Origin of the sequence: Pseudochrobactrum albidum, assembly GCF_051851455.1 — a bacterium.
GTDB lineage: Bacteria > Pseudomonadota > Alphaproteobacteria > Rhizobiales > Rhizobiaceae > Pseudochrobactrum.
Genome location: NZ_JBPVTR010000021.1, coordinates 1 through 57,671, shown reverse-complemented (window position 1 = coordinate 57,671; position 57,671 = coordinate 1). Strand labels below are relative to the sequence as shown.

General features: G+C 48.2%; 46 protein-coding genes, 3 tRNA genes and 1 pseudogene (1 of these 50 running past the window's edge). 34 read left to right on the top strand and 16 right to left on the bottom strand.

Annotated elements, in window-relative coordinates:
• Window positions 1–52: the final stretch of a MerR family transcriptional regulator gene (locus ACSTTO_RS06070; protein WP_439272247.1), read on the top strand. 335 nt of this gene lie to the left of the window's left edge; 52 of the gene's 387 nt are visible here — the last part of the coding sequence; the start codon falls outside the window, past its left edge; its stop codon occupies window positions 50–52.
• 70 nt (window positions 53–122) lie between these two features.
• Here the strand turns inward: ACSTTO_RS06070 and ACSTTO_RS06065 are convergent, their stop codons facing one another.
• Complete coding sequence (locus ACSTTO_RS06065; RefSeq protein WP_439272246.1) at window positions 123–1,124, bottom strand: acetyltransferase domain-containing protein; 1,002 nt, start codon at window positions 1,122–1,124, stop codon at window positions 123–125.
• Between the two features lie 950 nt (window positions 1,125–2,074).
• Here ACSTTO_RS06065 and ACSTTO_RS06060 point away from each other — a divergent pair.
• On the top strand, window positions 2,075–3,478 hold the full coding sequence (locus ACSTTO_RS06060; RefSeq protein WP_439272245.1) for an L-serine ammonia-lyase: 1,404 nt from the start codon (window positions 2,075–2,077) through the stop codon (window positions 3,476–3,478).
• Window positions 3,479–3,571: 93 nt separating this feature from the next.
• Here ACSTTO_RS06060 and ACSTTO_RS06055 read toward each other — a convergent pair whose 3' ends face one another.
• Window positions 3,572–4,450 carry a glucosamine kinase nucleotide-binding domain-containing protein gene (locus ACSTTO_RS06055; protein WP_439272244.1) on the bottom strand — a complete coding sequence of 293 codons (879 nt, stop codon included), beginning with the start codon at window positions 4,448–4,450 and terminating at the stop codon, window positions 3,572–3,574.
• 698 nt (window positions 4,451–5,148) lie between these two features.
• Between ACSTTO_RS06055 and ACSTTO_RS06050 the strand changes: the two genes are divergently transcribed.
• From ACSTTO_RS06050 to alaS, 8 genes are all read left to right on the top strand, one after another.
• Window positions 5,149–6,423, top strand: a complete 1,275-nt coding sequence (locus ACSTTO_RS06050; protein WP_439272243.1) for an ABC transporter substrate-binding protein — start codon at window positions 5,149–5,151, stop codon at window positions 6,421–6,423.
• 131 nt (window positions 6,424–6,554) lie between these two features.
• The gene (locus tag ACSTTO_RS06045) at window positions 6,555–7,472 is read left to right on the top strand and encodes a carbohydrate ABC transporter permease (RefSeq protein ID WP_439272242.1); all 918 of its coding nucleotides are present in this window, start codon (window positions 6,555–6,557) and stop codon (window positions 7,470–7,472) included.
• Window positions 7,473–7,482: 10 nt separating this feature from the next.
• Window positions 7,483–8,322, top strand: a complete 840-nt coding sequence (locus ACSTTO_RS06040) for a carbohydrate ABC transporter permease (protein ID WP_439272241.1) — start codon at window positions 7,483–7,485, stop codon at window positions 8,320–8,322.
• The gene (locus ACSTTO_RS06035; RefSeq protein ID WP_439272240.1) at window positions 8,319–9,386 is read left to right on the top strand and encodes a Gfo/Idh/MocA family protein; all 1,068 of its coding nucleotides are present in this window, start codon (window positions 8,319–8,321) and stop codon (window positions 9,384–9,386) included. The genes ACSTTO_RS06040 and ACSTTO_RS06035 overlap by 4 nt, the downstream gene beginning before the upstream one ends.
• A 50-nt stretch (window positions 9,387–9,436) precedes the next feature.
• Complete coding sequence (locus ACSTTO_RS06030) at window positions 9,437–10,438, top strand: ABC transporter ATP-binding protein (RefSeq protein WP_439272239.1); 1,002 nt, start codon at window positions 9,437–9,439, stop codon at window positions 10,436–10,438.
• A gap of 200 nt (window positions 10,439–10,638) precedes the next feature.
• Window positions 10,639–11,304 carry a YiaD family glycine zipper/OmpA-like lipoprotein gene (locus tag ACSTTO_RS06025; RefSeq protein WP_439272238.1) on the top strand — a complete coding sequence of 222 codons (666 nt, stop codon included), beginning with the start codon at window positions 10,639–10,641 and terminating at the stop codon, window positions 11,302–11,304.
• A gap of 403 nt (window positions 11,305–11,707) precedes the next feature.
• Window positions 11,708–12,793 carry a recombinase RecA gene (gene recA, locus ACSTTO_RS06020; protein WP_439272237.1) on the top strand — a complete coding sequence of 362 codons (1,086 nt, stop codon included), beginning with the start codon at window positions 11,708–11,710 and terminating at the stop codon, window positions 12,791–12,793.
• Window positions 12,794–13,244: 451 nt separating this feature from the next.
• Entirely contained in the window at window positions 13,245–15,905 is a 2,661-nt protein-coding gene (gene alaS, locus ACSTTO_RS06015) for an alanine--tRNA ligase (RefSeq protein WP_439272236.1), read from the top strand.
• A gap of 865 nt (window positions 15,906–16,770) precedes the next feature.
• On the opposite strand, the gene ACSTTO_RS06010 is transcribed toward alaS, so the two are convergent.
• The 4 genes from ACSTTO_RS06010 to ACSTTO_RS05995 form a co-directional block, all read right to left on the bottom strand.
• Window positions 16,771–17,250 (bottom strand): NUDIX hydrolase, encoded by a 480-nt coding sequence (locus ACSTTO_RS06010; RefSeq protein WP_439272235.1) that lies wholly within the window; start codon window positions 17,248–17,250, stop codon window positions 16,771–16,773.
• 220 nt (window positions 17,251–17,470) lie between these two features.
• Window positions 17,471–17,968, bottom strand: a complete 498-nt coding sequence (gene gpt / locus ACSTTO_RS06005) for a xanthine phosphoribosyltransferase (RefSeq protein ID WP_439272234.1) — start codon at window positions 17,966–17,968, stop codon at window positions 17,471–17,473.
• 467 nt (window positions 17,969–18,435) lie between these two features.
• Window positions 18,436–19,332, bottom strand: a complete 897-nt coding sequence (locus tag ACSTTO_RS06000; protein ID WP_439272233.1) for a universal stress protein — start codon at window positions 19,330–19,332, stop codon at window positions 18,436–18,438.
• A 293-nt stretch (window positions 19,333–19,625) separates the two neighbouring features.
• A complete protein-coding gene (locus ACSTTO_RS05995; protein ID WP_439272232.1) occupies window positions 19,626–20,411 on the bottom strand; it encodes a competence/damage-inducible protein A in 786 nt (261 codons plus the stop codon).
• 323 nt (window positions 20,412–20,734) lie between these two features.
• Here ACSTTO_RS05995 and wrbA point away from each other — a divergent pair, with 323 nt between their 5' ends.
• Together wrbA and ACSTTO_RS05985 are read left to right on the top strand one after the other, a co-directional pair.
• On the top strand, window positions 20,735–21,334 hold the full coding sequence (wrbA, locus tag ACSTTO_RS05990) for an NAD(P)H:quinone oxidoreductase type IV (protein WP_439272231.1): 600 nt from the start codon (window positions 20,735–20,737) through the stop codon (window positions 21,332–21,334).
• Between the two features lie 368 nt (window positions 21,335–21,702).
• Window positions 21,703–21,978, top strand: coding sequence for an HU family DNA-binding protein (locus tag ACSTTO_RS05985; RefSeq protein WP_439272230.1), 276 nt, complete (start codon window positions 21,703–21,705; stop codon window positions 21,976–21,978).
• Between the two features lie 192 nt (window positions 21,979–22,170).
• On the opposite strand, the gene ACSTTO_RS05980 is transcribed toward ACSTTO_RS05985, so the two are convergent.
• Complete coding sequence (locus tag ACSTTO_RS05980) at window positions 22,171–22,494, bottom strand: hypothetical protein (RefSeq protein ID WP_439272229.1); 324 nt, start codon at window positions 22,492–22,494, stop codon at window positions 22,171–22,173.
• 577 nt (window positions 22,495–23,071) lie between these two features.
• On the opposite strand from ACSTTO_RS05980, the gene ACSTTO_RS05975 reads away from it, so the two are divergent.
• From ACSTTO_RS05975 to ACSTTO_RS05960, 4 genes are all read left to right on the top strand, one after another.
• Window positions 23,072–24,262, top strand: a complete 1,191-nt coding sequence (locus ACSTTO_RS05975; RefSeq protein ID WP_439272228.1) for an efflux RND transporter periplasmic adaptor subunit — start codon at window positions 23,072–23,074, stop codon at window positions 24,260–24,262.
• A gap of 8 nt (window positions 24,263–24,270) precedes the next feature.
• Window positions 24,271–27,363 (top strand): efflux RND transporter permease subunit, encoded by a 3,093-nt coding sequence (locus ACSTTO_RS05970; protein ID WP_439272227.1) that lies wholly within the window; start codon window positions 24,271–24,273, stop codon window positions 27,361–27,363.
• 194 nt (window positions 27,364–27,557) lie between these two features.
• Complete coding sequence (locus tag ACSTTO_RS05965) at window positions 27,558–28,553, top strand: LLM class flavin-dependent oxidoreductase (protein ID WP_439272226.1); 996 nt, start codon at window positions 27,558–27,560, stop codon at window positions 28,551–28,553.
• Window positions 28,554–28,555: 2 nt separating this feature from the next.
• The gene (locus ACSTTO_RS05960; protein WP_439272225.1) at window positions 28,556–28,984 is read left to right on the top strand and encodes an OsmC family protein; all 429 of its coding nucleotides are present in this window, start codon (window positions 28,556–28,558) and stop codon (window positions 28,982–28,984) included.
• Window positions 28,985–28,997: 13 nt separating this feature from the next.
• Here the strand turns inward: ACSTTO_RS05960 and ACSTTO_RS05955 are convergent, their stop codons facing one another.
• The 3 genes from ACSTTO_RS05955 to ACSTTO_RS05945 form a co-directional block, all read right to left on the bottom strand.
• Entirely contained in the window at window positions 28,998–30,035 is a 1,038-nt protein-coding gene (locus ACSTTO_RS05955; RefSeq protein WP_439272224.1) for a DmpA family aminopeptidase, read from the bottom strand.
• Window positions 30,036–30,411: 376 nt separating this feature from the next.
• Complete coding sequence (locus tag ACSTTO_RS05950) at window positions 30,412–31,263, bottom strand: D-amino-acid transaminase (protein WP_439272223.1); 852 nt, start codon at window positions 31,261–31,263, stop codon at window positions 30,412–30,414.
• A gap of 211 nt (window positions 31,264–31,474) precedes the next feature.
• Complete coding sequence (locus ACSTTO_RS05945) at window positions 31,475–31,702, bottom strand: hypothetical protein (protein WP_439272222.1); 228 nt, start codon at window positions 31,700–31,702, stop codon at window positions 31,475–31,477.
• Window positions 31,703–31,704: 2 nt separating this feature from the next.
• Between ACSTTO_RS05945 and ACSTTO_RS05940 the strand changes: the two genes are divergently transcribed.
• From ACSTTO_RS05940 to ACSTTO_RS05905, 8 genes are all read left to right on the top strand, one after another.
• Complete coding sequence (locus ACSTTO_RS05940) at window positions 31,705–31,848, top strand: hypothetical protein (protein WP_439272221.1); 144 nt, start codon at window positions 31,705–31,707, stop codon at window positions 31,846–31,848.
• 9 nt (window positions 31,849–31,857) lie between these two features.
• A complete protein-coding gene (kdpF, locus tag ACSTTO_RS05935; protein ID WP_439272220.1) occupies window positions 31,858–31,947 on the top strand; it encodes a K(+)-transporting ATPase subunit F in 90 nt (29 codons plus the stop codon).
• A gap of 32 nt (window positions 31,948–31,979) precedes the next feature.
• Entirely contained in the window at window positions 31,980–33,677 is a 1,698-nt protein-coding gene (kdpA, locus tag ACSTTO_RS05930; RefSeq protein ID WP_439272219.1) for a potassium-transporting ATPase subunit KdpA, read from the top strand.
• Window positions 33,678–33,686: 9 nt separating this feature from the next.
• Window positions 33,687–33,854: a hypothetical protein gene (locus ACSTTO_RS05925; RefSeq protein WP_439272218.1), complete on the top strand. Its 168-nt coding sequence runs from the start codon at window positions 33,687–33,689 to the stop codon at window positions 33,852–33,854.
• Window positions 33,855–33,942: 88 nt separating this feature from the next.
• On the top strand, window positions 33,943–36,003 hold the full coding sequence (kdpB, locus tag ACSTTO_RS05920; RefSeq protein WP_439272217.1) for a potassium-transporting ATPase subunit KdpB: 2,061 nt from the start codon (window positions 33,943–33,945) through the stop codon (window positions 36,001–36,003).
• An 11-nt stretch (window positions 36,004–36,014) separates the two neighbouring features.
• Window positions 36,015–36,578 (top strand): potassium-transporting ATPase subunit KdpC, encoded by a 564-nt coding sequence (gene kdpC, locus ACSTTO_RS05915; RefSeq protein WP_439272216.1) that lies wholly within the window; start codon window positions 36,015–36,017, stop codon window positions 36,576–36,578.
• Window positions 36,579–36,604: 26 nt separating this feature from the next.
• Window positions 36,605–39,388, top strand: coding sequence for a DUF4118 domain-containing protein (locus tag ACSTTO_RS05910; protein ID WP_439272215.1), 2,784 nt, complete (start codon window positions 36,605–36,607; stop codon window positions 39,386–39,388).
• Window positions 39,385–40,080, top strand: coding sequence for a response regulator transcription factor (locus ACSTTO_RS05905; RefSeq protein ID WP_439272214.1), 696 nt, complete (start codon window positions 39,385–39,387; stop codon window positions 40,078–40,080). Before ACSTTO_RS05910 ends, ACSTTO_RS05905 begins: the two co-directional genes overlap by 4 nt.
• A 148-nt stretch (window positions 40,081–40,228) precedes the next feature.
• Here the strand turns inward: ACSTTO_RS05905 and ACSTTO_RS05900 are convergent.
• Both ACSTTO_RS05900 and ACSTTO_RS05895 read right to left on the bottom strand, forming a co-directional pair.
• Window positions 40,229–40,303, bottom strand: a tRNA-Asn gene (locus tag ACSTTO_RS05900).
• 285 nt (window positions 40,304–40,588) lie between these two features.
• Window positions 40,589–40,663 (bottom strand) — tRNA-Asn (locus ACSTTO_RS05895).
• 189 nt (window positions 40,664–40,852) lie between these two features.
• On the opposite strand from ACSTTO_RS05895, the gene ACSTTO_RS05890 reads away from it, so the two are divergent.
• The gene (locus ACSTTO_RS05890) at window positions 40,853–41,242 is read left to right on the top strand and encodes a hypothetical protein (protein WP_439272213.1); all 390 of its coding nucleotides are present in this window, start codon (window positions 40,853–40,855) and stop codon (window positions 41,240–41,242) included.
• Window positions 41,243–41,269: 27 nt separating this feature from the next.
• Window positions 41,270–41,343, top strand: a tRNA-Cys gene (locus ACSTTO_RS05885).
• 453 nt (window positions 41,344–41,796) lie between these two features.
• Here ACSTTO_RS05885 and ACSTTO_RS05880 read toward each other — a convergent pair.
• From ACSTTO_RS05880 to ACSTTO_RS05870, 3 genes and pseudogenes are all read right to left on the bottom strand, one after another.
• The gene (locus ACSTTO_RS05880; protein WP_439272212.1) at window positions 41,797–42,480 is read right to left on the bottom strand and encodes a MarC family NAAT transporter; all 684 of its coding nucleotides are present in this window, start codon (window positions 42,478–42,480) and stop codon (window positions 41,797–41,799) included.
• A gap of 118 nt (window positions 42,481–42,598) precedes the next feature.
• Window positions 42,599–42,943 (bottom strand): annotated as a pseudogene (locus tag ACSTTO_RS05875) (DMT family protein).
• A 233-nt stretch (window positions 42,944–43,176) separates the two neighbouring features.
• The gene (locus tag ACSTTO_RS05870) at window positions 43,177–44,055 is read right to left on the bottom strand and encodes an NAD(P)-dependent oxidoreductase (protein ID WP_439272486.1); all 879 of its coding nucleotides are present in this window, start codon (window positions 44,053–44,055) and stop codon (window positions 43,177–43,179) included.
• Window positions 44,056–44,538: 483 nt separating this feature from the next.
• Between ACSTTO_RS05870 and ACSTTO_RS05865 the strand changes: the two genes are divergently transcribed.
• The 3 genes from ACSTTO_RS05865 to ACSTTO_RS05855 all read left to right on the top strand — a co-directional run bounded on the left by ACSTTO_RS05865 (window position 44,539) and on the right by ACSTTO_RS05855 (window position 50,233).
• A complete protein-coding gene (locus tag ACSTTO_RS05865) occupies window positions 44,539–45,351 on the top strand; it encodes a PopZ family protein (protein ID WP_439272211.1) in 813 nt (270 codons plus the stop codon).
• A gap of 357 nt (window positions 45,352–45,708) precedes the next feature.
• Window positions 45,709–48,441, top strand: a complete 2,733-nt coding sequence (locus ACSTTO_RS05860; protein WP_439272210.1) for a valine--tRNA ligase — start codon at window positions 45,709–45,711, stop codon at window positions 48,439–48,441.
• 514 nt (window positions 48,442–48,955) lie between these two features.
• Window positions 48,956–50,233 carry an OmpP1/FadL family transporter gene (locus ACSTTO_RS05855; protein WP_439272209.1) on the top strand — a complete coding sequence of 426 codons (1,278 nt, stop codon included), beginning with the start codon at window positions 48,956–48,958 and terminating at the stop codon, window positions 50,231–50,233.
• Between the two features lie 239 nt (window positions 50,234–50,472).
• Here the strand turns inward: ACSTTO_RS05855 and ACSTTO_RS05850 are convergent, their stop codons facing one another.
• Window positions 50,473–51,222 carry a class I SAM-dependent methyltransferase gene (locus ACSTTO_RS05850; protein WP_439272208.1) on the bottom strand — a complete coding sequence of 250 codons (750 nt, stop codon included), beginning with the start codon at window positions 51,220–51,222 and terminating at the stop codon, window positions 50,473–50,475.
• A 281-nt stretch (window positions 51,223–51,503) separates the two neighbouring features.
• On the opposite strand from ACSTTO_RS05850, the gene glf reads away from it, so the two are divergent.
• Genes glf through ACSTTO_RS05825 form a run of 5 tightly spaced genes read left to right on the top strand, consistent with a single transcriptional unit; the run spans window position 51,504 to window position 57,499 of the window.
• Window positions 51,504–52,649 (top strand): UDP-galactopyranose mutase, encoded by a 1,146-nt coding sequence (gene glf / locus ACSTTO_RS05845; protein WP_439272207.1) that lies wholly within the window; start codon window positions 51,504–51,506, stop codon window positions 52,647–52,649.
• 45 nt (window positions 52,650–52,694) lie between these two features.
• A complete protein-coding gene (locus ACSTTO_RS05840) occupies window positions 52,695–54,476 on the top strand; it encodes a glycosyltransferase family 2 protein (protein ID WP_439272206.1) in 1,782 nt (593 codons plus the stop codon).
• On the top strand, window positions 54,473–55,615 hold the full coding sequence (locus ACSTTO_RS05835) for a hypothetical protein (protein WP_439272205.1): 1,143 nt from the start codon (window positions 54,473–54,475) through the stop codon (window positions 55,613–55,615). Before ACSTTO_RS05840 ends, ACSTTO_RS05835 begins: the two co-directional genes overlap by 4 nt.
• 14 nt (window positions 55,616–55,629) lie before the next feature.
• Window positions 55,630–56,574: a glycosyltransferase gene (locus ACSTTO_RS05830; protein WP_439272204.1), complete on the top strand. Its 945-nt coding sequence runs from the start codon at window positions 55,630–55,632 to the stop codon at window positions 56,572–56,574.
• Window positions 56,561–57,499 (top strand): glycosyltransferase, encoded by a 939-nt coding sequence (locus ACSTTO_RS05825; RefSeq protein ID WP_439272203.1) that lies wholly within the window; start codon window positions 56,561–56,563, stop codon window positions 57,497–57,499. Before ACSTTO_RS05830 ends, ACSTTO_RS05825 begins: the two co-directional genes overlap by 14 nt.
• Window positions 57,500–57,671 lie beyond the last annotated feature (172 nt).

Genomic DNA, 57,671 nt, shown 5'->3' with positions numbered 1-57,671 from the left:
GGTGGAGGAAGCCTGCATCGGCCGTATGGCTGAGCTTGGTGTGCGCAGTTGATTGTGCATTGCCGCACCATTTAAAAAAATAAAGCAGAATTGCAAAGGGCAGTACGGGGAACAGGACAATATCAGGGAACCGGCTGCCCTTTATATATTTCGTCAACACATTGTGCTGAAAAGCCGCCTAGTTTTTCCCGCTCCTGATTGGTGGCACTCTTGCTGCTGAAAAGATGTGTAAGGCGGGCATCTTCAATATTTTTTATGACGCAGCCACAATAGGCCTGGCAAAATTGTGCTTCATTATCAAGGCTGCATTGTGCAACACATTGGGCATTAAAATTCGCCGCCAGCATTGCCGGTGACGGGGGAAAGGCCTGGGAAAATACAAAAAGCAGCCCCATCAATACAGGCTGATGGATGAGATAAAAAACCAGGCTGTGCCTGCCGATAAAGGTGAGGGCGCGTTGTAGCCAAAGCGGTCTGATGCCGCCTTGTAAAAGCGTGATCAGGCCGGTTTTTTGCAGGATCTGCGCTGCGGCAATGCCGGTTAAAACAGCGCCAAACCACGGGAACAGCGGCACATAATCATTGGAAACGGGGGTGATGCTGGAAAGACCTACCCACCAAAAGGCCGGATGATTGAAAAAATCTGCGGTGAAAAAATGCGGTGCCGTGATAATCAGGGCTGCAAGCGGCAGAAGGATCCAGAAAGGCAGATGCAGAAATAACAGGCCGAGCAGGCTTGCCAGAGCAATCTGATGTAAAATGCCAAAAAAGATGAAGCCTTGCGGCACAAAAAACCAGGTGAGCAGGCTGATGGTCGCGGCGGCCGCAATTATTTGTGCCAGTCTTTTGAAAAATGCATGCCAGCGAATGGCGCGGCCATGGGCAAGCACAAGGCTGAAACCAACCAGAAATAAAAAGCTTGAGGCAATGCAGCGGGCAAATATGCGCCACCAGCCTTGGCTGGCACTGCCTTGCTGCAAATAACCAAAAAATTCCAGATCCCAGCCAAAGTGATAAATTGCCATGGCAATCAATGCCATACCGCGGGCAATATCCAGCCTGCCAAGGCGTGATGCCGGCCTGAAAAAATGATTGCTATCTGCTTTGGTTTCAGTCTGGCTCATTGCGGACTTTCTGCGGTTTTGAAATATCCGGATATTTTAGCTTCAAGCCGGATCAATATGGCATTTATAACAAGTGAAGAAAACGGAAGCGCACAATTATGCAATTGCGATATTAACTGCTTCGGCAAGCGCAGGCTATAATCAGTTTATGGAGGCTGACAAGGCGATAAAATTTATTCTGCAAAAATTAAGACCCATATTTCACGTAACATAACGGACGGAAAAAGACCGTTATAAAGAGCTGGTAATGCTGCAATTTTGCCGGAATTGTAAATCTTGGCTTGTAAAGTTTTCTTTTTAATATATTGAAATTATTGAATATAACTAAGTATGGTGAATTTGCATAGCTGCTATGCCATGGTTTTGACGCAATTGTTGATTGCTTCTGCCGGCGGTTTGGATTATAAATTCCGGACAGGCATAGCAATCAATGCAGTGCATGTTCAGTTGAACAAAAAGACCGGAACCGAGAAAATTTCATGGATGAAACAGTTCAAAAGTCCTGCTGGGGAATTACCCTTTGGGCAGTTATTGCTTTAGCCGCTGTTATTTTGCTGACCTATCTGTTTTCCGTTTAAATGCGGATTTATAAATTTCAGAATTTGTAAAATCACCGGTACGGTTTCGTCCGGTGATTTTTTTATGTGCTGATCCTGTCGTTTTCCTGCAGGTTTTTGGTGTATTTTGTATAATCCTTTCCCATATAACATGAGAGACTGCCTTATTATTGCATGGTGAATTGCAATTCATGCTAATCAACTTGCGCAATGGTTTTGATTAAAATGGCGGACGGAGATTGTTTTTAAACACGCCGGATTGATCATAAAATGCGCATTATCCCGTTTTACAGAAAGCAGAACGGGATATATAGATGGGGTGGTAGGAAATGCGGGAGGTGATTTGTCAGATAATTTCCGCATATTCCGGTAATGAAAGAGCGGTAATTTTCTATGTTCCTGTCGGTTTTTGACCTTTTTAAAATTGGTATCGGCCCGTCCAGTTCGCACACAATGGGGCCGATGACGGCAGGGCACCGCTTTTTGCAGGAGCTGAAAGACGGCCAGTGGCCGCGCCCGCATAATGCGAGGGTCAGCCGTATCAAGGCTTATTTGCACGGATCGCTGGCTTTTACCGGTATCGGTCATGCTACGGATCGTGCGGTTATTCTTGGCCTTTGCGGCTATTTGCCTGCCAATATTGATCCGGATAAAATGGATGAATTGCTTGCGCGGGTGAATGCGGACCATAAAATTTGTCCGCATGGCCATCCGGCCTATGATTTTAATCCCAAAACCGATTTGATTATGGATCGTAAAGTGGCGCTGCCCGGCCATGCCAATGGTTTGGCCTTTGAGGCACTGGATAGAGATGAACGTGTGCTGCTGCGCCGTGTTTATTATTCAATCGGCGGCGGTTTTATCGTAACCGAAGAAGAGCTGAATGCCACGCGCGTTAATGGCGGCAAGCAGCAACAGGCCGATAATGTGCCTTATCCTTTCTCCACCGCAAAAGAGATGCTGGAAATGTCGGCCAAAAGCGGGCTTTCCATTGCCGAGATGAAGCGCGCCAATGAGGAAACCCGCATGAGTCGTGAGGAGCTGAATGCGGGCCTTGATAAAATATGGGATGCCATGCGCAGCTGCATTGAGCGCGGGTTGACGCAGGAGGGAATTATGCCGGGCGGGCTGAATGTGCGCCGCCGCGCCAAACAGCTGCATGACCGGCTGAATGAGGAGTGGCAGCAAAACCGCCATAATCCTCTGCTCGCCAATGACTGGCTCTCGGTTTATGCCATGGCGGTGAATGAGGAGAATGCGGCTGGCGGGCGGGTTGTAACCGCGCCAACCAACGGTGCTGCCGGTGTTGTGCCGGCGGTGATGCGCTATTATCTGCATTTTCATGAGGATGCGGATCAGAAAGGTATCCGTGATTTCCTGTTAACTGCATCGGCTGTTGGCGGTATTATCAAGCATAATGCTTCAATTTCCGGCGCGGAGGTGGGCTGTCAGGGGGAGGTTGGCTCAGCCTCGGCAATGGCTGCTGCCGGCCTTGCGGCAGTGCTGGGCGGCACGCCGGAACAAATTGAAAATGCCGCAGAAATTGCACTGGAACATCATTTGGGCATGACCTGTGATCCGGTGGCGGGATTGGTGCAGGTGCCTTGTATTGAGCGCAATGCGCTTGGCGCGGTGAAGGCTGTGACCGGCGCTTCACTTGCCGTGAAGGGCGATGGCAAACATTTTGTGCCGCTTGATGCCTGTATTGAAACCATGCGCCAGACGGGGGTGGATATGAATGAGCGTTATAAGGAAACCAGCCTTGGCGGCCTTGCTGTCAATGTGGTTGAATGCTGATTATTTGCTTGCTGACTTTGTTGTTTGAGAAGATAAAAACTCCGCATTGATGATGCGGAGTTTTTAATTAATTCAATATGATAATGAATAAAGTTAATTTTTTGAATTAATTTTATTCAGTTTGGCAGCCAAAGCTACAGCCCCGGCAAGGGCATCGGCCTGCGGCATGCGCAGGCGCGGTTGATATTTTTGCGACAGGCGCGGGCCATAAAGGGCGCCGAGGCCACCGATCAGAGATAAAACCGGCTGATCATCGCTCATCATTGCATCAAGTGCTGCCTCAATGGTCCCGACCGATTGCCTGAGGATTTTTTCAGCCAGCGGGTCATTCTGCTTTGCATAGTCAAAAACCATGGGCGCAAAACAGCCGAAATCATTAGGGCGGGCATCATGGGCAAAGCGCACAATAGCGTGGGGTTCATTGCCAAAATGCGCCAGCAAAGCATTGCTGAGCGGTGTGCGCGGATGAATATCATCATAAGCCAGCAGGGATTCTTCAATCAGTTTCTGGCCAAGGCGCGCGCCGCCGCCAAGATCGCTCACCTTGAAACCCCAGCCGCCCTTCATGGTGATAATGTTATTTTTGCGCGAAATATAGACCGAGCCGGTGCCCAGAATGACCACCACGCCATCCTGATCGCCAATAGCGCCTTGCAGCGCAATTATGCCATCAGATACCACATTGCTTTGCATAAAGGGCAGGGCTTTTTGCAGTTCTTCCGCAACACCTGAAACATTGGCGCCTGCGAGCCCAAGGCAGGCGGTGAGGCGATTATAGGATTTTTCCGGCAGGCGGGCGGCTTGCAATGCGGCATCGGTGGCGGCAAGAATATTGACAATAGCCGTGTTCATATCGGTCATAATATTGGCAGGGCCGCTGGTGCCGGTTCCGAGAATTTGGCCGCTGCAATCCGCAATGGCCGCACGGCAACCGGTGCCGCCGCCATCTATGCCAATAATATAATCCGCCACAGATCTACTCCCGAATTATTAAAGCGCATGCACTATGATAAATATGATATGGTTGCCGGCGTGCTTCAGGTGATTGAGCCGCAAGCTTTGCGGATGATTCAGCTTAAACCGCAAATCTCTGTTGGTATGTATACAGATATTGCGCAACTGCAAGGCAGATTGCATTATCGGATCAAATAAACATTAAATCGTTTTAAATTTTTTAGCTGTGCGCTGCAATATATGTGAGTCGTTTTGCGTTATTTCAGGCTGGCTGTATTAATTGGTATTCAGCTATGGTCTTTGATAATAAGCCATATGGTCGATAAAAATAGTACCAATATTATCTTTTGAATAAGACGTCCTGTTGCCTTTGCAACTATTGGTGTGAAAATCTTCGCTTTTGCTGGACAGAAAAAGATATTTGCGCCTTACTCTGGCTGAGGAAGAAAATGAGGAGCGGGGAAGAGGTCTCAGAGCATTTCATATTCAGCTTCAGACATGTTCAGCATGCCGGTAATTATGATGACAGGGAAGAGCCTTGTCATTTATATATACCGGCAGAAACCGGCCTGTTACTCATTATTTTCCGGTTTGATAACCGGTTAATGATGCTGATCAGCGCCAGGCATAATGCCACAAGATCAGCGCTGGTGGCGCAGTGCCGCAAGATGCGATGCCAAAGGGCGTGATATTAAGTAAATACGGGGAGAAGATTGATGAAACTCAGAAATTTCAGTTCTGCTTTGCTGGCATCGAGCATTCTCGGTGCGGCAGTTCTGGGCGGCATTCCGGCAGCTTCGGCGGAAGATGTGACGCTGACAATCGAGAGCTGGCGTAATGATGACCTGCCGATCTGGCAAGAGAAGCTCATTCCGGCTTTTGAGGCGGCCAATCCGGGCATCAAGGTTGTTTTCAACCCTTCAACGCCAACAGAATATGATGCGGCACTTGGTGCCAAGCTTGATGCAGGTACAGCCGGAGATATCATCACCTGCCGCCCGTTTGATAAATCTCTGGCACTTTTTGAAAAAGGCCAGCTCGCATCATTGAATGATCTGGAAGGGATGAAGAATTTCAGTGATGTGGCTAAATCCGCATGGCAGACAGATGATGGTAAAACAGCATTCTGCGTGCCGGTCGCTTCGGTTATTCATGGCTTTATCTATAATAAAGATGCCTTTGAAAAACTGGGCGTGAGCGTGCCAAAAACCGAAGATGAGTTTTTTGCTCTTCTTGATAAGATCAAGGAGGACGGCAATTATATTCCTATGGCCATGGGCACCAAAGACCTTTGGGAAGCGGCAACCATGGGCTATCAGAATATCGGTCCTACCTACTGGAAGGGTGAAGAAGGCCGCAAGGCTCTGATTGCCGGCACTCAAAAATTGACGGATGCTGATTGGGTTGAACCGTTTAAAACACTAGCGCGCTGGAAAGATTATCTGGGAGATGGCTTTGAAGCCCAGACTTATCCTGACAGCCAGAACCTGTTCACCCTTGGCCGCGCGGCAATTTATCCTGCCGGTTCATGGGAAATCAGCGTGTTCAATCCGCAGGTTGATTTCAAAATGGGTGCATTTCCGCCACCGGTTCGTAAAAGCGGCGATACCTGCTATATTTCCGATCATAATGATCTGGGCATCGGTATGAATGCCAAGACCAAAAATCCGGAAGCTGCAGCCAAGTTCCTGAACTGGGTGGCATCGGATGAATTTGCAACTATTTATGCCAATGCCTTGCCGGGCTTCTTCAGCCTCTCTTCCAATGAGATCAAGCTGGAAGATCCGCTGGCTGCGGAAATGGTCGGCTGGCGCAAGGATTGCAAATCGACCATTCGTTCAACCTATCAGATCCTTTCACGCGGTACGCCAAATCTGGAAAATGAAACCTGGATTGAATCTGCTAATGTGATCAACGGTACGGTGACACCTGAACAGGCTGGCGAAAAGCTGCAAAAAGGCCTCGACAGCTGGTACAAGCCTGCAAAATAAGCCGGCATTATTTCCGGTCAGGCTGCATCAGGGATGCGGCCTGACCGAAAAATCCGATGTGTATGAGAAATCTCAAAATTTTTTAAACTGAAAGTCCCGACGGAAGACGAAGTGCAGATATGGCGCGAAATTTGACAAGAAAACCGCCGTTCCGCTGGCATATTGCGGTATTTCTGGCACCGGCAGTGCTGGTATATACGGCAATTATGATTTTGCCGCTTTTCGGAACCATGCAATTGTCGCTGTTCCGGGTTGAAAATCAGCAGAGTATTTTTGTCGGGCTTGATAATTTTCGCACATTGCTTGGTGATGATCGCTGGGCGGCCAGTTTCTGGAATGCGCTGGGCAATAATACCTGGTTTTTTATCATTCATATGCTGGTACAAAACCCGGTTGGTATATTACTGGCGGCTATTCTCAGCCATCCGCGTTTGCGCTTTGCGGCCTTGTATCGTTCAGCAATCTTTATCCCGACAATTCTGTCCTTTGTGATTGTGGGCTTTGTCTGGAAGTTGATTCTCTCGCCTTTATGGGGCGTTGCACCCAATTTGCTTGATCTGGTGGGGTTAAAAAGCCTGTTTTCTCCGTGGCTGGGGCAAAAGGAATATGCCCTGACAACGCTGGGGCTGATTTCAGTGTGGCAGTTTATCGGTATTCCGATGATGCTGATTTATGCTGCTTTGTTGTCTATTCCGGATGAGATTATTGAAGCTGCCGAATGTGACGGCATTACCGGCGCATCACAATTCTGGAGGATCAAACTGCCGCTGATCCTGCCTTCAATCGGCATTATTTCCATACTCACCTTTGTCGGCAATTTTAATGCGTTTGATCTGATTTATTCAGCACAGGGTGCACTGGCGGGGCCAAATTATTCCACCGACATTCTCGGCACCTTCATGTTCCGCACTTTCTTTGGCTTCCAGTTGCAGGTTGGCGATAAGAATATGGGCGCGGCCATTGCCTCCCTGATGTTCTTCATCATCCTGATCGGCGTTTGTGTCTATTTATTCGGTATTCAGCGGCGTTTGCGCCGTTACCAGTTCTGAGAGTGATGCCATGAGCCGTGCAACTTATTCACCGTTTCGCAGTATTGCCGTCCATGCGATTCTTATTCTCTACACACTGATTGCGCTGTTTCCGGTGGTGATCATCATCATCAATTCCTTTAAAACCAAGGCGGCGATTTTCCGTTCGCCTTTGGCGCTGCCCAATGCTGAAACCTTCAGCCTTATCGGCTATAAGACAGTGATGACGCAGGGGAATTTCTTTCTCTATTTTCAGAACAGCCTGATTGTAACAGTGGTTGCCATTGCGCTTGTGCTGATCTTCGGAGCCATGGCCGCCTTTGCCTTGTCGGAATATCGCTTTCGCGGCAATACATTGATGGGGCTTTATCTGGCATTGGGGATCATGATCCCGATCCGGCTTGGCACTGTTTCCATTCTGGAGCTGATGGTGGCGAGCGGGCTGGTTAATACGCTGACCTCGCTGATCCTCGTTTATACGGCACAGGGGCTGCCGCTGGCGATTTTTATCTTGTCAGAATTTATGGGGCAGGTTTCCAAAGATCTTAAAGATGCCGGCCGTATGGATGGCCTGAGCGAATATCGTATTTTTTTCCGCCTTGTTTTGCCGCTGGTGCGTCCGGCTATGGCAACGGTTGCGGTTTTCACCATGATACCGATCTGGAATGATTTGTGGTTTCCGCTGATCCTTGCGCCGTCTGAAGAAACCAAAACCGTCACATTGGGCGCACAAATGTTTATCGGGCAATATGTAACCAACTGGAATGCGGTTCTGGCGGCATTGTCGCTGGCAATTCTGCCGGTTCTGGTTCTCTACTTCATATTTTCCCGTCAGTTAATTCGCGGCATTACCGCAGGAGCAGTCAAATGAGTGAGAATGGGGTAAAAAAACTGCGCGTGATGGTAGCAGGGCTTGGCAATATGGGGCTTAGCCATGCGCTGGCCTATCATAAAAATCCGGGCTTTGAGATTGTCGGTCTTGTCAATCGTTCGCCGGTGGATTTGCCAGAGGAATTGCGCTCCTATCCGCTGATGCCATCTTATGAAGAGGCGCTTTTACAGCTTAAGCCTGATCTGGTCTGCGTGGCAACCTATTCAGACAGCCATGCTGATTATGCCATTATGGCGATGGAAACAGGCGCTGATGTCTTTGTTGAAAAGCCATTGGCCACAACCGTGGCGGATGCGGAACGCGTGGTGGCCAAAGCCAGAGAATTGGGGCGTCAGCTGGTTGTCGGTTATATTTTGCGCCATCACCCGTCCTGGCAAAGGCTGATTGAGGAAGCGCGCAATCTTGGCGGGCCTTATGTTTTTCGTATGAATTTGAACCAGCAATCCAGTGGCAATCACTGGCAAACCCATAAACAACTGATGAAAACCACAGCGCCGATAGTCGATTGCGGTGTGCATTATCTGGATGTGATGTGCCAGATTACCGATGCAAAGGCAGTTGAGGTGCGCGGTATGGGCGCGCGCCTTTCCGATGAAATTGCGGAAGATATGTATAATTACGGCCATTTGCAGGTGTTGTTTGATGACGGGTCTGTTGGCTGGTATGAGGCAGGCTGGGGGCCGATGATGTCGGAAACAGCCTTTTTTGTTAAAGATGTAATCTCACCAAAGGGTTGCGTTTCTATTGTTATGGAAGAGGGCGCAAGCTCTGCAGATATTAATACGCATACCAAAACATCAGTTATCCGGGTGCATCAGGCCGAGACTGATGCTGAAGGTAAATTTAAAAAACAGGATGAATTGCTCTCCATGCAGGGCGAGCCAGATCATCAGCAATTATGCGACCGTGAACAGGCCTTTATGCTGAAGGCGATTACAGAAAAGACGGATCTCACCCGCCATATGAATGATGCCGTTCAGTCTCTGCGTATTTGCCTTGCCGCAGATGAAAGCGTGCGCAGTGGTATGGCTGTGAAATTGTAATATTGCCTTTATGCGTGCATCTGAAAAATTATACTGACGGGAAAACGGCTTTGGGAACTCTGAAACTCAATAATATCCGTAAATCTTACGGGCAGGTTGATATTATCAAGGGTATTGATCTGGATGTGCGGGATGGTGAGCTTGTTGTTTTCGTCGGGCCGTCCGGATGCGGCAAATCCACATTGTTGCGCATTATTGCCGGGCTGGAAGATGCCAATTCCGGCGAGGTGCGAATTGATGATAAAATAGTCAATCAAACGCCGCCTGCCAAACGCGGCATTGCCATGGTGTTTCAGAGCTATGCGCTTTATCCTCATCTGACTGTGGAAGCCAATATGGGGCTGGGGCTTAAACAGGCCGGTAAGCCGGCGGCAGAAATTGCCGCACGGGTAAAACAGGCTTCAAATATGTTGTCACTAGAAAATTATCTGCAACGCCGTCCGGCAGAGCTTTCCGGCGGGCAGCGGCAGCGTGTGGCTATCGGACGGGCGCTGGTGCGCGAGCCGAAACTGTTTCTGTTTGATGAGCCGCTCTCCAATCTTGATGCTGCCTTGCGTGTGAATACACGGCTGGAAATTGCCAGACTGCATCGTCAGCTTGCCGCTACCATGATTTATGTGACCCATGATCAGGTGGAGGCGATGACATTGGCAGACCGGATTGTTGTGCTCAATGGCGGGCGCATAGAGCAGGTTGGTGCGCCGATGGATCTCTATAATGCGCCGGATAATGAATTTGTCGCCGGTTTTATCGGCTCGCCGAAAATGAATTTTATTGATGCATCTGCCTTGGGTGACGAACAGGCAAGGCGCATTGGTATCCGGCCGGAGCATATAATGCTGGATAGCAATTCAGGGCAATGGAAGGGTTCTGTTGTCCATGTGGAGCAATTGGGGGCTGATACCAATATCTATCTGGATACGGAGGCGGCGGGATTGCTGACAGTGCGCAGTTTTGGCCAGTATCATATTGCGCCGGGCAGCGAGATTTACGCCTCACCGGACAGCGCTAAAATTCACCGCTTTGATGGGGAAGGGCGGGCAATCCGTTAAATCAGATACGGGGTATTGCGCTCAGATAACGGGCAAAAAAATATTCGGAACGGTTCCGGTGCTGCTGTTTTAACCGGAACCATTTCACGTAAAAATGCTATTGATTGATATCAATTTGACCTTCGGCTTAAAATTTATCACCATGATGCCGCATTTGCCGTTATCCTGCGGCACATCTTGAGAATCAGGAAGCTTGAATTATGTTGAAAAAGATTGCTATTGCCGCAACGGCAGCTTCATTTCTGGCCGGTTGTACGACAACAGACCCTTATACCGGTGAGCAGAAAATCTCTAATACTGCCAGCGGCGCCGGTATCGGTGCGGCCGTGGGGGCACTTGGTGGCCTGATGGTTGGCGGTTCAAGCACTGCGCAGCGCAATGCTGTGCTGATTGGCGCCGGCCTTGGCGCGCTTGGCGGCGGTGCAATCGGCAATTATATGGATCGTCAGGAAAGTGAGCTGCGTGCACAATTGCAGGGCACCGGCGTTTCCGTTACCCGTCAGGGCGATCGTATTATCCTGAATATGCCTTCCAGCATCACTTTCAACACCGATCAGGATACGGTGATGCCGCAATTCTATCCAACGCTTAACTCTGTGGCGGTTGTGCTGCGTAAATTTGATAAAACACTGGTTGATATTAAAGGCCATACGGATTCCACCGGTTCGGCTTCTTATAACCAGCAGCTTTCGCAGCGCCGCGCATTGTCTGTTGGTAATTATCTGAGCGGGCAGGGGATTGATGGCCGCCGCTTTGCAATTATGGGCTTTGGTTCAAGCCAGCCGGTTGCCTCCAATGCCACACCGGCAGGCCGTGCGCAAAACCGCCGCGTGGAAATCGAAATTTCTCCGCTTAAAGGCGTATAATCTGCTGTTTCATAATATAACGAAAACCGCTCTGCCTGCCGGAGCGGTTTTTTATTGTCCGGAGAGTACTGGTAAGCGAAAAGCGTGAAATGGTTTTATATATTTGTGATGTGTAAGAACCAAACAGGCAGTTCATTACTTTTGTGAAAATGAAATTGCCTGACTGTTATGACTGATATGCTATCGAATCATTTTTTGCCAAAATTCGTTCCCGACATGTTTCATATAGTGATTTGTTTTTTAGGTTTTAGTTTTTTATAAATTAGAACAACGGAAGAACAAACTTTGAAAATCATTTTAAAACAAATAGTTATCCCTCTTGCGGATTGAGAACAAATAGGATACATATTTATGAGAAAGTTTCATTCTGCGGACTTCAAGTGACACAAAGGGATGGTGTAAAATGTCTCAGAATTCATTGCGGCTTGTTGAGGATAAATCAGTGGACAAAACAAAAGCTCTGGACGCAGCACTGTCTCAGATTGAGCGTTCATTCGGTAAGGGCTCGATCATGCGCCTTGGCCAGAATGACAAGGTGGTGGAAATTGAAACAGTTCCGACCGGTTCACTGTCTCTGGATATTGCGCTTGGCGTTGGCGGCCTGCCCAAAGGGCGCATTGTTGAGATTTACGGCCCTGAAAGCTCGGGTAAAACAACCATGGCGCTGCACACAATTGCAGAGGCACAGAAAAAGGGCGGTATTTGCGCTTTTGTGGATGCGGAACATGCGTTGGATCCGGTCTATGCCCGCAAACTGGGCGTTGATCTGGAAAATCTGCTGATTTCACAGCCTGATACCGGTGAGCAGGCGCTTGAAATTACCGATACTCTGGTGCGCTCCGGCGCGATTGATGTGCTGGTTGTTGACTCGGTTGCAGCTCTCACACCGCGCGCAGAAATTGAAGGTGAGATGGGCGATTCCCTGCCGGGGCTGCAGGCGCGCCTGATGAGCCAGGCACTGCGCAAACTGACCGCGTCAATTTCCCGCTCCAATTGTATGGTTATTTTCATTAATCAGATCCGCATGAAAATCGGCGTTATGTTTGGTTCACCTGAAACAACAACCGGTGGTAATGCGCTTAAATTTTATGCATCCGTGCGTCTGGATATTCGCCGTACAGGCGCCATCAAGGAGCGTGACGAGGTGGTTGGCAACCAGACCCGTGTCAAGGTTGTCAAGAACAAGCTGGCTCCGCCATTCAAGCAGGTTGAATTCGATATTATGTATGGCGCGGGTGTTTCCAAAACCGGGGAATTGATCGATCTTGGCGTTAAAGCCGGTATTGTGGAAAAATCAGGCTCATGGTTCTCGTATAATTCGCAGCGCCTCGGGCAGGGGCGTGATAATGCCAAAAATTTCCTGAAGGAAAATCCTGAAATAGCCAATGAAATTGAGCTGACCTTGCGTCAGAATGCCGGCCTTATTGCAGAGCAGTTGCTGGATGATGGCGGCCGCGATGATGATTTGCCGGATGCGGCAGAGGCATAGGCACAGGCTTTGAATATTTGAATTGGTACGCCATATGAGCGGGCTGATATTGCGCGGAAACCGAACGGGATGATGGCAAATTGAAAGCCCGCCTCATGTGGTGAGGCCACTGTGTGATAGCTTCAGGCAGATTGAGTTTAGATATTTGTGCCTGTTTATAGCATGAGCTTTTTTAGTAAGCTTTCTGGCGCCTGCATACCAGCTATTACAATCTGTATCATAACAGGCTTTATAACAAATGCCTGTCCATTGCTTGCGGATATCTGGACAGCGCCGGTTCATCTGTTTAAAAGCGAGGCAATTATAAAAACGAATGTCGCTTCATATTTTCCGGTTCTGTCCTTGCAGATATGAACGCAGTTATATGCGGCATGTTTTTGTAGTTTCGTCTTGAATAATATGACAGCTGCCTTTACGGCAGGGCTAATCGGGCAAACCCCAAAGGTGAACAATGAGCGGCGTTAACGAGATCAGGTCAACATTCCTCGATTATTTTCGGAAACATGGCCATGAGGCGGTGGCATCGAGCCCCCTTGTACCGCGCAATGACCCGACTTTGATGTTCACCAATGCCGGTATGGTGCAATTTAAAAACGTATTTACCGGCCTTGAAACCCGCCCTTATACCCGCGCTGCCACGGCGCAGAAATGTGTGCGTGCAGGCGGTAAACACAATGATCTTGATAATGTCGGCTATACAGCACGCCATCATACTTTTTTTGAAATGCTGGGGAATTTTTCCTTCGGTGACTATTTCAAGGAAGAGGCGATCAGTCTGGCCTGGAACCTGATCACCAAAGAATTTGGCCTTAATAAAGATAAGCTTCTGGTCACTGTTTATCATACGGATGATGATGCTGCCAATTATTGGAAAAAGATCGCCGGCCTGTCTGATGACCGTATTATCCGCATAGCGACCAATGATAATTTCTGGGCTATGGGTGATACAGGTCCATGCGGCCCTTGCTCTGAGATTTTTTATGATCACGGTGATCATATCTGGGGTGGCCCTCCGGGATCGGCGGATGAGGATGGTGACCGTTTTATCGAGATCTGGAATCTCGTATTTATGCAATTTGAGCAGGTAACCAGTGAAGAGCGCATTGATTTGCCGCGTCCGTCGATTGATACGGGCATGGGGCTGGAGCGTATTGCTGCTGTCTTGCAGGGTGTTCACGATAATTATGATATTGATCTGTTCAGGGCGCTGATCCGTGCTTCGGAAGAGGCAACCGGTGTTAAGGCTGAGGGAGCACAGCGTGCCAGCCATCGCGTGATTGCTGATCATTTGCGCTCTGCCAGTTTTCTGATTGCCGATGGTGTTCTGCCATCCAATGAAGGTCGCGGTTATGTCCTGCGCCGCATAATGCGCCGTGCGATGCGTCATGTGCAGTTGCTTGGCGCGCGCGAGCCTTTGATGTATCGCTTGTTGCCGGCACTGGTTCGTGAAATGGGGCAGGCTTATCCGGAGCTGGTGCGTGCGGAAGCCCTGATTTCTGAAACGCTCAAACTGGAGGAGACCCGCTTCCGCAAAACCCTGGAACGCGGTCTTGGCCTTTTGAGTGAAGCCACTGAAAATATGCATGAAGGCCAGAGCCTTGATGGTGAGACAGCTTTCAAACTTTATGATACTTATGGTTTTCCGCTGGATCTGACACAGGATGCACTGCGCCAGCGCGGTATTGGTGTGGATACGGAAGGCTTTGCCAACGCCATGGAGCGTCAAAAGGCTGAAGCACGCGCCAGCTGGTCTGGTTCGGGCGATGCAGCTATGGAAACCATTTGGTTCTCGGTGCGCGATAAAGTCGGTGCTACTGAATTTCTCGGCTATGATACTGAGAAAGCTGAAGGTGTGGTGACGGCTCTTGTCCATGCCGGCAAACTTATCGACAAGGCTTCTCAGGGGGAAAATGTCAGTATCATTGTTAACCAGACTCCGTTTTATGCAGAATCCGGCGGCCAGCAAGGGGATACCGGTTTCATTTATGGTGATGGTTTTGTGATTGAGGTTACCGATACGGTGAAAAAGGCTGATGGCGTTTTTGTTCATCAGGCGGTTATCCGTGAGGGTAAGCTGCAGAACGATGATGCTGTTGAGCTGGTGGTTGATCATGAACGCCGCGCAAAGATGCGCTCCAATCACTCGGCAACACATTTGCTGCATGAAGCATTGCGCGAAACACTGGGCAGCCATGTTGCGCAGAAAGGTTCACTTGTTGCGCCTGAGCGGCTGCGGTTTGACTTTTCACATCCAAAACCGATCAGCGATGAAGAATTGCGCAAGGTTGAAAATATTGCCAATGAGATCATCCTGCAAAACGCACCGGTCACAACGCGCTTGATGGCGGTTGATGATGCGATTGAAGCCGGTGCGATGGCGCTGTTTGGTGAGAAATATGGTGATGAAGTTCGCGTGGTTTCCATGGGAACGGCAACACAGGGCGAAAAATCCGGTAAAACCTATTCGCTGGAATTGTGCGGTGGTACGCATGTTCGTCAGACCGGTGATATTGGTCTGGTGCGCATTGTGTCTGAAGGTGCTGTCGCTGCCGGCGTGCGCCGTCTGGAGGCGCTCACAGGTGAGGCAGCCCGCCTTTATCTTGAAGAACAGGATGAGCGCGTCAAGGCTATTGCATCAGCCCTTAAAACCACGCCATCTGAGGCGCTTGAGCGCGTGAACAGCCTGATTGATGAACGCCGCAAACTTGAAAAAGAGCTGGCTGAAGCCCGCAAGAAATTAGCATTAAGTGGCGGTTCCTCAAAAGCCGATCATGAAGTGAAGACCATTAATGGTGTTCAGTTCATGGGGCGCAGTGTTACCGGCGTTGCACCAAAAGACCTGAAGCCTTTGGCTGATGAAGGTAAAAAGGCGCTGGGCTCCGGTATTGTTGCTTTTATTGGGGTGAGTGATGATGGCAAAGCCAGCGCGGTTGTGGCGGTAACGGAAGATTTGACAGCGCGTTTCAGTGCTGTTGATCTGGTTCGTATTGCTTCTGTGGTGCTTGGCGGCAAGGGCGGTGGCGGCCGCGCAGATATGGCACAGGCCGGTGGCCCTGATGGTGCCAAGGCCGATGAGGCTCTGGCGGCATTGGCTAAAGCAATTGAAGGTTGATTGCTGACAGGATTGAAGCAATAGAAACCGCCGTTAATCGGCGGTTTTTTGTTAAATGCAATAGAAAGTGCAGGGGAAATACTGATTTGTAATATTTTTCCTGCCTTTTGAAAGCATAGGTCCGCGCCTTTGGACGTATTTTTTACAAGAAGGGGCAAAATTCAGGGGGATATAAAGGCTGATATAGATAGTGAGGCTGATATTGCCTGAACAATATGGTGCAGAATCTTGATAAATTGAGCAACGGGACGGGGACTAAAGCGCTGGCTGCATTCTTTGATAATAAGTTAAAATTCTGCTGCGGACTATCGTTCCCGCCTTGCAGATTAGGCTTTTTGGGTTGCGTAAGTTTCTGATCCGGCGATGAGCCCGCTGAAGTGGCGGATGTTTTTTACAAGCAGGTTTGTGTGCAAGCAGGTCTGTGTGATTGATCCGTATGTGATGAGCTTACAAATGTCCGAATATCACAGGCATGAAACTTCGCGGTGCAGAGTGGTGGTCTTTGGTTTCTCTATTCCCGATGATCGGAAAAGCCTGCCTGTAACAGCATTTGAAAGGACAATAAGACAAGCCTTTACCTGCTTTAAGTAGCCGCAGAGTAGAGCCTTTGCTGTCGGGTGGTGTGTTATTTTCCCGTGTTTGCAAAATAGCTGGCGCGGGCTTCAATCTCTCTGCTTATCAGCTCTTCTTCTGTTATAGCCAGAGCCTGAAAAAGCACTTCACGATGTTTATAGCAAACACAGGATTACCGTGTTGTGATTGATATCCGTTAATTGCGCCGGTTTGGTTGAATAAAGCGTGTTAAACTTATTTCAAATATCGGGAAAAATGCTGGCCGCAGATAATGCAGGCCAGCAGGTTTTCATCAATGTTTATAAATATAATCGGGCAGGTTACGCAGCAGTTTTTTCAGTTCAGCTTCATCCACGCGCTTGGCAGCTTCTTCCGGTGAAACCCATTCACTGACGCGCTGACCGCGTTCCGGCCAATTTTTGGCCATATGATCATATTCCACCGCATAAACATTAACGGTAAAACTTGGAATTGCTTCCGGCGGCAAATCATATTTAACATAATCATAGCGGCCGATAGGATCCGGATTGACCGTGCCGCGTATTCCAGCCTCTTCAAATGCTTCACGCAAGGCCATATCATGCAATGTTCTGCCGGCCTTTGGCCAGCCTTTAGGTGTAATCCAACGGCCGGTACCGCGGCTGGTAATCAGCAAAATTTCAGGTGAGGGGCCAGGATTGCGGTATACCAATGCCGCAACCTGCAGGAGGCGCCCTGCGGCAGTTAAAATACGTTTATCAGTCGCAATAATTCCGGTTCCCAGTATATTCACTTATATAGATGCCTTCTTTATAATTTTGTTGGCCGCATTTAAATAATCGGCATTTGTTCATGAAAATTTGATAATATGACTTTCTTTATATGGTAATATTAAGGTTTAATTTTGTTCTTTATATTCAATATTCTGATTTTATGCGCCAAAAGCAAGGCGCATAAATATATCATATTATTTTATCTTTATGACTGATTGTTTTATAAATATTCTACTTTAATCAGCCGCGATGAGATTTGGCAATCGGCTCCTGATAGGTGAAGCCCATATCCCACGGAAAATAAATCCATGTATCCTGTGACACTTCAGTTACGAATGTATCAACCAGCGGGCGCCCCTGTGGTTTGGCATAAACCGTTGCAAAATGCGCTTTCGGCATCATGTCACGCACGATTTTTGCGGTTTTTCCTGTATCGGTGAGATCATCAATCACCAGAATATTTTCACCGCCGTTTGCCAGCAATTCCTTGCTGATATTTTTGATGACCTGCAAATCACCCTGTTCACTGTAATCATGATAGGAAGCGATACAGACGGTTTCAATCATACGGATGCCGAGCTCACGGCAAACAATGGCCGCCGGCACAAGGCCGCCGCGGGTAATGGCCACAATAGCCTGCCATTCTTTTCCCTGATCGGAGATGCGCCAGGCAAGTGCGCGGGCATCGCGATGAAATTGGTCCCATGAAACAGGGAAAGCTTTATCAGGCAAGGACATCGAAATGCTCCGTAGCTGGAAACCTGTGCAGAATACGCGCTGTTTATACGGCGGATATTTCTGGTTTCAGGTTTCGTTTCAATCTTGGACAAAACGGACTGTTAAGGGCGGTTTTTTATTGTGAATCCGGTTGCCGCTGCCATAGACAGTATGGTTTTCCTTGATAAACGAAAAAACTGTTTTCTGGCAATAAATAAGTTTGCAGCGATAGCCATATAAATGATTAAAATGAAATTGCTTTCGTTATTTTTCATATATGTTTCGTTTTAAAGAGGTGCGCAAGCCCTCTCATTTTTGGTTTTTATAGAGATGCGGCCTGAATATAGCTTATTATTATTGAGTGTCGTGGTGCTTTAAAGGCCGCCTTAAGGCTGCACATCTGCTGTCTGAACAGGTGTTTTATGATTTTGCCATTGAAAACACCAAGGCGACAGCCTGCTCATAAGGCAGGCTACGCAAGGGGAGATTTACCGCGAAAACAGTGTCAGGCAGGGCATATTGCCGAGAAATGAGCGCGTAACGCCGCCAAAAATCAATTCTTTAAGGCGTGACTGGCTGTAAGCTCCCATAATAAGCACATCAATTTCATTATCCTGCACATATTGGCGCAAACGATCCTGAACGGTCAGCCCTTCAGAGGGAATAAGATCAATGTCAGCATTGATACCGTGCCGTTGATAGGCCTGTTGCAGGCGGCGGGCAATTTCCGGAGCCTCACGCGGCACGCCCGGAATATGCGGCCGCTCCGGAATAACAATTGTGTTGGTTTCCTCATCCTCGGGTTTTGGCGCATTGACCCAGACAATGTGAACCTGCTCACATTGGCGCGCCAGCGGCAATGCATCAAATGCAGCGCTGGAGGCTTCATATTTACCGTTAAAGGCAACCGCCAGATTGCTGATTGTGCGGGGGGGATGAAAATTATAAGGAACAATCAGTGCAGGTGTTTTGGTGTTGTAAATCAGCTGATCCAGCGGAGTAATCTGCGTGTCCGGATCATCCGGATCCGCCTGACCGGCAATGATAAGATCTGCTGCCATGCCAAATTCATTGATTGTGTTGCTGGCATTATCGCTTTCTGAACGAATAATGAGAAATTCCGATGTGGTTGCGTAACGGGAAATCTGACTATTAAAGAATTCCGCAATGGCTTGCGCATTGTCCTGATGGTGCCGCAGATGATTTTCATAAAATCCGGCATCTATAAAGCCGCTGGCATCAGAATAAATCACCGGCGTCGGAATTACATATAAGCCGGTTATATGAACCGGCTCCCCATCCCGGACAAGCAGATTGAGAGCCTTGAACAATCGCTGCAATTCCCGCATGCTGCGGGTATAAACAATGACGGTACGATAGGACATGGAAACACTCCTTATTCGTTACGCGCGGGAGCCGGATTTTCTGATCCGGCTCTAAATTATATCGTATGTTTCATTGGCAATAAATGTAAATAGATATCAGGCTGATCGTATTTTAAGATCTGCTTAAATCTGAATTATGACCCCTGATGATAAATTTGTTGCCTGTTTTGCATTGTGTTTTCAATCAAAGAATAGCGGGTATTTTTAAGGAGCAGGGCGCAGCCGGTTGTGAACCGGACAGGGCTTTGTGGTTTTGAATTAATCAGGCTGTGCCCTGCATGTTCAATCCTGTTTCATTGTTCAATTTCTTGCAGCATATGCTCAATAGCTTTTACGGCGGCCATCATTTTGTCTTCAGCGCGGGCACGAACAACGAGCTCTGTTGAAAATTGGTTGTTTTCAAATTTAGGATAGGAACCGATAATGGTTTCGGGATGTTGCGCCTGCACATTGCGCAATGGACTGCCGATGACGCCCTCACCAAAAGGGCAGATAATTGTGGCTGTGAAAAAACGGCTGCCGGTGCGCAATTGCGGCACAATATTTTGTACCATAGCCTGAAATACAGAAGGCACGCCGGCCATGACATAAACATTGCCGATGATAAAACCAGGCGCCACAGAAACCGGATTATCAATATGCCGCGCCCCTTGCGGCATACGCGCCATGCGCATACGCGATTGGGTAAATTCCATACCCCGCGCTTGATAATGCGCGGTAAGGAGTGCCATTGCCTTGTCATCATAAATGCAATTGAGATTAAAAGCATCAGATATGGCATCTGCCGTTATATCGTCATGGGTCGGGCCGATGCCGCCGGATGTGAAAAGATAATCATAAGTGCCGCTCAGTTCCCGCACGGCCTTGACAATTGCCTGATGGTCATCGGCAATAATACGCACTTCAGTCAGGTCAATGCCGATTTCAAAAAGGCTGTCTGCCATATAGCCGATATTTTTATCCTTGGTGCGGCCGGATAATAATTCATCGCCGATTGCAAGCATGGCTGCACGGATGATTACGGGTGGTTCTTGCGGCTGCAAAATGGCTGCAGCATCTGATGCTGGTATTCTGGTCATGGGAGGCTCCGTTGGATAGGCCAGCATGGCAACAGGCAACCTGTAAGGTCAAGGTGATTATTGCAGAACCCGCCGCATTTATGCCCGATCAGGCAAAATATATTGAGCGGAATACTGAACATTGCGTTTTATATTGCCCTGACTGGCAAAACGAAAAACCTGCGCTAATTTTATACCGGTAACGAATATTCTCGCCGGAGCAACCGGTTGCAGCCCGTGTTCCGTCTATATCCGGATTGTGCTTTTTTGCAGTAAAAACAGGCAGATTTGCAAGCCGGATAAAACAATATTTGCGCATCAAGGCAGGCAAACGGAGATTTGAAATGGCTAAGGTTCTTGTTCTTTATTATTCTGCTTATGGCCATATGGAGCAAATGGCCAGAGCCGCGGCAGAAGGTGCACGTGAGGCTGGCGCGCAGGTTGATATCAAGCGAGTTGCGGAATTGGTACCGCTTGATATTGCGCGGGCATCGGGTTTCAAACTGGATCAGGAGGCTGAAATTGCCGTGCCGGCTGATCTTGAAAATTATGATGCAATTATTGTCGGTGTATCATCGCGCTTTGGCATCATGTCGTCTCAGTTGAAAAACTTTTTTGACCAGACCGGCGGCTTATGGGCAAGGGGTGCTCTGGTCAACAAGGTTGGTTCGGTTATGGCTTCCACTGCCACGCAGCATGGCGGTCAGGAGCTGGCGCTGATCTCCACTCAATGGCAATTGCAGCATCATGGTATGATTATTGTTCCGCTGTCCTATGCCTATCAGGGGCAGTTGGGCAATGATGTGGTGCGCGGCGGTGCGCCATATGGCATGACCACAACCGCCGATGGCGATGGTTCGCGCCAGCCTTCTGCGCAGGAGATGGAGGGTGCGCGTTTTCAGGGGCGGCGTGTTGCTGAAATTGCAGCAAGAATTCATGGCTGAATGGAAGCAGGATTTTAGCACGGTGTAATAAAAGCGGCTGCAGCCGCTTTTATTTTGCTATTTTTCGCGCGTGAATTTTATCTCATGAAATATGATTTTTTGCTTTATTAGCTGATTCGAAATCCGATTTCAGACCATGCATGAGAGATTCGCACAAAAGTGCAATTAAGCGGCGCAGGCGGCAAAAATTGCATATTACAGGCAGCAGGCTGGATAAAATACCGGATTTCAGGGCTTATTTCTGTGTTTAATGCTGATTTTACGGCTTCCTATGGCAAAACTACGCTTGGTTCATTTATTTCTTTGAATAGAATTCGCCAATCCGGCTGAGTCGTAACCAGCGGAAAAAACGTGAAAGGAATTACCTCATGAACAAAAATGAACTGGTTGCTGCCGTTGCAGAAAAATCGGGCTTGACCAAGACCGATGCTGCTTCCGCTGTTGACGCTGTGCTTGAATCTGTAACCGGTGCATTGAAAGCAGGCGGCGAAGTTCGTTTGCCGGGCTTCGGTATTTTCTCCGTATCACATCGTGCCGCTACTACCGGCCGCAATCCTTCCACCGGTAAGGAAGTGGAAATTGCTGCCCGTAACGTACCAAAATTTTCAGCAGGTAAAGGCTTGAAAGACGCTGTGAACAGCTGATTTTAATTCTTGTATAAAGGCTGCGGATCTCGCTTTAATATCGTGTATCTTATGCCGAGAGAAAGCCGCAACCATAATATTTAAGCCGCAAAGACGCTCCCGTCTTCTGCGGCTTAAAATTTTTTACCGGTCATTTTTTGTGGATGCTATTTTAAAAAGCCGGAAGCACAAAGTGCATCAACAGTTTTGCTGTTATTTGTGCCGCGAGGCATCGGTACCAATATCAACAATTACCGAGCCGCTGATTTTAACGCGTGTATTATTAATCATAAAACCGCCTTGGGGATCATCAGGGGAATGATCATCCATAGGCTCCGGCTTTGCTATGCCGACAATCGGCCTGGCGGGTTTTACGCCCGGCAAAGTTGTCAGGCCGGTTGCAGGCTTTGGCGGGTGTGAGATTTGCGGCCTTGTTTGCCCGCCTTTTTCAAAGCCTGATATTTGTGCGCCTGCAAGCTGTGCCGGCACAACGGAGGCAAATATAATGACCAGAGCAATGGATAGTGTTTTGAACATGGCGCAAGCATAGCTTGTTTTATTGCTATAGGGGAGGGCTTTTTGAAAAAAGCGTACTCTTGGTTTTCAAGAATGAATCATGCAGGATAAAGCAGGCTATTGCTGGCCGGATATTTATTGGTAATATGTAATTTGCCTGATATCTGATGCCTGATTGCATGTTTTGCAATAACATTTTTGTTATCTGCAATATTAAATTATTGTGCCGAATAATATGGTGATCAAATGAAAACCTTGTTTAATAAGGCGCGATTTGTAATAACTTCACATTAATTTGTCGTTTTCTGATTAAAATTCAGCAAAACCGGCATAAATCCTGACAGGAATGCGCTTCTTTAGTGGTGATGTCTTGCTGTATTTCTGCGCAGTTTAAGCCTTGCCGAAAAATGAGGCGCTTAAAAGCCCGGAGATGCTCACTGAGGAAGATGCAGATGACTATAGCGTGACCTGAGCATGAGTTGACAAGTTTCTGCGTAACGTACAGTTATCGCATCCTGATTATTATAAACGATGTCCAGCTATGCCGATTGGACATTTTTCGTTCTGTATCCATTCTGCGGCAGGAGTGCCACATAAGATGATTAAACGGTTCATCATCGCCATTATATTGCTGGTTTTGGTTTGCGGGGGGCTTATCGGATTTAATCTGTTTCGGGCACAGGCTATCAAGGACTTCTTTGCCAATATGAAACAGCCGTCACAGGCGGTTTCCACTCTTGATGTAAAGCCCGGCCAGTGGAAGCCGGGGATTGAGGCTATTGGTACAGCCCGCGCGGCCGACGGCGTTAACCTGACCTTCCAGATTGACGGTGTTGTCAAGGAAGTTTACTTCAAGCCTAACCAGCTGGTTAAAAAGGGTGATCTTCTGGTGCAGCTGGATGATGAAATCCAGAAAGCCGATCTGGCCGCCACCAAGGCTGAGGCCGAATTAAGCGAGCAGAATTATAAGCGCGCCCAGACATTGCGCACTCAGGGCGTGGGTGCTGTTTCCAATGTTGATACAACGTCTGCAGCATTGTCTTCTGCCCGGGCAAATGTGGCCAAGGCGCAGGCTACGCTTGATCTGAAGCGCCTTGTTGCGCCGTTTACCGGTGTTATCGGTATTTCCCGTGTTGATATCGGCCAGTTTATGGCGCCGGGCACTGTGGTGGCAACCTTGCAGAATGTTGATACGATGCGTGTTGATTTCACCGTGCCGGAGCAGGAGTTGAAAAACCTGTCAATCGGGCAAGAGGTGCAGATCGGCGCATCTGCAAAGGATTATAATTTTAAGGGCAAGATCATTGGTATTGACCCGAAAATTGATCCCTCAAGCCGTTTGGTTTCTGTGCGGGCACAGGTTGATAATTCCGATAAGTCGCTGGTGCCCGGGCAATTTGTGCATGTTCGTGTGATCCTGCCGGATGAAGATAATGTGATTGTGCTGCCGCTGACAAGTGTCGTAACCAGCCTTTACGGTGATTATGTTTTCACCGTTGTTAAAAAAGACGCTGCCAAAGATGCCGGCAAAGACGCCAATAAAGAAACCGGAAAAGACACAACTGCCGATACTGCCGCAGCAGCGGAAGCAAAAGACAAGCAGGATGATTTTGTACTGCATCAGGTCTTCGTGAAACTCGGCCGGCGTACGGGCAATAATGTTGAAATTCTGAGCGGCGTGAAGGACGGTGATATTGTTGTCACCGCGGGTCAGAACCGTCTGAGCAACGGCATGAGCGCGCATATTGACAATACTGTCAATCCGGCTGATGCAATGAACAAGAAATAAGGTCGAAAATGAGCTTTTCTGATATTTTTATACGCAGGCCGGTTCTTTCGATTGTTGTTGCGCTGCTGATTATCCTGCTGGGGCTTCAGGGGATTTTCAATCTTTCAGTGCGTCAGTATCCGGAAGTGGATGAAACGGTCATCACCGTTACCACAACTTATCCGGGTGCGAGTGCCGAGCTTATTCAGGGCTTTATCACGTCACCTATTGCCAAGGCTGTGGCGACAACTGAAAATGTTGATTATGTGACCTCCAAAAGCAGCCAGTCTATCAGTATTGTGACTGTGCAGATGAAGCTTGGAGCCAATCCTGATGCCGCACTGACCGAGGTGATTTCCAAGGTCAATCAGGTGCGTGGTGATCTTCCAAGTGAATCTGAAGATCCTGTGATTACCAAGGGTACGGGCCAGTCTTTTGCGACTATGTATCTGGCTGTGCAAAACCCTAATATGAGCAATGAGCAGATCACGGAATATATTGACCGGGTGATCCGTCCGCGCATGTCCACCATTGAAGGTGTGGCTGATGCGCAAATCCTTGGCGGGCAGGAGTTTTCCATGCGCGTCTGGGTGGATCCGATCCGCATGGCTGCACGCAATGTGACAGCCTCGGAAGTGCTGGCTGCAATCAAGGCTTCCAACTTCCTTTCAGCGCCGGGTAAAACCAAAAACGAATATGTGGCAACGGCTATCACGCTGCGCTCCACATTGCAGACGCCTGAAGCCTTTGCTGAAATGCCTATTCGTGCTGATGGTGCGGATGTGATCCGCATGCGTGATGTTGCCAATGTGGAGCTGGCTGCAAAAAGCACGGATACGATTGTGACCTTTAATGGTTCCAGCGGTACATTTATCGGTGTGTTCCCGACACCGGCTGCAAACCCGATTGACATGGCAACCGCGGTTAACAAAGAGCTGCCAAGTATTCAGGAATCGCTGCCGCAGGGTATGAGCATTATTCTGGTTTATGATGCGACAGAGCAGATATCTTCCTCCATTGTTGAAGTTTTCAAGACAATTGCTGAAGCGATGATCATTGTTGTTATCGTGATCCTGCTGTTTCTGGGCTCGTTCCGCTCGGTGCTGATCCCGATTGTTACAATTCCAATCTCACTGATTGGTGTATGTTTCTTTCTGTTCCTGATGGGCTTTTCAATCAATCTCCTGTCACTTCTGGCAATGGTGCTTGCCATTGGTCTGGTGGTGGATGATGCGATTGTGGTGCTGGAGAATATTCACCGTCATATTGAAGAGGGGCTGACGCCAATTCATGCATCTTTTGTAGGCATGAAGGAGATTACCTCTTCCATTGTGGCGATGACCATTACACTGGCTGCGGTATTTGCACCGCTTGGCTTTACCGGCGGATTGACCGGCTCGCTGTTCCGTGAATTTGCGTTTACGCTGGCTGGCGCGGTGATTATTTCCGGTATTGCGGCGCTGACTATTTCACCAATGATGTGTTCGCGCATGCTGCGTCATGGCCAAACCAGCAAATTTGCCCGCTTTGTGGATAATTTTTTCACCCGTTTTGAAAACCGCTATGAGCGTCTGGTTGGCGGTTCGCTGAATTATCGTCCGGTTACAATGCTGGTCGTGGTATGTCTGGTTGCATTGATGGGCTTTTTGTTCGTCAATACATCATCAGAGCTTGCGCCTGAAGAAGATTCAGGTGCGCTTTTCTCGATCTTTAACGGGCCTGAATATGCAACATCAGATTATACCAAGCTTTATGCCGATCAGATTGACGAATTGACCAAGGATTTGCCGGAGCTTAAAGCCCGTTTCAATATTGTTGGTTTTGGCAATTCAACCAGCCAGGGTATTGCGCTCTGGGCGTTGAAAGACTGGTCGGATCGTGAGCGTTCACAAAAGCAGATTCAACAGGATCTCACGGCGCGCATCAAAGATGTAGCCGGTGTGCAGGCCTTTATCTTTGCGCCGCCGTCCTTGCCGGGCACCGGCGGCGGCCTGCCGATTTCCATTGCAATTCAATCAACCGGTTCATCTGATCAGGTTTTTGAAATTGCAGAAGAAATCAAGAATGAGGCACAGGCTTCAGGACAATTTATCATTGTTCAGAATTCGCTGTCCTTTAATTCGCCGCAGACTGTGATTGAGGTTGACCGTGACAGGGCATCGGCCATGGGCGTGAGTGTCAGTGAAATCGGCGCAACCCTGGGATTGATGACCGGCGGCGGCAAGATTGCACAATTTGACCGTGATAATAACAGCTATGATATTATCATGCAGGTGCCGGATGAATATCGCCGCAATCCGTCAAAACTTGGCGAGTTTTATGTGCGCAGCGCCTCCAATGAAATGGTGCCGCTTTCAGCTGTGATCCGCATTACGGATCATGCGGCGCCTGCCGCGATTGAACAGTTCAATCAGTTGAATTCGTCCACAATTTCGGCGCTGCCGCTGCCGGGTGTAACAACCGGTGATGGTTTGAACACCATTGTCAATATTGCCAAGTCCAAATTGCCGGAAGGTTTCTTCATTGATTATTCCGGTCAGTCACGTCTGGAGGTTGAGCAGGGCAACACAATCCTGATCGCGTTCTCTTTGGCGGTTATTGTGATTTATCTGGTGCTGGCGGCACAGTTTGAAAGCTTCCGCGATCCGTTTATCATCATGATGACTGTTCCGTTGTCGATTTTCGGTGCGATTGTGCCGTTGAATATCGGCCTTGGTACTTTGAATATCTATACGCAGGTGGGGCTGATCACGCTTGTGGGGCTGATCACCAAACATGGTATTCTTATGGTGGAATTTGCCAATCAGCAGCGCCATGATCATGGCCTGAGCCGCCATGATGCGATTATTGCGGCAGCCAAAACACGTCTGCGCCCGATCCTGATGACCACGGCTGCCATGGCACTTGGCGTGGTACCGCTGATGATGGCAACAGGGGCAGGCGCTGCCGCGCGTTATTCCATGGGTCTGGTGATTTTCACCGGATTGATGGTGGGCACCATGTTTACGCTGTTTGTGGTGCCGATGTTCTACACGTTGATTTCCGCAAAAAATGTCAAGCCTCTGGTTTCAGTGCCGACAGAAGAGGAGTTGAAAGCGGAAGTGCAGTCTGCGCACCATTAATCTGCTTTCTTGCCCGGTTTTACAGTGGCGGGCAGGCATAAAAAAACAGAATAAAGGCCGGTCATCATGACCGGCCTTTTTCACAAGGGCAGTTTTGCATTATTGCCTGTTACCAATAAGAAAAGCTGCAACAATTAAATATGAAGAGGCCTATTGCCTCTGGTATTATATAGTCAGTGCTATATATATGGAGCATGACAAAATTTTCCGTTCTTGATCTTGCACCGATAACTCTGGGAAGCACTGCGGCACAGGCGATAAAAAACACTGTGGATCTTGCGCAGCATGCTGAAAAACTAGGGTTTCATCGTTATTGGCTGGCCGAGCATCATAATATGCCGGGCATTGCCAGTGCCGCCACATCCGTATTGATTGGCCATGTGGCCGGCGCTACCAACACCATGCGCATCGGGGCGGGCGGTATTATGCTGCCCAATCATTCTCCCCTTGTTATTGCCGAGCAGTTTGGCACGCTTGCTTCAATCTATCCTGATCGTATTGATTTGGGGCTTGGGCGGGCGCCGGGTACAGATCAGCCGACATTTTATGCCTTGCGACGTAATTCCAGTGCGGATGCGCAGTCTTTTCCGCAGGATGTGGTTGAGCTTTTGGGCTATTTTGATGAGCCTACCAGTGAACAGCGCGTATGTGCCTATCCGGGCGCCGGCCTTCATGTGCCGGTCTGGATTCTTGGCTCCAGCCTGTTTGGCGCACAATTGGCGGCAATGCTGGGCTTGCCATATGCCTTTGCCTCGCATTTTGCACCGGCGGCGCTGGAAGAGGCAATTGAGCTGTACCGGCACCGGTTTGAACCCTCCCGATATCTGGATAAGCCCTATGTCATGGCCGGCTTTAATGTTTTTGCAGCGGATACGGATGCCGAGGCAAAATTACTGTTTTCTTCAATTCAGCAAGCTTTTGTAAATTTGCGCACGGGCAAAGCCGGACAATTGCCGCCACCGGTTGAAAATTATGAAGAAACACTTGATCCGCGTTTTGTACCGGTTATCAGGGCAGCTCTGTCTTGTTCCGCGGTTGGCAGTCCTTTGCGCGTGCGACAGGATATTGAGGCGTTTATCGCCCGCACCGGAGTTGATGAATTAATGATTACTGCTCAGATTTTTGACCATGAGGCACGGTTGTGCTCTTTTGAATTATTGGCGCAGGCTATGGATTTAAAGGCGGGATAGAGATGGTCAAACCGGCAATACGTACAAGACAGACCGGTGCTATTGCCAGTTTGCGCGGGCAGGAAAAGCCACAGATACGTTCATGCACAGGTGGTGAAATCGCGCTGGAAAATACAGTTTCCGGCGCGGGTTTCAACGCGATTGATTTGCTTTATGCATCTTTGACCGGCTGCCTGGTAATGAGTGCCCGCATCGCAGCGCGTAAACTTGGTTTTATTGAGCGTATCAGCACCTGTGATGTGCAGGTAAATGGCGAAAAAACGATTGAAGAGCCTTATCGTATTAAACGCCTTGATGTAAAATTCAGCTTCACCGGCACTCTGAGCAAGGCTGAACAACATGAGCTGGCAGAAGCTGCGGAGGCGATATGCACGATCAGCAATACGCTGAAAGCCAATACTGAAATAGTTTTTACCTTGCAGGGCGAATAAGCCTTATAAAGGCTTATTCTTTCGGGCTCGCGCGCAGCCAGTCTGCCAAGGACCGGCGGCTGTTACCATCGCGTCCGGTAAAGTTCTCGGCTGCGCAAAGCGAGTTGAGAATGGCTTCCTGTGTGGATTCTGTTGCGGCGCGGAACAGTTGGTCGATCCTGTCTTCATTCAGTGCCTGCATGGCAAGGAGATCGGATTTTTGATCATGGTCAATGGTCACGCCTGTGGTGAAGCCAATTGCAATATCGCCGCTGCCATGCCCCCAGAAGGCGCCAAGGCGGGCAATGCCTGCGCCGCAACGGCGAATTACGCGCTGCAACTGGCGATGCTCCAGCGGAATATCCGTGGCCATGATCATCATAATCGAGCCTTTTTCAGCACTGTCAGGAAGGTCAGGTACGGGGCGGCGGCCGTCCGGTAAGGTCAGATCGCCCTTGCGGCCAAAATTGGAGAGAACCAGAGTGCCAAGATGATAATCCCTGCCATCCAGCCTGATCCGGCGCGATGATGTGCCTATACCGCCTTTGAAGCCAAAACAGGTCATGCCGGTGCCTGCACCCACATTGCCTTGCGCTACAGCGCCGCTTGCAGCATTATCCAATGCTGCAAAAGCATCGGCTTCAGTTACAGCCATGGCCTGAATGTCATTAAGCGGGCCGTCATTGCATTCGCCGACTACAGCATTGACCGTGGAGGTGGTGCGGCCAATATCGGCATTGGCGGCGATTGCACGCTTGATCAGCGCGTTAACACATGTGCCCACGCCCAGCGTGTTGGTGAGCAGGATCGGGGTTTCAAGAGAACCCAGCTCATTAATCTGCACAAGGCCGGCGCTTTTGCCAAAGCCATTGATGGATTCAGAGGCGGCAAGAACTTTTTTGCGAAATAAATTGCCATCATGGGGCAAAATGGCAGTAACGCCGGTATTGATATTGCCTTTACGAATTGTGACATGGCCGACCTTGACACCCGGAACATCGGTAATCGCGTTATTTGTGCCTGTTGGCATGATGCCGCAGACAATGCCAAAATCGCGTGCAGAAACAGACATTCGAAACTCCAATCAGTCAGCCGAAGATAAAATGACAGCCCGTCCGGAAAAGCCGGCGGGCTGTCAGCACATTATCATCAGGCATTAAAAAGAAATTACAATTCCGTTTCTGCGACGGTGTGTCGTTTCAGTGTGGTGTTAATGCCTGACATATGATCAGAGCCAAGGAAAAAAACGGTTTTCCGGGGGGAGGCCCAAAAGTAAAACCGTTTTATGGGGCGCTTATGATCATAGGGTTATCCGGCCATGATGATTTAAATTATGGCCGGATGAAGTGATTGAACTCTTGCTTATCAGCAATGATTACCAATACGGGCAATCATACAGGCTGTATTTATAAGGCGGTTATTTATAGCCGCTTTTCCTTATGGCAGGCTTAAGCTGATGCTTTTGCCAGTTCAATATATTTATCCTGCAGGCTGCGGGTAATTGCGCCCGGTTTGCCGTCAGCAATTGTCTTGCCTGCAATTTTTACAACCGGTGTAACAAAGCCTGATGCACTGGTCTGGAAAGCTTCCTTCGCCTGAAACGCCTCTTCAAGTGTGAAGCGGCGCTCTTCCATTTTCAGCTTGTTTTCCTCAGCAATTTTCAGCATGGCAAGGCGTGTGCAGCCGGGCAAAATTGCATTGGAATTCGGGCGAACGATCAGTACATCATCAGCCGTAATAATAAATGCGCTGGAGGAGGCGCCTTCAGTGATAAAGCCATCTTCCTGCATCCATGCATCCTGACAGCCATTGGCTGCCGCTTCCTGTTTGGCGATGACCTGTGCCAGAAGCATAACAGTCTTGATATCGCGGCGCTGCCAGCGAATATCATCAACCACGTGAATGGCAATGCCATTTTGCTGGGAGGCTGAGCCGATAAGCTTTTTCACCTGAGTGAAAGCGATCAGGGTTGGCTTCATATCGGCATTATATACAAAATCACGATCTGCCGCGCCACGGGTGATCTGCATATAGACCACGCCTTCAGTGAGATTATTGCGTTTGATCAGCTCTTTCTGCATGGTGATAATATCTTCATCACTCAACGGAGCCGGTACATTGATCATTTTCAGCGAGCGGCTAAGACGCGCCAAATGCGCATCATTATCAACCAGTTTGCCGTCCACAACGGCGCTGACTTCATAAATACCATCAGCAAACAAAAAACCGCGGTCAAATACCGAGATTTTTGCTTCTTCTTCCGGCACATAGGCACCGTTTACATAGATAATTCGGCTCACAACGCATTCCTTGGCGTTAAATTTTATGGGAATCTGACTGTTTCGAGGCTATGCAAAAAAAGGCAGCCAAGCCAATGTTTTGTTTTCTGAACCTTATGCAAGAATTGCATATTGATAAAAATCGCTTTTATCGGATAAAGAAAGCCATAAAATTTACAAAAAAGATCAGCCTTGTTTTTAATGCTGTTGCAAGGTTGTAAAAAAGAGAAATTTATAAAGCAAATAAATGCTCCCGATTTTTTATTTTGTGATAATTTGAATTAAATTTTTTAATTAACTTATTTAAATTATGAGATTTTTCTGTTTTTGAAAGAAGTAATGCTGCCGTTAAATATAGCCATTTATATATAAGATTTTTATATCCTGAACACTTTCCCTCTCTCGAACCACTATGCGCTTTGGCGCCATAATTCTGCCTGATTTCGGCATGGCGACGCAATTTTGCACCTTGCCGAAACCGGCCTTGCCGCAAAAGCAGGCCGCAGTTTCAGGAGTTTGAAAAAAATGGATGTCATTATGATTGCCGCAGGCGCAGGCTTTATCGGCCTTAGCTATTTCTATGCCCTTGTCTGCGACAGGCTGTGAGAGGTCATCATGTGGTTTGATTACGGTCTTGGCGGCGCTGTTGCCGTCTTGCTCAGCCTTTATCTGGTTTATGCATTGGCCAGACCTGAGCGTTTCTGACCCTGCTTTATGAGAACGGAAAGTTTTCTCCAATGACTTTTAATGGATTATTGCAGATCGGGCTGTTGTTCGGGCTCACAATTCTGCTGGTCAAGCCGGTTGGCTTGTATCTTACCCGTGTTTTTACCGGTGAGCGGGTGTTTCTCTCGCCGGTTATCGCGCCGGTTGAACATGGTTTATACAGGCTGGCCGGCACCCACGAAAAAGAAGAGCAGCACTGGACGGTTTATGCCGCATCATTGCTCATGTTCAGCTTTGCCGGTTTTGCGCTGCTTTATGCCTTGCAGCGGCTGCAGGGCATGTTGCCCTATAATCCTGCCGGTATGCAGGCTGTGGAGCCGACATCAGCTTTTAACACCGCTGTCAGCTTTATGACCAATACCAACTGGCAAGGCTATGGCGGTGAAAGCACAATGAGCTATTTCACCCAGATGGCCGGCATTACGGTGCAGAATTTTGTTTCTGCCGCCACGGGTATTGCCGGCGCTATGGCGATTATCCGCGGCTTTTCCCGCGCATCTAGCAAGACGATCGGTAATTTCTGGGTCGATCTTACCCGCGCCACACTTTATGTGCTGTTGCCAATCTGCATTATCGGCACGCTTGTGCTGGTAGGGCAGGGTGTGCCGCAAAATCTCAACAGCTATACGCTGGCAACCACACTGGAAGGCGCACAGCAAACCATTGCGCAAGGGCCTGTGGCCTCACAGATGATTATCAAACATCTGGGCACCAATGGCGGCGGTTTCTTTAATGCCAATTCATCGCATCCGTTTGAAAATCCGACTGCGCTGACAAATCTTATCCATCTGTTGTCGATTTTTGTGATCTCCACCGCCATGACCAATGTTTTTGGCCGCATGGTGGGCAATCAGCGGCAGGGCTGGGCATTATTTGCGGTTTTTGCGGTTCTTGTGGTGCTTGGAACTTCGGTTCTTTACTGGGCGGAAAGTGCCGGCAATCCGATGATGCAGGCCATGGATGTGGTTGGCGGTAATATGGAGGGCAAGGAAGCGCGTTTTGGTATTGCGTTGTCTGCGCTGTTTTCTGAAGTGACCACGGCTGCCTCCACCGGTGCGGTTAATAATATGCATGACAGCCTGATGCCGCTTGGCGGACTGGTGCCGATGTTCAATATGCAGATCCCCAATCTTGGCGGTATCGGCGCGGGCATTTATGGCATGTTGCTGTTCTTTATCCTGTCGATCTTTATTGCAGGGCTTATGGTTGGCCGCACACCGGAATATCTGGGCAAGAAAATTGAAGCCAAAGAGGTGAAAATGAGCTTGCTGGCAACATTTGGCCCTTCGCTTGCCATTCTTGGATTTGCCGCTTTGGCGGTTGTGCTGCCGCAGGGCTTGTCAAGTATTCAGGATGCCGGACCGCATGGTTTCAGCGAGGTGCTTTATGCCTATTCTTCAGGCGCCAATAATAATGGCAGTGCTTTTGCCGGTCTTAATGCCAATACGCCTTTTTATAATTTAACCATCGGCTTTGCGATGTTGATGGGGCGTTTTCTCCTCATTGTGCCGGTGCTGGCCATTGCCGGTTCGCTCGCTGCCAAAAAGACAGTTCCTGCCTCTGCCGGAACACTGCCAACCACAGGGCTTTTGTTCATTGGCCTCGTCTTTGTTGTGACCATGATTGTCGGCGGGCTCACTTTCTTTCCGGCTTTGGCGCTGGGGCCTGTTGTTGAGCATTTCTCGCTGTTTTCCGGTCAGTTGTTTTAAAGGTGTGAAATGGCAAAACATTCTTCCCTTATGCGGCAATTGTTCCGCCCCGGCACAACAGCAAAACATAAGTTGAAATGCGCAAAAGAGGATAATTGCCCCAAGACCACCAGCCTGATGCTGATCCTGCTTTTAGGGGTGCTGGCAATTGTCTTTCTTGTGAAGGCCCTTGGCTAAATTTAGTTCAAAGCATTAACTTATCATTCTATCACTATGAAATTTTATGCACTTTTATAAGTTGCATAGATTCAGAGGGAGGGCTCACATGAGCCAGTCAAAAAAATCCACATTGATGGATGCGAAAATTCTGCTGCCCGCCATTGGCGATGCATTTCGCAAGCTTGATCCGCGCATCCTGATCAAAAATCCCGTGATGTTTGTTGTTGCGGTTGTAACATTGCTGACGACGGTTTTGTTTGTTAAGGACTGGGCAAGCGGCGGTGCTGATCTCGGTTTTTCGTTCCAGATTATCCTGTGGCTGTGGTTTACGCTGCTGTTTGCCAATTTTGCCGAAGCCGTGGCTGAAGGGCGCGGCAAGGCACAGGCAGAATCCTTGCGCCGCACCCGCTCTGAAACAGAAGCCAAATTGCTGGATGGCAATGATAAAGGCAGCTACAGGCTTGTTGCCGGTAACAGCCTCAAGGTTGGTGATATTGTGCTGGTGGAAGCCGGTGATATCATTCCTTCCGATGGCGAGGTGATTGAGGGTGTGGCCTCGGTTAATGAGGCGGCCATTACCGGTGAATCTGCCCCTGTTATCCGTGAATCGGGCGGTGACCGCTCTGCGGTGACAGGCGGCACACAGGTTCTCTCCGATCAGATCAAGGTGCGCATTACCGCTGCTGCCGGTTCAACCTTTATTGACCGGATGATCTCGCTGGTGGAAGGGGCAGAGCGCCAGAAAACCCCCAATGAAATTGCGCTCAATATTCTGCTTGCCGGTATGACGCTGATTTTTGTGCTGGCGGTGGTGACAATCCCAAGCTTTGCCACTTATGCCGGTGGTTCTGTGCCGGTGATTGTGCTGGTTGCTTTGTTTGTGACCTTGATCCCCACCACGATCGGCGCCTTGCTGTCTGCCATTGGTATTGCGGGCATGGATCGTCTGGTGCGGTTTAATGTGCTGGCTATGTCCGGTCGCGCGGTGGAGGCTGCCGGTGATGTGGATACGCTGTTGCTTGATAAAACCGGCACAATCACACTTGGCAACCGTCAGGCCACGGAATTTTGCCCGCTCAAGGGTGTGAGTGAACAGCAATTGGCTGATACGGCGCAGCTTGCATCCTTGGCTGATGAAACACCGGAAGGGCGCTCTATCGTGGTGCTCGCCAAGGAAAAATATGGCATCCGCGCCCGTGATATGGCGAGCCTTCAGGCAAATTTTGTGCCTTTTACCGCGCAAAGCCGCATGAGCGGGGTGGATGTGGAAGGCAGCATTATCCGTAAAGGTGCGGTGGAAGCTGTGCTGAAATATGTGGCTGCACAAGCCAATGGCACTGGATTGCAGGCAGAAAAAACAGAAATTGAAGCTATTGCCGCACAGATTGCCAAGGCCGGCGGCACGCCGCTGGCGGTGGTGAAAGATGGCAAGCTGCTTGGTGTTGTGGCGCTGAAGGATATTGTTAAAGGCGGTATTCGCGAGCGTTTTGCCGAATTGCGCCGTATGGGCATCCGCACGGTTATGATCACCGGTGATAATCCGATGACAGCGGCGGCGATTGCGGCAGAGGCGGGCGTGGATGATTTTCTGGCGCAGGCCACACCGGAAAACAAGCTGGCGCTGATCCGCGAGGAGCAGGCCAAGGGCAAGCTGGTGGCCATGTGCGGCGATGGCACCAATGATGCGCCCGCTTTGGCACAGGCTGATGTGGGCGTGGCTATGAATACCGGTACGGTGGCTGCGCGTGAGGCGGGCAATATGGTGGATCTCGACAGTGATCCGACCAAGCTGATCGAGATTGTTGAAATCGGCAAACAATTGCTGATGACACGCGGTGCGCTGACAACGTTCTCGATTGCCAATGATATCGCCAAATATTTTGCTATTATTCCGGCGATGTTTCTCGCATTTTATCCGCAGCTCGGCGTGTTGAATATTATGGGGCTGCATAGTCCGCAAAGCGCCATATTGTCGGCCATTATCTTCAATGCGCTGATTATTATTGCGCTGATTCCGCTGTCTTTGCGCGGGGTGCAATACCGGGCTGTCGGCGCAGGCGCCCTGTTGAGCCGCAACCTCACAATCTATGGCCTTGGCGGCATTATCATGCCTTTTGTGGCAATCAAACTGATTGATATGGCCATTACCGCTCTGGCACTGGTGTAAGGAATAAATCCATGTTGAAACAATTACGTCCCGCAGTGGCAATGATTATCGGCCTGACGGTGATTACCGGTATTGCCTATCCGCTGGCCATGACCGGCGTGGCACAGGCGCTGTTTCCTGAACAGGCCAATGGCAGCCTGATTGTCAGGGATGGCAAGGTTATCGGCTCCTCCCTGATCGGCCAGCAATTTACCTCGGAGCGTTATTTCCATGGCCGTCCGAGTGCTGCCGGTGATGGTTATGATGCCACATCCTCCGGCGGCTCCAATCTTGCGCCAAGCAGCAAGGAATTGCAGGTGCGTGTGCGGCAGGATGTGCAAAAGCTGAAATCAGAAAATCCGCAGACTGCAATTCCGGTTGAACTGGTAACGGCTTCGGGCAGCGGGCTTGATCCGCATATCAGCCCGCAGGCAGCCCTGTTTCAGGTTCCGCGTATTGCCAAAGCGCGCGGGCTTGATGAAGTTTTGCTTAAGCAGCTTATTGAAAAACAGACACAGCCAAGATTGCTGGGTGTGCTGGGCGAACCGGTGGTGAATGTGCTTGCGCTTAATCTTGCACTGGATCAATCTAGGTAAATAATAACCGGCAGGACAGCCTTTGAATGAATGACGATACTGTGCGGCTGGCAGAAAACCGGCCATCGCCGGATGCTTTGCTGGCCAAAGCCGAACAGGAAACCCGTGGCCGCCTCAAGATTTTTCTTGGGGCGGCGCCGGGCGTTGGTAAAACCTATGAAATGCTGATGTCCGGACGGGCATTGCTTGCCGATGGCGTGGATGTGGTGATTGGCGTGGTGGAGACCCATGGCCGTCAGGAAACGCAAGCCCTGACCGAAGGCTATGAGATTATTCCGCGCGCACGGGTTGATTATAAAGGCCATGTGCTGGAAGAGATGGATCTTGATGCGGTTTTGGCGCGTAAACCGCAATTGGTGCTGGTGGATGAGCTGGCGCATAGCAATGCGGCCGGCAGCCGCCACCCCAAACGATATCTTGATGTGGAAGAACTGCTGGCGCATGGTATTGATGTTTATACCACGCTGAATATCCAGCATGTGGAAAGCCTCAATGATGTGGTGGCGCAAATTACCCGTATCCGCGTGCGTGAGACTGTTCCGGATAATATTATTGACCGCGCTGATGATATTGAAATTGTTGATATTACACCGGCAGATCTGATCAAGCGATTGCAGGAGGGCAAGGTTTATCTGCCCAAGACCGCCAAACGCGCTACGCAGAATTATTTCTCACCCGGCAATCTTACGGCCTTGCGCGAGCTTGCCTTGCGGCGCACTGCGCAGCGCGTGGATGATCAGCTGCTAAGCCATATGCAGGCCAATGCTATTTCCGGCCCGTGGTCTGCCGGTGAGCGGGTGTTGGTTTGTATTGACGAACAGCCCCACGGCGCGGCTTTGGTGCGTTATGCCCGTAGGCAGGCCGACAGGCTGCGCACGCCATGGACGGCACTTTATGTGGAAACATCACAAACCGCCACATTATCTGAAGATGATAAAGACCGTATTGCCGCAACTTCCAGACTGGCAGAACAGCTAGGCGCGGAAATTGTTACGCTGACCGGCCATGATGTGGCGCAGGATGTTATTGATTATGCGCTGGCGCATAATTTCAGCCATATTGTTATTGGCCGGCCTAAAAAGCCGCGCTTAAGAGAAATTTTTGAAGGATCTGTCACCCATGATCTGATCCGCAAGGCGGGCAATCTCAGCCTTCATATTATTTCCGGCACGCAACAGGATGCACCGCCTGCACGGCAGGTGGCAACGGCAAAAGCCAGGGCTTTTTCGCCTTTGCCTTATCTTTTCAGCCTTGGTTTTATCCTCATCGCCTTGCTGGCCGGCACATTGCTGGAACATGTGCTGGATGTGCGCAATATTGCTCTGGTTTTTTTGATGGCGGTGCTGACAAGCGCGGTTTTTTCAGGTTTGCGGCCTGCTTTGTTTGCCTCGGTGATCAGTGCCTTTGCGTTTAATTTTTTCTTTTTGCCGCCACTTTATACCTTGCGCATTACCGAGCCGGAAAGTGTGATTGCGCTTGGCTTTTTTATTTGTGTGGCACTTGTCGCCAGCAATTTAACCGCCCGTGTGCAGCGGCAGGCTGTGGCCGCGCGCAACCGCGCCAGAACAACAGAAGGGCTTTATCAGTTCAGCAAAAAACTGGCCGGCGCCGGCACGCTGGAAGATGTGTTGTGGGCAACGGTTTATCAGATTGCCGCCATGCTGAAAGTGCGTGTGGTTGTGCTGTTGCCCGATGAGCGTGAGGCTAATAAGACCATTTCGGTTCATGCCGGTTATCCGCCCGATGACACGCTGGCTGATTCTGACATTGCGGCTGCGCGCTGGGCGTGGGAGCATGATCGTCCGGCAGGGCGCGGGGCAGATACACTGCCGGGTGCCAAGCGGCTTTATCTGCCGCTGCGCACCGGTGGCAACACAATTGGCGTGATCGGGCTGGATGATGACCGCCAAGGGCCATTATTGACACCGGAGCAGCAACGCCTGTTTGATGCGCTGGCAGAGCAGGCGGCGCTGGCTATTGCCCGTATCCAGCTGGTTGACGATCTTGACCGCGCCCAGCTTGCCGTTGAGGCCGACCGGCTGCGCTCGGCCTTGCTTACCTCAATTTCACATGATCTTAAAACACCGCTTGCCGCCATTCTTGGCGCTGCCGGTACGCTCAAAGATTATTCGGCAGCCTTGCCGGAACAAGACCGCGCGGAACTGCTGACCACGGTGGTGGATGAATCAGAGCGGCTCAACCGTTTTATTGCCAATCTTCTTGATATGACGCGCATTGAATCAGGAGCGATGCAGCCGAACAAATCACCGCAATATCTGGGCGATATTGTTGGCAGTGCGCTGAAGCGCGCGGCGAAGATCTTGCAGCATCACCGTGTGGAAACAGATATTGCCGCTGATCTGCCAATGCTGAAACTGGATCCGGTTCTGTTTGAGCAGGTTTTATTTAACCTGCTGGATAATGCTGCCAAATATGCGCCCCAAGGCACATTGGTGCTTATTCAGGCGCGCACAGAGCAACAGGATATTGTGTTGCAAATCAGTGATGAGGGGGCAGGGATACCGCCTGGCGATGAAAAACGCATTTTCGACAGTTTTTACCGGGTATATAAATCTGATCAGGTGCGGGCAGGGACAGGGCTTGGGCTGGCTATTGCCAAAGGGTTTACGGAAGCTTCAGGCGGCACAATAACAGCCGGTAATCGCAGTGAGGTTTCAGGGCGCACGGGTGCCGTTTTCACCATACGTCTGCCGCTGCAATTAAGCGCCAGTACTGTCCGGAATGAACCCCGGGATGAACCCCAGAATGAACATTGTAATGAAACGGAAAAGGGAGCCTGTTCCCGATGAGTCAGAATATTGTCCGGATTTTGGTGGTGGATGATGAACCGGCAATCCGTAAATTGCTGCGGGTGGGGCTTGGAACGGAAGGTTTTGCTATTCTTGAAGCGCCTTCCGCAGCCATCGCCAAAGAAATTATGCACAATGACAGGCCGGATCTGGTTTTGCTGGATTTGGGGCTGCCTGATATTGCCGGCCATGATCTTTTGGCGCAATGGCGTGCAGAGCTGATTGATTTGCCGGTGATTATCCTTTCCAGCCGCACTGATGAGAGCGGCATTGTGAAGGCGCTGGAGCTTGGTGCTGATGATTATGTTACCAAACCCTTTGGCATGAAGGAGCTGGCAGCGCGAATTCGCGTGGCACTGCGCCATAAATTGCAGGAGCAGGGCGAAAAGCCGGTTTTCCAAACGGGTGAATTATCGGTGGATCTGGTTAAGCGCATTGTGCGGCTTAAAGGGCAGGAGGTGAAACTCTCGCCCAAGGAATATGATATTTTGCGCATTATGGTGCAGCATGCGGGCAAGGTGCTGACCCATTCTTTTATACTCAACCAGATATGGGGCGGGATGAGTGATGTGCAATATTTGCGCGTTTATGTGCGCCAATTGCGCCAGAAGCTTGAGGATATACCCGATCAGCCCTTTTATATTCTGACAGAAACAGGTGTCGGCTACCGGTTGCGTGAGGCTGATAGCTGATTTTTAAAATTGATTTCTTACAGAGCATTTCAGTTTTATCGTTTTTATAAAAAGCTGAAATGCTTTTAAATTTTATGATGTCATATGCGCATCATAAGACAGGTGCAAATACAAAAATAAAGGGAACGGGATAAAGCCTGAAAATAAGTGGCTCCCCGGGCCGGATTCGAACCAGCGACCAACCGGTTAACAGCCGGTTGCTCTACCGCTGAGCTACCGGGGAACAGCGCTCTGGCATGTGCATGAGAGGCCTATAGCAAATGAATATGACCCTTGCCAAGCCTTTAATTTGATATTGTACAGGAAAAAACAGTTTTATGATAATGCCTGTCGTTTTGTGCGCAATTGATGAAGTGCGATTGGCAAAAATGATGAAAATTATTTTATTCCAAAGCATTAAATATAAATGCCAAAATGCACACAGGATCATAAGTGTACGGCATAATAGGTGCAGATAAATTTTATAAATTGTCCGGAGAGGGGGCTGCATTATTTTCAGAGAAAGAAGTGGCTCCCCGGGCCGGATTCGAACCAGCGACCAACCGGTTAACAGCCGGTTGCTCTACCGCTGAGCTACCGGGGAACAGTGCTCTTGTTTACAGCGAATTGGCGTATAGCAAAAGCATTTTGGTTTTGCCAAGCCCTTTTATGCTTTTTTATCAGGTTTTTAGCGGAAAATTTTTAAAAATGGCAATTTTGGGCTTTTGTAACATGTTACAGGGCTGATTATGTTGATAATTTTTTGATTTATAGCACTCAGGATTGCGGCGGCATGCGGCATGTAATTAATAAATGCGCAAACTGCCTGATGAAAACCGCAGTGATTCTGACGGGCATTATGATTGAGCAATTTTTTAATCAAAAACGAGATGGCGGGCGTGCGAATCTGCTGCTCGATAAAAACCTCCCATGTGTGATTCCGCACAAACGGATATATGCTGTTTCTGGCTGTGGTATTTTTAGTGCGATCCTGCACAGAATGGTCACGAATGCGCTTTTAAAGTTGCTTGAATGGCATTGTTGCGCTGAAAAAAAGGCCAAATTTTGCAAATGGTTAAATTCCGGATGGTTAAAAGCGGGGAAGCCTCTGCATAAATTCAGGTCTTTAGTGAAATTTTGTCAGAAAGCGCATTGCAGACACTTGACGATTCACTCCGCTTAACCTATTCAGCAACCAACCACATCGGATGGCCTCGTGGCGGAGTGGTTACGCAGAGGACTGCAAATCCTTGCACCCCGGTTCGATTCCGGGCGAGGCCTCCATTTTATTCTATCATTTTGATTAATATGTTTTTTATAAGATTCTTGATACAGATTATGATGATAAAGTTTATTTATATTTTTGAGTGCTAATTCAAAAATGCAATAATAAAACAGCAACAAGCGTTGTAATGCCGGCAAATGCGACAAAAGCCAGAAATGTATCGCTCATAATTCCTCCGCAATATGGTTTTTTAATAAAATGCGTGCGTTCAAAATTCGGAACTGTTTGATTTTTCAGGTATCGGACAAATATCAAGATTTTGTATGATATATATGAAGGTTAAGGCAGAAGCCGGACATGTTTTGCCTTTACAATTGGAATTCCGGCAAAGGGCAGGATTTACGCATTTGCAATGCATAGTTTAAAAATGCGCATGATCAACACGCGCCCGCATATTTACAATATGTGCGTTTTCGTTTGTATAAAATATGGGAGGTAATTTTACCTGCCAGTCAAAACGGGTTGGCCTGCGCCAGGCCGGCAAACTCCCTGTAAAAATCACGTGTGCCGGATGCCAGAAATTGCACTGCAATACAGGTAAGAAGAAAACCCATGATTTTTGAAATGGCCTGCGTGCCATGCTTACCCAGAAGTTTTTCAATAAACTTTGATGCAGAGAGCATGATAAAGGCAATGCAGGTAACAATGGCAATGCCGATGAGAATATGAATATGCCCCATAATCATATGCCCATCCGGTATTTGCGAGCCAAAACCCATAACCACCGCAATGGAGCCGGGGCCTGCAAGGCTTGGCATGGCAAGCGGGGAGAAGGAATAATCCATATCGGCTTTTTTGATATCAGAAGCTGAAGAGTCAACTTCTGAAGATGTGTCATTGCCTGAAAAGACCATGCGCAATGCCAGTATCAGGATAATAATGCCACCAGCAACACGAATGCCCGGCATGGAAATGCCAAAAAGCGTGATAATACCTTTTCCAAGCAGCAAGAATGTTGCCAAAATACCAAAAGCATACATACAGGCCTTGGCCGCCTGTTTGCGCTTTTTCTCATCTGACATACGATTTGTGAGCGACATATATAAAGGAATCGTTGTCAATGGATTCATAATCGGCAAAAGCCCGATAACAACAAGTGCAGTATATTTAAAAAAGTCGATTATATACGCCATCATTCATTCCTCTTTTTATGGCGTATGTAAAATTTTTCTAAGAATAGCAAATTTTACACGCAGGCTTTTATAAAATTTACGTAAACTAATATTAGAAGTTGCAGAAAAACATCAGTAATCGCTATTTAAACGGCCCCGCAAAAATAAAAAACGCACCGGCAGCAATCAGGCTAAAGCCAACAAGATGATTGATGATTAGTTTTTCCCCCAGATATAAAACAGAAAACAGGATAAAAACCGTAAGGGTGATAATCTCCTGTATCGTTTTTAATTGTGAGGCGGAATAAACCTGATAGCCATATCTGTTGGCCGGCACTGCAAGACAATATTCAATCAGCGCAATAGTCCAGCTGGCAATAATAACAAGCTAAAGCGGCTTGCCCGCAAATTTGAGATGCCCGTACCAGGCCAGCGTCATAAACATATTGGAAGCAATCAGCAATAAAACAGGAAGAATATAAGGCATGGCCCGGGCTCAAGATCAGGTGCGGAAGTGATTGGTGCATGGTCTGGCTTATGGCCAGCCAGTATCAACAATCAGTCTTTGTATAAGGCAAGCATAGTGTGCTGACATTTCATTATTTTGATAAAAAGCTGATAGTCCTGACAAGAGATGCAGGAATGATTCATATCGGCATTTTGGTGTGAATCATCCCTGCACGGAGCTATTTTGGGCAGGGTATTTTGCAATTTTGCGGTTTATTTATTCTCAAGCCGCGCGAGCAGTGAAGATGTATCCCAGCGTCCGCCGCCAAGCTTTTGCACATCCTTGTAATATTGATCGACCAGCGCGGTCAGGGCGAGGGTGGCGCCGTTGCGATCTGCTTCCTCAAGACAGATTTTGAGATCCTTGCGCATCCAGTCAGTTGCAAAACCGAAATTATATTCCCCCCTGATCATGGTAGGGGTGCGGTTTTCCATCTGCCACGAGCCGGCAGCCCCTTTGGAAATAACATCGATCACATTTTGAATATCAAGCCCTGCGCATTTGCCAAAATGAATGGCCTCTGCCAGCCCCTGCACAATACCGGCAATGCAGATCTGGTTCATCATCTTGGCAAGCTGGCCGTTGCCTGCAGCGCCCATCAGACCAACGGAGCGCGCATAGGCGGCAATGACCGGTTTTGCTTTTTCAAACACAGCCGCATCTGCGCCGCACATCACGGTCAACACACCATTTTCAGCACCGGCCTGACCACCTGAAACAGGTGCATCTATAAAATGAAAACCGCGGCTGCGCGCCTGTTCATCCAGTTCACGGGCAATTTCAGCAGAGGCTGTGGTATTATCAATAAAAATTGCCTCTTTGCACATAGTATGAAAAGCGCCATCCTCACCAAGTGTTACCTGCCGCAAATCATCATCATTGCCCACACAGCAAAATACAAAATCCTTATCGCGTGCTGCTTCTGCCGGCGTGGCAGCAAAATGCCCCTCATAATGCTGCGCCCAGTTCTGCGCCTTGCTCAGGGTGCGGTTATAGACCGTAACTTCATGATTGCCGCGCGTTTTCAAATGTCCGGCCATCGGATATCCCATAGTACCAAGGCCGATAAATGCAACTTTAGCCATTTTTATTCCTGCAAATTCAGTAAATTGTTTTTATGATGCGGTTTAAGAGGATAGCCGGTTATTGTGCCGCGGCATCTTGGTAAATGCATCGCATGCGGACAGGCTATGCGGGCAGGGCGGGGGTGCCGAACCTGCATATTATGCGAGGCTATATCCGGGTTCAGGATTTTACAAGCGGTTGAGGGCTTTGCCCTTTATCTCTGCAAAAATTGCACCGCTTTATGCAATAAATTGCCGGCGGCATATGAGCCCCGAAAACATGGCAGATCTTGAAGCTGCACATATGGTTAAAAAATAATTAAAAAAATCTGTGTTTTACGCCTGCATAGCGGCTGCGGGGATTCTCAAATCAGTCTTGCTTCTGTACCTTGAAAATAAGATTCGTTGAATTTTCATACTGAAGAATTTTACGCATCCCGCCGGATTGTCTTTATTTTAAAACATAAAATCACTTCTGCGGGAGGCAACAGCCAAAGGATGCTGCACGATATGGCACAGACTTCCAGCGTAACGCGTGAACCATCCATGGAAGAAATTCTGGCTTCCATTCGCAGAATTATTGAGGACAGCGATGTCACCAAACAGGCGGCCGCTGATCTGACCGCTGCGCCCGCTAATCGCGATGACAGCCTGCCACAGGCTGCGCAAAGACAGACAGAAGAAACTGAAAAGCGCGGCGAGGTGACCCGTTTTCCGCGTCCGGTGCAAGCGGTTGACGATATTCCCGCAGCGCCGTCATCTTTTGCGCTGGATGCAGTATTACGCGGCACAATTTCCGAGCCGTCTTCTTTTGCCGCTTCGCAGGAGGAAAGCTCAAAACCTGCCAATAATGCAGAGCAGGACAGGGCGGCAATGCATGAGCGCAATGTTGCGCATGTGCGCATTGCCACGGTTAACCCGCCGGTGCCGCCGGTTGTTGCCGCCGCAAAACTGCCGGAAAGCACAGTTACCAGGCCATCAGAAGCATTGCTGATGCATGTTGCCAGGCAGCGCGTTGCTACGCAGCAGGGTGAGGGAGATGCAAATGCATTTGCGGCAAAGCAAGAGGAAATTCAGATGACAGATCATCAATCGCCAAAAGCATTTGATAAGCCTCTTATTTCCCGCGCAGCGGAAGAGCAGGTTGCGGCATCTTTTGGCAGCCTTAGTCAGGCATTGCTTGATGAGCAAAAACGTCTGCTCAATGAAAAGATGGAAGCCATGCTGCGCCCGATGTTGCAGGAATGGCTGGATACCAATCTGCCGCCGCTGGTGGAGCGGCTGGTACGTGAGGAAATTGAACGGGTTGTACGTCGCGGCTGAATATTGCTGCGCTCCTCTTTTGAATGGCTGATAGCCAGCCAATACGGGGCGGGGCATGAATTCAACACAAGCCTGTATCATCCGCACATTCAGGCTCCGGCACACAGATGACGGACAGGCACTGCCGCCCCGCTCAATTGCAGCGGGGCTGTTTATATGGCGCAGCTGCATTATATAGTTTATAAAAATATCAAGATTTGCAATCCGGGGCACACGGCCTGTCTTGATTCTTTGTTTCAAACTTGCTTTGAAACAAAGAAAGAGTCTTGTCCGTTATGAATGCATCATTATACCTGTTTTTACAGGGCAAATAGCGCATTCATGACATCTGCTTTCATATAAAGAGACAGAATTTTTATGTTAGAGAAAACCTATGATTCCGCGGCCACAGAGCCAAAAATTGCTGAACTTTGGGAAAAGGCCGGGGCTTTTAAAGCCGGTGCCGGCTCCAGGCCGGGTGCGGATCCGTTTGCGGTGGTGATCCCGCCGCCAAATGTCACCGGTTCTCTGCATATGGGCCATGCGCTCAACAATACTATTCAGGATATTATGGTGCGTTTTGAGCGCATGCGCGGCAAAAATGTGCTGTGGCAACCAGGCATGGATCATGCAGGCATTGCAACGCAGATGGTTGTTGAGCGCCAATTAATGGAACGGCAGGAGCCGGATCGTCATGCTATGGGGCGTGAAAAATTTGTTGAGCGCATCTGGCAGTGGAAAGAAGAATCCGGCGGCCTGATTTTCAATCAGCTGCGCCGTCTTGGCGCATCCTGTGATTGGTCGCGTGAGCGTTTCACCATGGATGAAGGGCTGTCAAAGGCCGTGCTTGAGGTTTTTGTTACGCTCTATAAAGAAGGGCTGATTTATAAAGACAAGCGACTGGTAAACTGGGATCCGAAATTGCTCACCGCAATTTCTGATCTTGAAGTTGAGCAGCGTGAGATCAAGGGCAATCTCTGGCATTTCCGTTATCCGCTTGAAGGTGTGGCCTTTGATGCTGAAAATCCGGATACCTATATTGTTGTGGCCACAACACGGCCTGAAACCATGCTGGGCGACAGCGGTATTGCGGTTAATCCGGAGGATCCGCGCTATCAGGCAAAAATTGGCAACAATGCTATCCTGCCGCTTGTCGGGCGCGCCTTGCCAATTGTCGGTGATGATTATGCCGATCCGGAATCCGGCTCCGGCGCTGTGAAGATCACGCCGGCTCATGATTTTAATGACTTTGAAGTTGGTAAACGCAATAATTTGCGAAAAATCAATATTATGTCGCCGGAAGCTAAGATTCTTCTGAAAGGAAATGAGGATTTTCTCGCAGGGCTCGAACCTTCCGCTGAACTGGATATATTGATTGAACATTTCCATGATCAGGATCGTTTCAGAGCGCGCAAAATCATTGTTGAGATGATGGAGGCCGGCGGCTATCTCGAAAAAATTGAGGAACACACCCATATGGTTCCTCATGGTGACCGCGGCGGTGTGCCGATTGAGCCATTGCTGACAGATCAATGGTATGTCAACGCTGCTGAACTGGCAAAACCCGCAATTGAGAGTGTTCGTGAAGGGCGCACGGCCATTGTGCCTAAGACATGGGAAAAGACTTATTATGACTGGATGGAGAATATCCAGCCCTGGTGTATTTCCCGTCAATTGTGGTGGGGGCATCAAATACCGGCATGGTACGGGTCGGATGGTACAATCTTTGTTGAAAAATCCGAGGCAGAAGCCATTGCCGCCGCTGAGAAACATTATGGTACGCCTGCAGAATTAACCCGTGACAGCGATGTGCTGGATACATGGTTCTCTTCTGCATTATGGCCGTTTTCAACCCTTGGCTGGCCGGATAAAACACCGGAACTTGAAACTTATTACAAGACAGATGTTCTGGTTACCGGTTTTGATATTATTTTCTTCTGGGTTGCCCGCATGATGATGATGGGGCTGCACTTCATGAAGGAAGAGCCGTTCCACACGGTTTATGTGCATGCTCTGGTGCGTGATAAAAACGGCGCCAAAATGTCCAAATCCAAGGGCAATGTCATCAATCCGCTTGATCTGATTGATGAATATGGCGCAGATGCCTTGCGTTTCTCGCTGGCAATCATGGCGGCGCAGGGGCGCGATGTGAAACTTGATCCGGCACGCATTGCCGGTTATCGCAATTTTGGCACCAAACTTTGGAATGCAACCCGCTTTGCACAGATGAACGGCGTGACGCGTAATCCGCATTTCAGGCCGGAAAATGCAAAACTTGCCGTCAATCGCTGGATTTTGACTGAACTGACCCGTGCAATCCATGCAGTTACGGATGGAATCACCACTTATCGTTTCAATGATGCGGCAAGTGCTGCCTATCGTTTTGTCTGGAACCAGTTCTGTGATTGGTATCTGGAATTGCTTAAACCTATTTTTATGGGTGATGATGATAAGGCCAAGCAGGAAGCGCAGGCCTGTGCCGCTTATTGTCTTGATGAAATCTATAAGCTTTTGCATCCGTTTATGCCATTTATGACGGAAGAGCTCTGGAGGCTCACAGCAGGTGAGGGGCAAAGCCGCCAGACCTTGCTTGCCCATGCGCCTTGGCCTGCCGGCGATTTTGAAGATGCGGCGGCGGCTGATGATATCAACTGGCTGATTGAACTGGTGAGCGGCATCCGTTCGGTTCGTTCAGAGATGAATGTGCCGCCATCTGCCCAGGCGCCGCTTGCCGTGCTGGAAGCCAATGAACTGACCAAAGAGCGCCTTGAACGCCATGATGCGGCCATCAGGCGCCTTGCCCGTGTAACGGATATCGGGCTTGCCGCGGCCGCGCCCAAAGGCTCTGCTCAGCTTGTGGTGGGCGAGGCAACCTATTGTATGCCGCTTGGCAGCCTGATTGATCTTGGCGCGGAAATGGCGCGTCTGGAAAAAGAAAAAGGCAAATTGGCTGCGGAAATGGAAAAGATTGACAAGAAACTCTCCAATGAGAAATTTGTTGCCAATGCCAAGCCGGAAGTGGTGGAAGCCGATCGCGCACGCTTTGCTGAACTACAGGAAGCGCAAGGTAAAATCACCGTGGCTATGCAGCGTTTGAAAGAAGCTGAATAAGCGCAAATTCATTATAATATTTATCATTGCCCGCCCTGATTTCAGGGCGGGCTTTTTTATGTTTTACGGAATATATGCCTGATTTTGATTCTGTGATGCTTGTTCAGGGTGGTTTGACTTAAAATATTGATATAATTATTATTTTATAAATTTTATCTGTGGTGTATTTTCGAAAATATTTGTAAAAAAAAGCTCGCCGGAGCCGTAACATGGCGGCAATTTATGCAATAAGGGGAAGCAGTTCAGCCTTTGCTTTGATACTGAAAAACGATTGTCATATAACGTTGTATTTTTATCACAGAGGGCATTTCACAGGCAAAAATCCATGAAAAATTGCTGATTTATATGCGATTTTAGCCTGAAATCAGGCAAAAAATACAAGATTTGCATCAAAAACGCGCTTTTTTTGCGGTTTTAAAACGAACCGCCGGTTTAATCATTGATTGTTGGACTTGCAGAACCGGTTTCGCATGTTACGGTTACGTCAAAATTAAAGATAAATTCGAGGGACAATATGCCAAAATCTGCACTTAAATTTTCTGCTGCTTCACTTGCACTAACCGGAGGTTTGCTCGGTGTGCTTGTTGCCGCTCAGGCTGGTGGTCTGGAGCGCAGTTCGCAGGATTTTGATATTCTGTTTGAAGAGGGCAATGTGGTTGAAGGCGGAGCAACCTTTGCAGCGCCGCAACGTAAGCTGAAAAATATTCGTGGTAATCCTTTTCCGGTTAATCCTGTGCCGGGGCAAAATACCGGTAAACCTTTTGAAACAGAGGTTGATGAAGGTAAAAGCTATTGGGTGCCAAAACTTTCGGCTAAATTTCAGCTCACAGATGATCTGGCCTGTGCCGCGCAATATCGTGAGCCATGGGGTATTGATACAAATTCCGGCATAAATAATGCCCGCATGTTCAGTGCAATTGAGCAGAAGATCTCTTCCCGCGATTATGGTTTGAACTGTTCATATCGTTTTGCCGCGGGTGAAAAGGGCTTTTTCCGCCTTCTCGGTGGTGTGAGCTATCAGGAGCTCAAGGGCAAACAAACCAAGATTTCTCCAGTACCACTTCCTACAGGTTTGCAATTTGCTAACAGTTCGCTCAATGTTGATGATCATGCTTTTGGCTGGCGTCTTGGTGCGGCCTACGAAATTCCGGAAATTGCCCTGCGTGCCAGCCTCGTCTATCAATCCAAGGTTAATTATAATCTGGACGGCAAGGTCAATGTTGATGTAATCGGCGCGCCAATGAGCTTTACAACGCCGGTAAGCGGCAAGGTGGCAACACCGCAATCGGTTGAATTTAAATTCCAGACAGGGATTGCACCGGATTGGCTGGCACTGGCTTCGGTTAAATGGACGGACTGGAGCAGTATCAGCAAGGTAGGTTTTATAAATACCGGCGATAAGCCATTTATAGATTTACCAGACGCCTCCTATCCGGTCGGTGCGGAAGTTACCTCACTTGATCTCTATTATCGTGATGGCTGGACAATTATGGGCGGTATCGGCCATAAATTTAACGACAAATGGTCGGGCGCTGCCACAGTTACCTGGGATCGCGGTACAACAACCGGCCTTACATCGCAGACAGATGTGTGGCTGTTCGGCCTTGGCGCAAATTACAAAGCAACAGAGCAGATTGAATTCCGCCTTGCCGGTGCCATTGGCGTGCTGACATCCGGCACACTGGATAACACACCTGCAGCCCCGAATGGTGGTAGTGATACTGGCTCGAAGGCCGATTTCGGCACTGATGTTGTTGGCGGCGTAACTTTCTCTGCTAAATACCGGTTCTGATTTCTGATCCTGTTTAATCAATAAAGGCGCTGTGATTGAGTGATCACAGCGCCTTTTATATTGGTTTTAAGACGTTCTCAGCATATTTGTTTTTTAACATACAGGCTTTTGCAGGCAAAATGCAAAAACTGCCTGAAACAGCAATATTGCTGATGTTTTAATTGAACTTCTTCAAATATTTATATCTTCAAATTATTTATATATAGCAGGATTTAAATATTGCCCGTTATAATAACCTGTTAATTTTTACAGGATTGATTTGCGAGATCTGATAAAACAAGCCCGATCCCCATCCAGTCACCGTCTATATATGGGTGGTGCGAAATTTCCATTAGAGATGTTGAATGGCGCATAGATGCTTTTAATTCCAGCCAGAACCGCCGAACACCACCGTTAAGATGATCATGCTCACGCCCTCTGACGTCATGAAATGCAGCAATTTTGGCAAAGCGCCCAAGATTGAGCCAATCTTTTTTAACGCCATCATAGCTGTGATCCGCATCTATAAAAGCCAGATCAAAGGACTGCCCGTAAAAGTCTGTTGATGTAGACGGGATGCTTTTTTTAAGAGGTAAAAAAGATGAATAATATTTAAAATCCTGAAAATTATCATGAATATCAACACAGATATATTCTTCCAATCCGCAAAGCCGTGTAAGATATGCCGCAGTAAAAACAGACACGCCACCAAAGAGAACACCAACTTCTATCGCGTTTTTAGGGCGATATTGGCCAATAAACAGCAGATAATCAGTAAATTCAGTAGGAATTTGCTGTATGCCAAAATTAGTTGGGTTTATAAAATTATTGAATTGTGAAATTTCTGCCCAATCACAATAGGGAATGCCAAATTGCTGAACGCAACTGAGCAGAAAGGCTCTGTCTTTCAACTGTTCTATGCTTGCCGACATGATTCGGCTGATTGCCTCCCTTCCTTTTAAAACTATTTTATTCTCTATATCTGTTTTTTTACTCAAATATTTATCCACGATATAAACTCCTCAGGATTTTATTTAAAAAACATGAAAATAAAATATCATAATACTATATATTTATTTTAATTATATTTTAATTTTTAATAAAATTATTATAATTTTATTTTGATTTTCGATAGAATTTATTAAATAATTATTTCAAAAATTTGATCGGGTCAATTAAGTCATCATAACTTTACAAGATGTGATGTTGGTTAGCATTAATTTATAATGCTTAATATTATTTCATTAGTAATATTTGATATTTAAAGGCGATTCATCGGGTGAGGTTTTTTATGAATTTAGATAATTATGATCTTATTATTGTAGGTGCAGGTTTTTTTGGCGCAACCATCGCTGAACGAGTAGCCAATGAATTGGACAAACGCGTATTAATTATTGACCGCCGCAATCATATTGGTGGCAACGCCTATTCTGAAATCTGTCCGCAGACAGGTATTGAAGTTCATAAATATGGCGCTCACTTGTTCCATACTCCCAATAAGCTGGTTTGGGATTATCTTAATCGTTTTACGCGGTTTACAGATTATAAGCACCGCGTTTTTACCAGCTATAAAAATCAAGCCTATATGATGCCTATTAATCTGGGCACAATTTGCCAGTTTTTTGGCCGGCGCATGAGCCCTGCCGAGGCGCGACAACTGATTGCTGAACAGGCGGCGGAATTAAAAGGTAAACAGCCGGATAATCTTGAAGAAAAAGCAATTTCTCTGATCGGCAGACCTTTATATGAAGCCTTTATTCGCGGTTACACAGCCAAACAATGGCAGACGGATCCCCGAGAGCTGCCGGAATCCATTATTACGCGGCTGCCGGTGCGGTATAATTTCGATAATCGTTATTTTAATGATGCCTATGAGGGGCTGCCCGCAGACGGATATACGGCTATTTTTGAAAAAATGCTGAACAACGAAAAAATCACTGTTCGTCTTGGTGTCGATTATTTTGATATAAAATCACAAGTCCCGCAAAATAAGCTTCTTGTTTACACTGGTCCTATTGATCGGTATTTTAATTATTCGGCCGGAGAGCTGAAATGGCGTACTATTGATTTTGAAGCCGAAATACTGCCTGTTGGTGATTTTCAGGGGACTTCCGTTATGAATTATGCGGATGAGGATATTCCCTTTACCCGCATTCTTGAGTTTCGTCATTTTAATCCGGAACGCAATTATCAGACAGAAAAAACCGTTATAATGCGGGAATACTCACGTTTTGCGACACGTAGTGATGAGCCATATTATCCTGTCAATACACCGGATGATAAACAAACTTATCTGGCATACAGCAAGTTAGCCGCGCAGGAAAAAAATGTCATTTTTGGCGGGCGACTGGGCACTTATCGGTATCTTGATATGCATCAGGCTATTGGTGCAGCACTTAAAACTTATGAGCAGGATATCAGGCTGCACTCCTTCTGAATTTAAAAAATCATTATTAGCAATGATTTAAGTAAGAGGCGCTGTATGGCTCATTTTCATGTTCTGCAAAATATCATTCTTCCGGATGAGACACGGGCAGACAGAACTGTTCTTTTTGCCCGCTGGCCGCAGGGGAATGTTTCTCTGGCAGATCAAGATGGTGCTTTGTCGTTGAAACAGGGTACTATGATTGATTTGATGAGCTTTTTTAATGCTTTCAGTCATCGTAAGTGGCACGCTCTAACCGGTATAAAGCAGCTTGGTTTTCGCATTTCTGGATGTGGCCGGGTTCGTATCATAATTTCCGCCTATCATGAAACAGCCGCTGCCAGAGCAGTAGTTGAATATGAAGGTGATTTGTCAGAAGAAGGTCTGACGCTAGATATTGGTGATATCAGCAAAATTCACGGTGAGGTTTTGGCCGCTGATATTCTGGCAATCAGTGATGCAAAACTGAAATCTGCATATTGGGCAACATTGGTGCCGCCGCTTCGCAAGGTAACGCTGGCGGCGGTGATTACCAGCTTCCGTCGTGAGCGGGAAGTGCAGGCAGCTATTAAAAAATTCACAGATGTGATTATTCCTCATGCACCGAAAGGTCATTTGCATCTTTATGTGATTGATAATGGCAAAACTTTAGCAGAAACATCCGGCAATAATGTTACTGTTCTTCACAATGAAAATTTTGGTGGCGCGGGCGGTTTCTCACGCGGGTTTATAGAAGCGCAGAAATCCGGTGGTTTTTCCCATGTGCTGTTTATGGATGATGATGCCTCCTGCGAGCCCGAGAGTGTGTGGCGTACACAGGCATTGCTGGGTTATGTGAAAGATGAGCGCGGCAGTGTGGCAGGCGCCATGCTTTATGCCGACCGGCCGACAATTCAATATGAAAAAGGCGCCTCTGTTCGTTTGCATGGTAAAAAGGACAGCATCTGGAAGGCGCATCATCATGGCTGGGATCTGGCTGATATTGCTTCTGTTGCTGCCAATGACTTGACTGAAAAGGCTAATTATGGCGGCTGGTGGTTTTTTGCGTTTCCGGTAAAAGCTGTTGATTGTCTGGCCTTTCCATTTTTTGTGCGTGGCGATGATGTTGATTTCAGTATTACGAATAAGCTTAACATTATAACGCTCAATGGTGTTGCCACTTGGTGCGATAATTTCGGCTATAAGTTGAATCCACCAACGGAATATCTTGCAGCACGCAGTTGGATGGCGCTGTGTTTTATGCATTCAGACAGCGATACAATCAAAGATTGTTTTCGCTTGATGAGTAAATACGCCATCAAACTGGGCATGCGTTTTGATTATGCCGGAATGCACGCGGTGCTGGATGGGCTGGAACATGCTTTTGAGGGGCCAGATTTTTTTAATCGCCATCCTGCACCACTTGATATTCTGGCTATACAGAAAAACAGACATAGTGCAGAAAAACTTGAGCTGCAGCAGTTTGAGAAACTGCGTGCGGTTTCATGGCGCAAGCCACGAATCCGGCGTTTGCTTGCTTTTCTTTCTTTCGGCGGTGCCTTGCTGCCAACAAATTTAACCCGGCCGGTGATTATACATACCAGAATAGCTTGGGAAGCCGGTTCATGGACTTTATTGCGTGTTTCAGCTGCGGCTTTTGGTGCTGGCCGTGATGTCAGACTTTACAGGCGTAATGCTGCAGAGTTTCGACAAGGCCTTATGCGTATTGCCAGATTGAAACTACGCTTCATTAAGCAATTCAAGCAGATACAAAAAGAATACGACAAAAAAAAAGGGCAGTATCGCTCACCAGCCTATTGGTGCACCATTCTTGGACTTTCCAAAGAGGATGAGCTATGAGTAATCAGTATAAAATCGCAATTTTGATGCTGGCTTGCCGTGATTATGAAGCGATGGAGCTTGCTCTGGCCTGTCACACTGCCTATGGGCAGCCTGAAATCCCTATTTATGTGTTACAGAATTGCCGTGGTAATTATGATGCGGAACGCACATTGGAAGTGGCGCAACGTTATGCGAGATTATTTCCCAAACAGGTTCATGTGATTGATCATATTGCACCGCAGGCTGCCTATCATTCTATTGCAGAGCTTTTAAATTCAAATATTTTTAACCCCTATGATCTGGTCTGCAAGGTGGATGACGATGCATTTCCTATCACCTCTGACTGGTTAGCCAAACTTATAAAATGCTGGCGGGAATCCGAGGCGCGTTACGGCGATAAGCTCGCTTATGTCACGCCATTGATAAATAATAATAATTGGGGTTTTGTTGAAACTATCGAAGCACTGGGGCTGGAAGAGGTTTATTTTTCAACCATGGCCAGAGAACATTATGCAGGTGTGGATAATGCCTATGGCCGTCGCCGTTTATTACCGGCGAATGAAATTGCAACCGGTGTTGACGGTACAATCTGGGGGTTGCCATATCTGGCTCGCTGGATACATGAACAAACCACATTGCAGCCGGAACGGTTTATTGAAGCAACCGCAGAGCTTGCACCGAAACCTATTCCTAGTGCTGATCGTTATTCAATTGGGTGTATTCTGTTCCGGAAGTCTTTATGGAATGCGATTAATGACGGCGGCAATGATGATGAGCATATGATGCATATGTATTGCCGCAAGCGTAATCTGATGATTATCAGCGAGCGTTCTGTTCCTTTTATCCATATTGCCTATTTTTCACAGCGGGAGGAAAACCGCGACATTGTTGAGAAAGCCAAGGCTGTTTATGCCGAGCGTTTGCAACTGCCATTTCCGATAAGTTTGCGCCAAACCCGCCAACTGGAAATTGAAGCACGCCTGCGCTGGCTTGAAACCAACACCATAACGGGTAGCGCACTAGGCGCGCCGGTTAACGGGTTGGCCGCCAACGGTCTTGCCAATATGTCTGCAGAAATGCTCGGTGTGCATGCCTTTAAAGGTATTATCAAGGCTATTTTATACAAGCTTGGTCTGCGCAAAACACCGCCACGTTAAAAACGGGAATTGTTATGACGTCATTACAGAGTGAAAAGCCTTCTGTTGCACTGGCCATTCTCACCAATAGATGGCCGGATGAACTCAACATATTGCTTGATGCCGCCAAGCGCCAAACAATTGCGACCAAGGCTTTTTTGGTTGATGCCTCAGGAAGAACAAATATTCCTTCGCGGGATGGATTGGAAGTTGTTCCCTCCAAACTTAATCTTGGCGGGGCAGGCGGATTTTCCTATGCTATTTTATCTGCATTGGCGAGCGGGGCTGAGTGGATATGGATTATGGACGATGACGCCTATCCGGTTGGTGATGATTGTCTGGAAAAATTGCTTGAAGCCGCACAAAATTATCAATTGGATGTCATATCTCCTTTGATTATTGCACCGGAAAATTACAATCGTTTGTCTTTTCCTTTCAAGGTAAAGGGCAGGATCTCTTATGATCGTGCAGATGTGGAGAGTCTTGGTTTTATTCCGTCTGTTGCGCAGTTTTTTAACGGTGCTCTGGTGCGTCGTTCAGTTTTTTTCAAAATTGGCATGCCTGATATCCGATTGTTTATCCGCGGCGATGAAGTTGATTTCATGTTGCGATTGCGGCAGGCCAAAATTCCTTTTGGTACAGTTACTCAGGCTGCCGTATGCCATCCTGCAGGCTGGCCGGAGGTGGTGAATATTATATCAAACCGGTTGGCGGTGCTGATCCCTGAGACAGAATTCAAAAAATATTATTTTTTTCGCAATCGTGGATATTTGGCGCGGCAGCATCGCCGCTTTATAAGTTTTTGTGCCGATATGCTGCTTTATCCTTACGTTTATCTGGTAAAAAGACGTTGCGATATCAAAGGGCTATCTTCATGGTGGTGCGCTTATCGTGACGGCTTGCTACGTAAATTTGACTGTGCGCCACATTTGAGCGGTAGCCTGAAGCCATCGGGAGAACGGCAAAATGAACGTTCATAATAGTAGTCAAACAGCAATTATTATTGTCACTTACAAGCGTCCTGTATTTTTAAAAATGCTGTTAACCAGTATTGAAAATATGACCACGAAGCCAGAGCATCTTATCGTTGTTGATAATGCAAGTGGTGATGAGACGCCGGATATTATTGCACAATCTTCTATCTCAGAGCAGGGGATCCGGTTGCATTATTTTGTTTTGGATAAAAATGCCGGCGGCTCTGGCGGCTTCAGGGCAGGGCTGGAACTGGGGCTCAAACTGCAGGTCGACTGGTTCTGGTTAATGGATGATGATGTGGAGATTCTGCCGGATGGCCTTGCAATTATGCAATCATGGCAACAATATTCACAATGCTTTATCGGCCGTCGATATGATTATAACGGCAATGAATTTCATTGGCAGCCTCGCTTCAATTTATATCTTGGGGTGCCGCTGCCTTATCTTGGTAATCCTTTTGCAGATCGGCCGTGGTTTGCCACCAATTGCGGTTGTTTTGAAGGCATGTTTATTCATCGCAATATTGTTGAGAAAATTGGTCTGCCGGATCAGCGTTTTTTTATCACCTGGGACGATGTGATTTACGGTTGGCTGGCCTCGCATGTAACAGAAGTGATGCTAATTAATGCTTTTGTTATCAAGCGGATTCGTCAGCAACGGCAGATCAATCTTGGCATACGACATCTCAATGATGCAAATAATGTAAGCCGCTATTATGTCATGGCCAACAGGGGGCATGTGGCGCAATATTTACGTCTTTATAATTGCTATCATCCGGCAATGTTTGCATTTGGTACATTTCTGGTTCTTGCCAAGGAGATATTACGTCTTATTGCTGTTGAGCGCAGCCTGAAAGGATGCACTGCACTTTTTCGTGGTATGCGACAAGCGCGTAAAATTCGCCATGATAAAAACTGGTCACGACCTTAGGCATTTTTGAAAGCATATAGGGTGTTTTATTTTAGGCTCAGGACCTATTAAATTGGTTGCATGACGAGTGGTGAGTTGATTCAATGGCGACGTCAGGAGGCGTTGCTATGAGTGATTTGTTTTGGTTGTCGCCGGCGCAGATGCGGCGGATTGAGCCATATTTTCCACTGTC

Coding starts and splice junctions, on each gene's coding strand:
- ACSTTO_RS06065 (WP_439272246.1), bottom strand. CDS start 1,124: ATGAGCCAGACTGAAACCAAAGCAGATAGCAATCATTTTTTCAGGCCG.
- ACSTTO_RS06060 (WP_439272245.1), top strand. CDS start 2,075: ATGTTCCTGTCGGTTTTTGACCTTTTTAAAATTGGTATCGGCCCGTCC.
- ACSTTO_RS06050 (WP_439272243.1), top strand. CDS start 5,149: ATGAAACTCAGAAATTTCAGTTCTGCTTTGCTGGCATCGAGCATTCTC.
- ACSTTO_RS06040 (WP_439272241.1), top strand. CDS start 7,483: ATGAGCCGTGCAACTTATTCACCGTTTCGCAGTATTGCCGTCCATGCG.
- ACSTTO_RS06035 (WP_439272240.1), top strand. CDS start 8,319: ATGAGTGAGAATGGGGTAAAAAAACTGCGCGTGATGGTAGCAGGGCTT.
- ACSTTO_RS06025 (WP_439272238.1), top strand. CDS start 10,639: ATGTTGAAAAAGATTGCTATTGCCGCAACGGCAGCTTCATTTCTGGCC.
- recA (WP_439272237.1), top strand. CDS start 11,708: ATGTCTCAGAATTCATTGCGGCTTGTTGAGGATAAATCAGTGGACAAA.
- alaS (WP_439272236.1), top strand. CDS start 13,245: ATGAGCGGCGTTAACGAGATCAGGTCAACATTCCTCGATTATTTTCGG.
- gpt (WP_439272234.1), bottom strand. CDS start 17,968: ATGTCCTTGCCTGATAAAGCTTTCCCTGTTTCATGGGACCAATTTCAT.
- ACSTTO_RS06000 (WP_439272233.1), bottom strand. CDS start 19,332: ATGTCCTATCGTACCGTCATTGTTTATACCCGCAGCATGCGGGAATTG.
- ACSTTO_RS05995 (WP_439272232.1), bottom strand. CDS start 20,411: ATGACCAGAATACCAGCATCAGATGCTGCAGCCATTTTGCAGCCGCAA.
- wrbA (WP_439272231.1), top strand. CDS start 20,735: ATGGCTAAGGTTCTTGTTCTTTATTATTCTGCTTATGGCCATATGGAG.
- ACSTTO_RS05985 (WP_439272230.1), top strand. CDS start 21,703: ATGAACAAAAATGAACTGGTTGCTGCCGTTGCAGAAAAATCGGGCTTG.
- ACSTTO_RS05980 (WP_439272229.1), bottom strand. CDS start 22,494: ATGTTCAAAACACTATCCATTGCTCTGGTCATTATATTTGCCTCCGTT.
- ACSTTO_RS05975 (WP_439272228.1), top strand. CDS start 23,072: ATGATTAAACGGTTCATCATCGCCATTATATTGCTGGTTTTGGTTTGC.
- ACSTTO_RS05970 (WP_439272227.1), top strand. CDS start 24,271: ATGAGCTTTTCTGATATTTTTATACGCAGGCCGGTTCTTTCGATTGTT.
- ACSTTO_RS05965 (WP_439272226.1), top strand. CDS start 27,558: ATGACAAAATTTTCCGTTCTTGATCTTGCACCGATAACTCTGGGAAGC.
- ACSTTO_RS05960 (WP_439272225.1), top strand. CDS start 28,556: ATGGTCAAACCGGCAATACGTACAAGACAGACCGGTGCTATTGCCAGT.
- ACSTTO_RS05955 (WP_439272224.1), bottom strand. CDS start 30,035: ATGTCTGTTTCTGCACGCGATTTTGGCATTGTCTGCGGCATCATGCCA.
- kdpF (WP_439272220.1), top strand. CDS start 31,858: ATGTGGTTTGATTACGGTCTTGGCGGCGCTGTTGCCGTCTTGCTCAGC.
- kdpA (WP_439272219.1), top strand. CDS start 31,980: ATGACTTTTAATGGATTATTGCAGATCGGGCTGTTGTTCGGGCTCACA.
- ACSTTO_RS05925 (WP_439272218.1), top strand. CDS start 33,687: ATGGCAAAACATTCTTCCCTTATGCGGCAATTGTTCCGCCCCGGCACA.
- kdpB (WP_439272217.1), top strand. CDS start 33,943: ATGAGCCAGTCAAAAAAATCCACATTGATGGATGCGAAAATTCTGCTG.
- kdpC (WP_439272216.1), top strand. CDS start 36,015: ATGTTGAAACAATTACGTCCCGCAGTGGCAATGATTATCGGCCTGACG.
- ACSTTO_RS05910 (WP_439272215.1), top strand. CDS start 36,605: ATGAATGACGATACTGTGCGGCTGGCAGAAAACCGGCCATCGCCGGAT.
- ACSTTO_RS05905 (WP_439272214.1), top strand. CDS start 39,385: ATGAGTCAGAATATTGTCCGGATTTTGGTGGTGGATGATGAACCGGCA.
- ACSTTO_RS05890 (WP_439272213.1), top strand. CDS start 40,853: ATGCGGCATGTAATTAATAAATGCGCAAACTGCCTGATGAAAACCGCA.
- ACSTTO_RS05880 (WP_439272212.1), bottom strand. CDS start 42,480: ATGATGGCGTATATAATCGACTTTTTTAAATATACTGCACTTGTTGTT.
- ACSTTO_RS05865 (WP_439272211.1), top strand. CDS start 44,539: ATGGCACAGACTTCCAGCGTAACGCGTGAACCATCCATGGAAGAAATT.
- ACSTTO_RS05860 (WP_439272210.1), top strand. CDS start 45,709: ATGTTAGAGAAAACCTATGATTCCGCGGCCACAGAGCCAAAAATTGCT.
- ACSTTO_RS05855 (WP_439272209.1), top strand. CDS start 48,956: ATGCCAAAATCTGCACTTAAATTTTCTGCTGCTTCACTTGCACTAACC.
- glf (WP_439272207.1), top strand. CDS start 51,504: ATGAATTTAGATAATTATGATCTTATTATTGTAGGTGCAGGTTTTTTT.
- ACSTTO_RS05840 (WP_439272206.1), top strand. CDS start 52,695: ATGGCTCATTTTCATGTTCTGCAAAATATCATTCTTCCGGATGAGACA.
- ACSTTO_RS05835 (WP_439272205.1), top strand. CDS start 54,473: ATGAGTAATCAGTATAAAATCGCAATTTTGATGCTGGCTTGCCGTGAT.
- ACSTTO_RS05830 (WP_439272204.1), top strand. CDS start 55,630: ATGACGTCATTACAGAGTGAAAAGCCTTCTGTTGCACTGGCCATTCTC.
- ACSTTO_RS05825 (WP_439272203.1), top strand. CDS start 56,561: ATGAACGTTCATAATAGTAGTCAAACAGCAATTATTATTGTCACTTAC.